Source organism: Pseudomonas sp. 30_B (assembly GCF_017491605.1).
Classification (GTDB): Bacteria; Pseudomonadota; Gammaproteobacteria; order Pseudomonadales; family Pseudomonadaceae; genus Pseudomonas.
Genome location: NZ_JAFGYY010000033.1, coordinates 1 through 40,916 on the forward strand (window position 1 = coordinate 1; position 40,916 = coordinate 40,916).

Consider the following 40,916-nt stretch of genomic DNA (forward strand, 5'->3'; position numbering starts at 1 on the left):
GGCGGCCAGGCCCTTGTTCGGCGCGTCGACGATCCAGCCGGTGGCACCGTCGAAGTTCATCACGCAGGTGGCGGAGCCCTTGATGCCCATCTTGTGCTCGATGGAGCCGCAGGACACGGCGTTGCGCCCGCCCAGGGAGCCGTCGTCATTGACCATCACCTTCGGCACCAGGAACAGCGAGATGCCCTTGGAGCCGGCCGGCGCGTCGGGCAGCTTGGCCAGCACCAGGTGGATGATGTTCTCGGCCAGGTCGTGCTCGCCGCCGGTGATGAAGATCTTGGTGCCGGAAATCTTGAAGCTGCCGTCGGCCTGCGGCTCGGCCTTGGTGCGGATCATGCCGAGGTCGGTGCCGGCGTGCGGCTCGGTCAGGCACATGGAGCCGGTCCAGACGCCGGCATACATGTTCGGCAGGTATTTGGCCTTGAGTTCTTCGCTGGCGTGCGCGTTCAGCGACAGGCAGGCGCCGGCGGTCAGCATCGGGTAGAGGCCGAAGGACAGGTTGGCCGAGTTGACCATTTCCTCGACCTGGGCGCCGATCACTTTCGGCATGCCCATACCGCCGAAGGCCGGGTCGCCGCCCACGCCCACCCAGCCGCCTTCGGCGTAGGTGCGGTAGGCCTCGGGGAAGCCGGCCGGGGTCTTCACGCCCTCGGCGCTCCAGCTGCAGCCTTCCTCGTCGCCGCTGCGGTTCAGCGGGGCGATGACGCCGCCGGTGACCTTGCCGGCCTCTTCGAGGATCGCGCTGGCGGTCTCGGCGTCGACGGTCTCGGCCAGCGCCGGCAGTTCTGCCCAGAGCTTGGCAACCTCGAAGACCTCATTGAGGACGAATTGCATGTCACGCAGGGGAGCTTTGTAGTCAGACATTGTTATCCACTCGTACAGAGGGACGCGAAAAGCGCCCCGCGTTATTCACTGAATCTCGTACCTACAGACCATGTGCACGCGCAGATCGCTGCGAAGCCTTGCGCGCTTGGGTGAAGTCAAGTCTAGGGAGGTGGCAGCTGGAGGCCTATGCCGAAAATGCCCCAATCGAATGTCACTTTTTGCAACTCAGGACCGGAAGCCCAGAGCGCGTGCTGCAACATCGGTGTGGGGCTGCCGGGGCCGCTCAGTCCATTCAGCACCAGCGATTTACAGCCTTGGCTGAGCCAGTCCGTTGAGCTTGTCGCCTCAGTGAGACAGTTCCAGCGGGGGCCACTGGTCGGACCTTAATAGTCTTTTATGAGACACTATTGACTCATATGGTTCGTAAGTGGATCATTCTCTCACTGGGTCCGGTAATCCGAAATGCCGGTGAGATCCTGATCGACACGCCTGCGTCGCAAACGATACGAGTGCCGTCGGATAGCTCTGCCCTGGTTCCGCCAGCATCAGGCTGGCTCTGGGAGTCCGCGTAAAGGATGCGTTTCAACAGTGTCGGAGCTCATTGAGGTCGCACGTTCGAGGCTGAGATCATGTTGCAGAAGAAAGTTGTCGGTACCCTGGAAGTCCAAATTTCATCGATTGAGGCTCTACCTCTGGAAAGCGGCATCCGTCCGCGCCTGAGTCGACTGCGCGCCGCAAGAGGGTGCCTCGAGTATCGCTTTACTCGAAGCCATGAGCGGCCCGACCTCTGGATACTGAAGAGCCAGTGGTCCAGTGAGGAGGACATGGAGAGTCATTTGGGCTGTCGCGATTTGACCGACCTGATTCAGCTGCTCGCCAAGTCCAGCAGAGCCTTGCAGTTTTCCACCCGCAATGGAGATGGGGCTGATGCGCTTTGATGAGCAGGTCTTGCGTGAGGTTGATCTGAATTCGCTGGTGACCTTTATGGTCGTGTACCGGGAGAAGAGCGTTTCTCGCGCCGCACAAATGCTGAGCGTCACTCAGCCCGCAATCAGCAATTCGCTTCGAAAGCTGCGGTGCAAATTTTCTGACCCGCTATTTTTGCCACGCTGTCGGTACCTGGAGGCAACGCCGTTGGCGACGCGGATGGCAGAACTGCTGGAGCCTGCGATGCATAGCCTGCAGGGCGTACTGACGCCTGAGTATCTGCGCTCAAGCAGCCCCGATTCAGGCGGGGCATGAATCAGTTAGCTGTGCTAGCTCTCGCGGGCTCCAATCGGTTGGTTTGAAAGAGCCCTGCGCAGAAGATTCCGCTAACTCTTCCTGCGCTTTTGCAGCAGAAGCGGCTGACGTTTTGTGCAGTGCTGTCGCTGCCATTCAAGCGGTGTCGTCCCGAACCAGCGGTGAAAGGCCCGGGAAAAGGCGCTCGAGTCTGCATACCCGAGTAGCTCTGCGATCTGCGCCACGCTCAGGATAGGGTTCTCCAGGTAGCTGCGTGCCATTGTCTGTCGTGTATCGTCGAGTATCTGCTGGAACGTGATTCCTTCCTGGGCCAGGCGACGTTGTAGCGTTCGTGGAGTGAGGATCATGCAGTCGGCAACCTTCTCAACCGTGGCTTGCCCACCAGGTAGTAAATCTCGCAAGAGCTGCCGGATGTAATTGGGTAGTTCACCGGTAGCCAGACGTTCCATTCGGCGGATGTGTTCTGCGAGCAGGTGATGGAGGTGCTCGTTGGCTGCATTCAGTGCTACGGAAAGCACTGAAGTATCAAACTGAATGCCAGTGACGTTGGTATCGAAGGTCGGTGCGATATCAAGCTGCCGCAGATAGCTGGAAAGGTCGCCGAGAGGGGAGTGCCGGAGCAGCACCGCTCGCGGTAGCCAGTCCTTGCCCACCAACGCGCGCATGAGCTCAAGCGCGACCCCGCAGGCCAACTCTTCAGCCTGATCCAGGCCAGGCATGTGGCGTTCCTTGACGTGATGGTCGAGGGTTACAAGGTCGCCATCCACTCTCAGCACAATTTCCGCTGCTCCGTTGTACAGCGCGAAATAATTGCCCAGTTCGTAAAGCGCATCACCTACCGTCTCGCAGTTGCGGATGAGAAAGAGCAGTTCACCGAATACGTTTATGCCCTGGTGCAGCCCAAATTCCAGGCCGAACAGCGGGTTCCCCGAACGTTGTCGGCATAGTTCGAGAAGGGCGCAGTAGCGGCGGTAGGACAGGATTCCTTCCGGGCGACTCAGGAGGCTTTCCGGGAGCGATACGTCGCGCAGCAATCCCTTCGCGCTGATGCCCTGGGCGTTAGCAAACTCTTCGAAGCCAGTAAGGCCGATAGCGCGAATGAATGGGTTGGGGTTCATGACTGGATGCCCGGCGATTTAGGCTGGCGAGCGGTGGCAGGGGAATCGTCCGCGCCGAGATCCATTGGCTGCCGGCCCTGTCGATACAGTTGTCGCCATTGCTGTGGGCCGACGCCATACCAACGGTCAAATGCTCGGGAAAATGCACTCAGGTCTGCATAGCCAAGCAGCTCTGCAAGCCGAGTCAGGTTGACGGATGAGTCGCAGAGATAGCGCGTCGCCATGGATTTGCGGGTCTTATCGAGTAGCTCCTGGAAACCTGTACCTTCAGCCCGCAGATAGCGTTGTAGCGTACGCGGGCTGATCAGCATGTGCTCGGCGATCCGCTCCAGGGTCAGTTGACCTGTAGGCAGCTGGTTTCGCAGAAGCTTCTGCACATAGGCCGGAACTTCCGCCAAGGTGATCCGCGACAGTTCATCGATGTGCTGCTGCATCAATTGATGGAAGCGCTCGTCCGTGGCATCCAGTTTGACCTCCAGCAGCGAAGCGTCGAAGAGCCAGGCGTTCATCGGGCAATCGAATCGTGGAGTGACCCCGAGCAGGCTCCGATACGTGCCTGAATGTCCTCCAGCCGAATGACGTAACAGCAGCCCGGCCGGTTTCCAGCTGTTGCCCAGCAGGCTCTGCATGATCCGCGCGCCCATGCCAATGGCCAACTCGACGGTTTGCCTTGCCGAGGTGATGTCGTCGTCCGTTACGTCGTAGAGGAAGTGAGTGACGCCCTCGCGATTTTCGAGACGGATTTCGGCGCCATCGCTATGGGTATGCAGGCATCGCACCAAGGCGTTGAGAGCCTCCCCGACCGAGCCGGTGCTGCGTATCACGTAGGCCAGGTCCCCCAGTCCCTGGGCGCCCTGGCTAAGGCCGTATTGCAGCCCGAACAGCGGGTTGCCGGAGCGCTCGGCGCAGACCTCCAGCAAGGCATTGAAGCGGGTGCCCGGTATCAGGCCATCCTGGGCGTCGATGGGGAGGCCGGCCAGTTCCAGCATCAGGCGCGGGTCGAGTCCCTGAGCGGTGAGGAATGGGTCGAGCCCGAGAAGGGCAATACCGCGCACGAAGGAGGTCATCGCCAGTACCTGAATGAGGCGGCAGCCGTGTTTTCTGCCGGTGAAATCCGATGAGTGATGTTGTCATGGATTGTCTTTTTTGTGGCGTCATCTGCAAAGCTTTTCCACTGCCCGCCCAGCAGAATCGACTTTGCCAATAACAAGAAACCTGCATCCGCACCTCGCGAATGCTGGAGGTTGTCAATGCGTCGAGTTCTTTTCGCCTGCCTGGCTGTTGCCTTGGCCGCTGGCGCTATTCACTCCATCCAATCGCCGATCCTGCTCGTCGTTGCCCACCAGCCGACGGGACATCCGATTGTGAGCATTGGCCAGATATTCGGCCGCTTCTGAAAGCGTCAAATCCGATCGTCATCAGCTGCATTCCGGGCCGGCTTCCATTCCTCTGAGCGAGAGCGTCCATGATCTGCATGGGCGCTACGAATGGTTGAGCCTGCCAGCGCAATAAGTAGGACCTCTATCCATGAGCGAATTGATCCAGTACCGCCTCGAAGACGGCGTGGCCTTCGTTGGCCTCTGCCGAGCCCCCGTCAACGCCCTCAGCCAACGTCTGCGCGCGGCCATTCTCTCGGCTTGTGAGCGTGCTGCCGCCGATGCCGAAGTGAAGGCGATCATCCTCCATGGCGCAGATGGCTTGTTCTGCGCAGGGGCGGATATCACGGAGTTCGGCACCGATGCAGCCTTCGCAGAACCGAGCCTGCCCGACACCCTGATGCGCATCAGTGAGATCGACAAGCCGCTGATCGCCGCCATCGGCAAGCTGGCCCTGGGCGGCGGGCTTGAGCTGGCGCTCGCCTGCGGTTATCGGGTCGGTGAGCCGGGTACGCGCGTCGGGCTGCCGGAAATCAATCTTGGATTGCTGCCGGGGGCCGGAGGCACCCAGCGCCTCCCGCGGCTGATTGGCGCCGAATCAGCGTTGAATCTGATTCTGTCGGGCGAACAGATCGACGCGGAACGCGCACGTCTGCTTGGGATCCTGGATCGCCTGGCAAGCGCAGCGGAAGATTTGCTCGACGAGGCGGAAACCTATGCCCGGGAATTGATCGCGATGTCGGCTCCAGCACTACCGCCAGAGCATTGTCCGAGGCCCGCCGAGGATCTGCCTGACGGCTTCTTTGCTTCCTTCCGAGAGCGTCAGGAATCGCTCTGGAAGAATCGCCTGGCTCCGCGCCTTGTGCTGGCGGCAGTGGAGGCAGCTTGCCTGCTTCCGCTCAGGGAAGGGCTTGCTCGCGAGCTGAGCCTGTTCAAGCAGGCCGAAGCATCTTCGCAGTCGCAGGCTCTACGCCATGTGTTCTTTGCCGAACGCGAGGCCGGCCGTATTCCGAACATAGCTCCTGACCTTCCGCTACGCAGCATCCGTAAAGTCGCCGTTATTGGTGCCGGCACCATGGGCGGCGGTATCGCAATGAATTTCGTCAATGCCGGTATCCCGGTGATGCTGTTGGAGCAGCAGGGCGCCGCGCTTGATCGCGGCCTGACGATGATTCGCAAGAACTACGAGATCAGCGTCAAACGCGGGAAGCTGAGCGCCGACCAGGTCGAAGCACGGATGGAGCTGCTGCACGGCACGCTCGATTACGCCGAGCTGGCCGATGCCGATCTGGTGATCGAGGCGGTGTTCGAGAAGATGGAGATCAAGGAGCAGGTGTTCCGCACCCTGGATCAGGTGTGCAAGCCGGGCGCCATCCTGGCTACGAACACCTCTTCGCTGGATGTCGATGCGATTGCCATGTCGGTTTCCCGCCCGCAGGACGTGATCGGTCTGCACTTCTTCAGTCCGGCGAACGTCATGCGTCTGCTGGAGGTGGTGCGTGGCAAGGCGACTGCGCCCGATGTGCTCGCCACGACCATGGCGATCGCCAAGCGTATCGGCAAGCTGGCGGTGGTTTCCGGTGTCTGCTTCGGCTTCATCGGCAACCGCATGCTTGAGCCTTATTCCCGTGAGGCACAACGTCTGCTTCTCGAGGGCGCCACGCCCGCGCAGGTGGACAAGGTGTTGACCGAGGTGGGGCTGAACATGGGGATTTTCAGCATGCAGGACCTCGCCGGCGTCGACGTGCTTTACCTGATCCGCCAGGCCAATCAGGCCGCCACCGCTCATGACGAGAGCTACTGCCGGATCGGCGACGAGCTCACGGTGTTGAAGCGCCATGGCCAGAAAAGCGGTCGCGGGTTCTATCGCTACGAGGGACGGGAGCGGCATGAGGACCCCGAAGTGCTTGCCTTGGCTGAGCGCCTGTCCCAGGAGCTGAATATCTCGCGTCGTGCTGTCAGCGATGAGGAGATTCATGATCGCTGTCTCTTCATGCTGATCAACGAAGGCATCCAGTTGCTGGACGAGGGTATCGCCCTGCGGGCCAGTGACATCGATCTGGTATGGATCAATGGCTACGGCTTCCCCGCGCATCTTGGCGGGCCGATGCATTACGCCGAGCAGCTTGGGTTGGAGCGGGTATTGGCGAGCATCCAGCGCTATCGCAGCGAGCTGGGCGCCTACGGCGAAATGTGGTTCCAACCCGCGCCGCTGCTGGAGCGCCTGGTTGCCGCCGGCAAAACCCGGATCGAGAGATTCTGAGCATTCCCTTGCGCTTCGGGGGGAGCCGGGCGGCGGGACCACGCATCCCTCGTTCCGGTCTTTTCCCGAAGCGAAAGGGAATCCTTCTGCAGAGCCAGGACCAGGCCGCACGGGGACTCTTATTGTTCGTGGCGGCGGTCCATTCAGCCTTCGAGAGACGTCAATGGAAGAGAGCAATATTCAGAGTTTTTCCCTCGCCGGGCGCACTGTACTGATCACAGGCGCCTCTAGCGGAATCGGTGCGCACTTGGCAAAGGTCGCCGCGCGTGCCGGCGCTCGGGTCGTCCTGGCCGCGCGCCGTGTTGAGCGGCTTGAACAGCTGTCCATGGATATCGAGTGGGACGGTGGCCAGGCACTGGCGGTGGCCATGGACGTCACCAGCCGCGACAGCGTTGAAGCGGTCTTCGATGCCGCGGAGGCGCATTTTGGCGTCATCGATGTGGTGCTCAACAACGCGGGGATCGGCAATGGCAAGCGGCCGTTGGAGATCAGCGAGGAAGACTGGCGTGCAATGCTGTCCACCAATCTCGACGGCGTCTGGCGTGTCGCCCAGGTTGCCGCGCAGCGACTGGTGAAGGCAGGGAAGGGCGGCAGTATCGTCAACGTTGCGTCGATTCTTGGATTGCGCGTCGGGACGGGGTACAGCCACTACTGCGCCGCCAAGGCTGGCGTTGTGCAGCTGACCAAGTCGCTGGCACTGGAGCTCGCACGCTTCCAGATTCGCGTGAATGCCATCGCTCCCGGCTATTTCAGAACCGAAATGAACGAGGCGTTCTTCGACAGCGAGAAGGGCGTGGACTACATCCGCCAGTTGGTTCCCATGCGCCGGCTGGGCGAGTTGAGCGAACTGGAAGGGCCGTTCCTGCTGCTGGCCAGCGAAGCCGGCTCCTTCATGACCGGCAGCGTTCTGGCTGTGGATGGCGGCCATTTGCTCAGCAGCCTGTGATTTGGCGAGAACCCATGAACACAAAGGGAAAAGCATGACTCTGACAGATCAAACCGTAGGGACCCGCCAGGGCGAGGAACTGGACATCGCCCGCATCGACCCCTACCTCAAGGCGGGCATTTCGGGGCTTTCCGGTACTCCACGTATCAGCCAGTTTCCCGGCGGCGCCTCGAACCTGACCTATCTGCTGGAGTATCCCAGTCACGAGCTGGTGCTGCGCCGTCCGCCGTTCGGTCGCAAGGTCAAGTCGGCACACGATATGGGGCGCGAATTCCGTATCCTCGACCGGCTCAATGCGGGTTTTCCCTACTGCCCCGAAGCCTACCTGCACTGTACCGATGAGTCGGTGATCGGCGCCGAGTTCTATGTGATGGAGCGGGTCAAGGGCCTCATCCTGCGCGCCGAACTGCCTCCTGAGCTCAGCCTTGACGAGCAGCAGACCAACAGGTTGTGCAGGAACTTCATTGACCGTCTGGTCGAGCTTCACAACGTCGATTACCAGGCCTGCGGTCTGGGCGATCTTGGTAAGCCTGAAGGCTATGTGCAACGTCAGATCAGCGGTTGGATCGATCGCTACGAAAAAGCCCTGACACCTGACGCGCCAGCCTGGGAGCAAGTCAAAGTCTGGCTTCGCGAGAAGATGCCGGCCGATCATCACAAGCCTGCCATCGTCCACAACGACTACCGCTTCGACAATGTCATCCTCGACCCGAGTGACCCGATGCGGATCGTCGGTGTGCTCGACTGGGAGCTGACCACCCTGGGCGATCCGCTGATGGACCTCGGCAACACGTTGGCCTACTGGATCGAGGCAGGTGATCCTGAATCCATGCAGCTGATCCGCCGCCAGCCCAGCCACCTGCCGGGCATGCTGAGCCGCCAGGCCTTCGCCGATTACTATGCCAAACGCGCTGGTCTGCCGCCGATCAGAAACCTGGACTTCTACTACACCTACGGCCTGTTCCGCCTCGCTGGCATCGTTCAGCAGATCTACTACCGCTTCTTCCACGGCCAGACGCAGGACCCGCGCTTCGCTCAATTCATCCAGATGAACCGGCTGCTGGAGCAGGTGAGCTTGGGTGTGATCGAGCGATCGCCGTTGTAGTTTTGCTGGCAGCAAAAACCCAAAGGGGACCGACAGGTCCCCTCGTTATCGTCAGGTTTGCCCTGGCAAGAAAGCTGCGTTAGTTGGCCGCACGGCGGACGGTTTTTTTCCGTGTGAGCTTGCTGCTGACAAAGAGGGTCAGTGCTTCGCACGCTGTCTCGGTTTCCTCGCGCAGACGGTCATCGCTTCGATGGGCAGTCCAGGCAATGACCAGGCCGTCGAGCAGTTGGACAAGCAATTTGCAGACAGCGCCCAGGTCCGCCTTATCGACCGCTCCGCCATCAGAACGTGTTATGGCTTTCTCCGTGGCTTCGAGGGCCTCTGAATATATCTTTGCTGCCATCTCGGGGGCATTGCGATTCGCCCAGTTGAAGAGATCGTATTGCGCCGCTGCGGAATCCGGATGGGCGATGAACCAGTGGACCAGATTGCGCAGCAACCCTGCCGCTGCTTCTACCTCCGTGGTGCCGATAGGGGCGTGTTCCAGGGCTTGCTGAGGAAGGCTGAAGAGCACTTCGAAGACTGCATAGAACAGGTCTTCCTTGGTGTGAAACAAGTAGTGCAGCGAGGCGAGGGGGCAGCCTGCGGCAGCAGCGATTCGACGGGTTGTAGCGTTCGCGACCCCGTGCTCCGCAATCACCTTCACAGTCGCTTCGACGAAATCCTGTCTGCGCAGATCCGCGCCCATTCTGGCCATAACTAAGCAATCTCCTTGATGTCGACCATGCCGTCCATTACGGCTCACGGTTCCGACGCGGCGGATGCTACATCATGCCTGTCGCAATCGTCATGGGCCAAAAGACAGCGCCCTGACACGCGTCTCCCATCGCAAACGCGGGGATAGAAGAGGGGGCCAATCTGTTAGCAGTTATTTCGGTAACAAGTGTTCCGTTAATTCACATGTTGGTGCGCAGAGCTGTTGCATCGTGGTGCGAGCCTGGGTGTAACGGTAGCGGAAGTAAGATTTTGTTTTTATCTAAGACTTTGAAATAAAAGGAGATATATAGAATTCAAGGGGTTGGCACATGGCTTGCTTTGGTCATATGACTTGGTCAAGTGATCAAGTCGTTTGATTAGGTGCGTGCCGCTGTCCGATGTGTCCCCTCGGGAAGTGCTCGCCACCGGTTGAGGCTCATGAGGACTTTCCAATGAAAAGCGTGTTTCAGCGTGCAACTGCGGGTAAATCGAGCGGTATTGAAGTCAGAAGTCTGATCGCGGCAGTGGTGGCCTCGGCTGCCATCTGTTCGGTTCATGCTGCGGACAAGGACGCCGCGTTGCTGGGCACCAAGCTGACCCCGTTGGGTGGCGAAGTTGCGGCCAACGCCGATGGCAGCATTCCCGCCTGGACGCCGCCGGGGCCGCAGGGTGGTGACTGGAGCTATGGCCAGGTGCGTGGCCAGCATTGGAAGTTCAAGAGCGACAAGCCGCTGTACAGCATCACGGCGAGCAATGTTTCCCAGTACGAGAGCAAGCTTTCCCCTGGGCAGTTGGAGTTGTTCAAGAAGATTCCCGGCTATCGCATGGATGTGTACCCGACTCGTCGAAGCTGCGGTGCCCCGGACTTCGTCGAGCAGAACACGCGCAAGAACGTCGGGTCCGCCACGCTGGATGGTTCCGGTCTGGTGCTCCAGGAAGCCAGCCTGCCGGGCGTGCCGTTCCCCATGCCGACAACTGGTGCCGAAGTCATGTGGAACATGAAGATGCGCTACCGGGGCGTGGGGTTGTCCATGCCCAAGGACACGGCCGGCATCTCGCCGCGCCGCGGCAGCGAGGACTGGCTGCACACCTCGATCGACATGTTCATGTTCATGCCTTGGGGTGGCAAGGGGAGTGCGTCCTTCGCATCGACCGGCCAAGTCGAAGTGGGCACCTTCTTCGCCTACAACGAACCCGCCTCCTTCGCCGGCCAAGCGGCGGTGTCCATCAGCAAGGCAGGCGAGGAAGCGACCACTTACTACTACTTCCCTGGTCAGCGCCGCGTGCGTCGCATGCCGGCGTACTCCTACGACGCCCCGCAGATCGGCCTGGACAACCAATACACCGTGGACGAAACGAACATCTTCTACGGTCCGCTCGATCGCTTCGACTGGAAGCTGCTGGGCAAGAAGGAAATGCTGGTTCCCTACAACGCCTTCGGTGCCTATGACACCTCGGCCAAGCTCGAGGATGTCGCCAAGCGCGATTCCATCGCCCCCGAATACCGCCGCTACGAGCTGCATCGCGTGTGGGTGGTTGAGGCAACTGTCCGCGACGGCATGCGCCATCAGGAACCCAAGCGCCTGTTCTACGTCGATGAGGACAGCTGGAACGGTCTGATGGCGGTTGACTACGACAAGCAGGGCCAGATCTGGAAAGTCCGCGAAGGCTTCACGATTCCGGTCTACGAGACCGGCAGCTGCGACATGGCGGCCTCTGTGCAGTTCAACATGATCGATGGCCGTTATGCCTACGACATGACCTCCATCGGGGCGGGTAAGGATGACCATCGCTGGCTGACCGAGAGCGCCGGCAATCCGCGCCTGAAGCCTGACTTCTACACCTCCGACAACCTGCGCTCGATCAGCGAGCGTTAACCCGTAGTCGATGTCGATCGAGAGCCAACATGAAAAGAATAATTACGAAATCCGCAGGGCTTGCCCTCGCGTGCAGCGCTCCGCTGGCCATGGCGTTCACCTTCGAGACGGAGAATGTTCGTGGGTCCTTCGACTCCACCATCGCAGCCGGCATGGCTGTCCGTACTGAATCACAGGACTGCGATCTGATCACCGCTGGCGCTACCGGGCACCATCCGCCCAGCGGCTGCCAGTCCCCGGCTGCCGGTTTCGGCGACCAGGGCGACCTCAACTACGACAAGGGCGATCTGTTCACCAACTACATCAAGGGCACCCACGAGCTCCTGCTGAAGTTTCCCGACGACTACACCTTCATGGCGCGTGGCAGCTGGATCCGCGACTTTGCCGCGACCGACACGACGGGCGCTCTGAGCTACGGCTCGCCGCCGGACGTGCACAAGAACGGCCTCACCGATAATGCCCATGACGACCTCAGCTTCAAGGCGCGTCTGCTCGATCTGTGGGTGAGCAAGAGCTTCGATGTCGGCGAGCAGCGTGTGCGTGCCCGCCTGGGCAATCAGGTCATCAACTGGGGCGAAAGCATCTTCACCCTGGGTGGGATCAACAACACCAACGCCTATGACATCGCGGCACTGATGCGCCCCGGTACTCAGCTCAAGGAAGCGGTGTTGCCCGCGCCCATGCTCAGCCTCGCCTCCGGCGTGGGGGGCGGTGTCAACGTCGAGACCTATTACCAGTTCGACTGGAACAAGAGCGAAGTCCCACCGGTGGGAAGCTACTGGTCGACCACCAACGGACTGGGCGACGGCATGCAGGCCTACGGGCTGCACAGCAAGAACGCACGCAACAGCGGCCAGTGGGGGATCGCCGTGCACTGGCAACCGCGTGACAGCGACCTGAACCTGGGCGCCTACGTGATGCGTTATCACGACAAGTTGCCAGCCCTCGACCTCCAGTTCGACCCGAACACCGGTGCTGCGCTACAGGAGTGGCAATACCCCGAGGACCGCATGCTCTATGGCATCAGTGCCAACATGCCGGTCGGTGATTGGGCCGTGGGCACCGAGCTTTCCTATCGTCCGAAAGATGCCGTCACCCTCAACCCCTACATCGATTATTGCCAGGGCAGCAGCGGCAAGTGCTGGAAGGACGAGAAGAAGTTCCAGTGGCACCTGACCGGACTGTACAGCCAGACCCCGCAGAACTCGTCGCGCTGGCTTGAGCTTACCGGCGCCAGTACCGGCACCCTGGTGAGCGAGCTGGTGGTGGTTCACTACCCGGGCCTGAACGACGAGTACGACGGCGAGCCAACTGCGCCGGGTACCTACAGCTGGATCAAGGACCCGAATGTGGCACCGACCTCCAAGGGTGACAAGACGTCCTCCGGCATCAGCCTGGATTACAGCCTGACCTACGAGAACACCTTGCTGCCGGGCTGGCAGGTCACCCCGGGTGTCTTCTATTCGCGCGGATTGGGCGGGCGCACGCCGAACCTCTCGCAGACCTGGACCGACGGTGCTAGCTCGATGAACCTGTACCTGAACTTCGTGCGCAATCCTGCGAGCTGGCAGGTGTCGTTCAACTACGCGAAGTTCATGGGCGGCGCGACGCCTTACGACCAACTGCTGGGCGATCGTGACTACGTCGGCTTTGTCGTATCGCGCACCCTGTGAGGTCTGATGTGAACGCATCCGTAAATCTGTCCGGTCAGCGGGAGCGCCGTATGCTCCCGCGCATCGAGAACGGGCTGTTCGGGCATCGCCGGCTGGTGCTGGCGTGCCTGGCAGTGTTCACCTTGATCATGGGCTGGTTCGCCGTGCAGTTGCGCATGGACGCCGGCTTCGAGAAGCAGCTGCCCATCGGCCACGAATACATCGAGACCTTCAAGACCTATCGCGGCGACCTGTTGGGCGCCAACCGCCTGACTGTGGTGGTCAAGGCCCGCAAGGGCGAGATATGGAACAAGGCTGGGCTGCAGCGGCTGTATGACGTGACCCAGGCGGTGAACTTCCTGCCGAACGTTTCGCGAAGCAGCGTACGTTCGCTGTGGACGCCCAATGCCTTTGTCAACGAGATCACCGAGGAAGGCTTCCGCGCCGATCCGTTGATTCCAGGGACGGTGACGCCCGAGCGACTCGACGATAAGACCATCGGCAAGATCGCCAACTCGACGACCCAGGGTGGCTTCATCGGCACCCTGGTCTCGCGTGACCAGAGCAGCGCGATGATCACCGCCGATCTCGAGGAGTACGACGCCAAGGGCCAGCGCCTGGATTACGTGGCCTACAACGACGTGCTGGAGAAGCAGCTGAGGGAGAAGTTCGAGGACGGTAACTTCGAAATCCAGATCATCGGCTTCGCCAAGCAGATCGGCGACATCGCCAAGGGTGCCTCCTCGGTGCTGGAGTTCTGCCTGCTGGCGCTGTTGCTGACGGCCGCTGCCGTTTACTGGTACTGCCATTCCGTGCGCTTCACCCTGCTGGCCCTGGGCTGCTCGCTCACCTCGCTGATCTGGCAGTTCGGCAGTCTCCGTCTGCTGGGCTATGGCCTGGACCCACTGGCCGTGCTGGTGCCATTCCTGGTGTTCGCCATCGGGGTTTCCCACGGTGTGCAGCAGATCAACTTCATCGTGCGTGAGATCGCTTGCGGCAAGTCTGTCGACCAGGCCGCGCGCTCCAGCTTCAGCGGCCTGCTGATTCCGGGGACCCTGGCACTGGTGACGGCGTTCGTCTCCTTCGTCACCTTGTTGCTGATCCCCATCCCGATGGTGCGGGAGCTGGCGATCACCGCCTCGCTCGGCGTGGGATTCAAGATCGTCACCAACCTGGTGATGCTGCCGCTGGTGGCGTCGATGCTGCGTGTCGAGGGTACCTACGCCGCTGCCGAGGAACTCTCGCGTGAGCGTCGTGCGCGCTGGCTGCATGGCCTGGCCCGGCTAGCCGAATGGCGCAATGCGAAGCTGGTGCTCTGCCTTGCCGTCGCGGTCTTCGCTGCCGCCGTCTGGCAGAGTCGCGACCGCGTGGTGGGAACCTTGCAGGCCGGTGCCCCTGAGCTTCGCGCGGATGCCCGCTTCAATCGCGATGCGGTCGCCATCGCGTCCAACTACGACATTGGCCTCGACTGGTTCTCGGTGGTGTTCGAGGACAAACCGAAGGAGGGCGCCGGAGGCACTGCCTGCGAAGATGTGGCGCTGGGTCAGTACCAGGATCGATTCGTCTGGGCGATGCAGGGCGTCCCCGGGGTCCTGTCGGTGGCTTCCTTCTCCAACAGCATGCGCCAGTTCAACGAGGGCTATAACGAGGGCAATCCGAAGATGAATGCGGTGCCCATCGATCCGGCCAACTACTCGTCGATGGCGACCGAGATCGCCAGGGTCGCTGGCCTGATGCGCTCCGACTGCAGCATGACAGCCGTACACCTGTTCCTGGCCGACCACAAGGCCACCACCATCAACCGTGTCGTCGAGGCGGCCAAGGCGTTCCGCACGCAAAATCCGATGCCGGGCATCACCATTCGCCTGGCATCCGGCAACGCCGGCCTGCTCGCAGCCATCAACGAAGAGGTGGAGAAGAGTGAAACGCCGATGCTGCTGTACGTCTACGCCGCCATCGCGCTGCTGGTCTTCGCCGTTTACCGCGACCTGAGGGCTGTCCTGGTCTGCTGCCTGCCTCTGACCATTGGCACCTTCATCGGTTATTGGTTCATGGAGGAGTTGCAGATCGGGCTCACCATCGCGACCTTGCCGGTGATGGTGCTCGCAGTAGGCATCGGGGTGGATTACGCCTTCTACATCTACAACCGTTTGCAGATGCACCAGGCCAATGGTCAGCCGATCGTCAAGGCGGTGGAGCATGCACTGCTGGAAGTCGGGGTAGCGACCATCTTCACCGCGATCACCCTGGCCGTCGGCGTCGCCACCTGGTCGTTCTCGCAACTCAAGTTCCAGGCCGACATGGGCAAGCTCCTGGCCTTCATGTTCATCGTCAACATGGTCATGGCCATGACCGTCCTGCCGGCATTCGCCGTCTGGCTGGAGCGGGTGTTCCCGCGCAAGCGCCCCGTGCGCATGGTTGGCGCGTTGGCGCACTGAGGAGAGGTCAATGCGTTACGAAATTGCATTCATCGGCGTGCTGTTTGGGGCACTCCTACCGATATCTGCCACGCAGGCTGAAGACCTGCAGCCGGTGCCTGCGGTAGCCGCGAGCTATGCCACCGCTGCTGCCATGCTGGACGCGACCTGGGCGAAAAATCGCCTGGTGGCTGTGGGGGATCACGGCGAAGTGCTGTTGTCCGATGACCAGGGCAAGAACTTTCGCCAGGCGCGTTCGGTCCCCATCTCCACGCCCCTGACCGGGGTGTCCTTTGTCGATGCCGATCATGGCTGGGCGGTTGGCCATTGGGGGGCGATTCTCGTCACTTCTGATGGCGGAGAGTCATGGCAGATCCAGCGCATGGCCAGCGACGTTGATCGGCCGCTGTTTGCCGTGCATTTCTTCAACGCCCAGCAGGGGGTGGCCGTGGGGCTGTGGTCGCTGGTGCTGACCACGGATGATGGCGGCAAGACCTGGAGCGAGCAGAAGCTCGCTCCGCCGCCCGGCTCCAAGCGTGCGGACCTGAACCTGATGGGGCTCTTCAGCGACGGCAAGGGCACCCTCTATGCGACCGCCGAGCACGGACAGCTGCTGGCTTCGGAGGATCGCGGCAGGACCTGGCGATACATCGATACCGGCTATAGCGGCACGCTCTGGTCGGGAGCGGTGCTGGCCGATGGCAGACTGCTGGTTGGCGGACAGCGCGGAACCCTGATGCAGGGCTCCGCCCTTGGACAGGACTGGCAGCGCATTCCGGTGCAGAGCAAGGGCTCGGTCACCAGGGTTGTAGTGTCTGGCCAACAGGTGCTGGCCGTGGGGCTGGATGGTCTTCTGGTGCGTAGCAGCGATGGCGGACATAGCTTCCAGGAGCAGAAGGCCGCCGACGGCGCGCCGCTGACCACGGCGGTGCTGGAGCCTGACGGCAGCGTTGCGCTGTTTTCCCAGCGTGGCGTAGTGCCTGTGCCCTGACGACATCGCGAGGTCCTCAGTGGCCTCCAAGGATTGCTCCCTTTTAGGGGCTTCGGCCCCTTTTTTTATTTTCGATGAAGTCGAGACATTACCCGGCGGGCCCGGCAAGCACGCGTGCCAGCGGGCAAGACTCGTGGAGTGGAGGCGTAGATTGTTCGGACGAAAGCTGGATGCACTGGCCGATGACGTTGGCACCCTGATTCAGTCGCTGCTCGCCGGCCAGCCGGCAGAGAAAGATCGGACGCGCCTGGCTGACCGCCATCCCGCCCTTGGCGGAATATTGGGCGCCCTGGAAAACCGGCTCGCTCTGCCGTTGAAGGCAACCTTCGAGCAGGGCGAACTGGATGCTGAACGAGCGTCTCGCCGAGAGCTGGAGCAACGGTTGCAGCAGAGCCAATCCGAACTGCTGGCGCTACGCAGAGAGGCTGACAAGAGCGCCTCGCAGCTGGCTGACCTGCAAGGTGAGCTCGCCGATCACCATGCCAGGGAAAAGGTCTGGGACCTCACCCAGCAGGTTCTCACCGAGGGCTGCTGGAAACTCAGCGTGATTGACGGAGATCCGGAGAACCCTGCCAACCAGCTAAGTTGGTCAAGGCAATTTCGCGACCTTATCGGCTATTCGCAGCAGGACCTTCCCGATTCCTGGGACAGCTACTTTTCCATCGTCAATCCGGAGGACCTGCAGCAGATCGTCAAGGTGGTCACGGATTACGTCCTGCGGGACGACTTCAGCACGCCCTATGTCGTCGAGTACCGGATGAAACACAAGTCCAGGGGCGAGGTGTGGTTCCGCGAGCGCGGGCAGGGCATGAAGGATGCGAGCGGAAAGCTCTGCTGCCTGCTGGGCGCCGTCCGCGACATTTCGGACGAGAAACTCGCCGCGGCCCTGCATGCAAGGGAACTCGCCAGCATTCAGTCAACGTACGAACAGATCGCCCAGGTGGTGGGCGTGATCAAGGCCATTGCCGATCAGACGAATATGCTGGCATTGAACGCGGCAATCGAAGCCGCGCGGGCAGGCGAGGTCGGCAGAGGATTTTCCGTGGTGGCGGATGAGGTCAAGAAGCTGGCAGGCAGAACACGCGACGCCACCCAGCGGATCCAGGAAATGCTGTCCTCCAGGACCGGCTGAGGGATGGTGGTTGAAGAAGCGGGGATCAGCGGCTGATCCCCGCCTTGCGCGCGAGGGGGGCGGTCAGTACTTGCATGAGTCGCGCGGCCTGTTGCTCACGATCCAGCGGATAACGGGACAGCCAGATGGGCAGGTGCTCGAAGAGCTCCAGCATCGGGATGCCGTTGGACGAAGTATTCAGGTATCCCGCTGCGACCAGAGCGGCCGCCAGTTTTTGTTCCAACTGATGACGAAGCAGTTCGATGTACTGCCGTTGCTCGGACTCCAGGTAGCCGATATCGCGTGTTGCCAGTTGGAAGTACTGGGGGTAGGCGGCGTGCCGCGAGACCAGTCCCAGAACGACGACTTCCAGGGTGGCCTTGGGACACTCCCGGCGGTGGCGCCGGTCGAACAGAGACAGGAGGGCCAGGTAGTGCTCCTCGATGAACTCCAACAGCAGCTCTTCCTTGCTGGCGCAATGGGTGTAAAGCGAGCCGGCGGTCAGCTCAAGGTGTCGTGCCAGTTCACGCAGGCTGACCTGGGCGAAGCCGCGCTCAGCGAAGAGATCGAGCGCCTTGGGACGATTGCGTTCGAAGCGGGAGCTGGAGGAGGGCAGCAAGCACTTGGCTGTATTCATGGTTCGTACCTGTGCGTTTGGGACACCCTGCAGCGGCATTCGCCGCTGCAGGGGAGAACGGCTTCAAGAGCGCCAGACCGGTCAGACGCGCTCGAAGATGACAGCAATACCTTGCCCGCCACCGATGCACATGGTCGCCAACGCGTAGCGCCCCTTGATGCGGTGGAGTTCGTGGATCGCCTTGGTGGCGATGATGGCGCCGGAAGCACCGATCGGATGCCCCAGGGAAATGCCCGACCCGTTCGGATTGACCTTCTCCGGATCGAAGCCCAGCTCGCGCGACACGGCACACGCCTGTGCCGCGAAGGCCTCGTTGGATTCGATGACGTCGAGGTCACTCACGTTCAGGCCCGCGCGTTGCAACGCCAGGCGGGTGGCGGGGATCGGGCCGAGGCCCATGACGGTCGGATCAACGCCCGCGTGAGCGTAAGCGACAATACGTGCCATGGGTTGCAGGTTGTCGCTCTTCACTGCATCGCCGCTGGCGAGGAGCAGGGCCGCTGCGCCGTCGTTCAGGCCGGAGGCGTTGCCCGCGGTGACGGAGCCACCTTCAGTGAAGGCGGGCTTCATCTTGGCCAGTTGCTCAAGGCTCGCATCGGCACGGACATGCTCATCCACTTCGAATGCCGAGACACCCTTGCGGGTCTTGATCTGCACGGGAACGATCTGGCCGGCGAAGCGCCCTTCGGCGATGGCGCGGGCTGCGCGCTGCTGGCTCAGCAGGGCGAGGGCGTCCTGGTCTTCGCGGCTGATGCTGTGCAGCTTGGCGATGTTCTCTGCTGTAATGCCCATGTGGATGCCATGCAGCGGGTCTTGCAGCGCACCGAGCATGTAGTCGAGCATCTTCACATCACCCATGCGTGCGCCCCAGCGAGCGCTGGGTACCAGATAGCCGGCCTGGCTCATGCATTCGGCACCGCCGGCGATGGCAACACGGGAGTCGTCCAGAAGCAGGCCTTGGGCTGCGCTGACAATGGCTTGCAGGCCGGAGCCGCACAGACGGTTGACGGTGAAGGCCGGGGCCTCCTTGGGAATGCCTGCCTGAAGCGCCGCCACCCGGCTGATGTAGGCATCCTTGGGAGTGGTGGGAATGACATGGCCGAATACCACATGGTTCACGCTTTGCGGATCGCAGTTGGCGCGCGACAGGGCCTCCTGTGTGACCAGCGTGGCCAGTTGGGCGGGGGGCGTGTCCTTCAGCGTGCCGCCGAAGGTTCCGATGGCGGTGCGGACCGCGCTGACGACGAAGACTTCAGGTTTGTTCATGGTTGTGGCTCCTGGCTGTATGGCCGGGAGTCTAGGGCGCGGGTAAGCAACCACCTATGCCTGAATCGCGCAGCCGCCGTTGACGAAAATGGATACTGCAGATGATCGACAAGAGTGACACCGAGTCCGGAGCACTTCGCCAGAGCGACTCGGTCGCCGCGTATTTCGTGACGACTGCCCTGCACCGTCTGGCCTCTCGCCCACAGCGGGTAAAGGAACTGCTGGATGCAGCGGGGATCGATCCGTCCTGGCTGCTCGACCCTCTGCATGGTGTGCCCGCCGATGCGGTAACACGCTTGTGGCTGTCGCTCACCGAGGAGCTCGGCGACGAGTTTTTCGCCTTCGATTCACGCGGCATGCCGCGCGGCAGTTTCGCCATGATCTGCCGAAGCGCGCTGCATGAGCCCGACCTTGGGCGTGCGCTGAATCAGTGCCTGTCGGGCCTCGGCCTGTTCCTCGCGGATATCCGGGCGCGGCTGGAGATACGCGGCGATCGCGCGGTGATCGTGCTCGACAACCGGATCGATGAGAGCTCCATCCGGGGCGTCGCCGAGGAGGTATACCTCAGCATGGTCATGGGCGTTGCCTGCTGGCTGGTGGGAAGGCGGATCAACCTGGAGCGAACCCAGTTCGGCCATTCCCGCCCGCCCCACAGAACGGACCCGCTGCTATGGGGGCACTGGATTCAATTTGACGCCACGCACACCGAAGTGGAGTTCGACGCCTCGCAACTCGCCCTGCCGGTGGTGCGCAACTTTGCCGGGCTCAAGCAGTTCCTGCGTCATGCACCGGAAGGCGTGGTTGTTCGATTCCGCAATCGCAGTGGTCTGTCCGCCAAGGTCTATCGACGCCTGAAGGCCGGAAGTGAGCAGGATTGGCTGTCGCTGACAGACATGGCGCGTAGCCTGTCGATGACGGATTCTGCTTTCCGTCGTCAGCTCGAGCGTGAAGGTTTTTCTTACCAGTTGCTCAAGCACGAGGTGCGCAAGGCCCTTGCCTTCGAACTTCTTGATGATACCGAGCTGAGTATCACGGAAATCGCCATTCGTTGCGGCTTTCAGGAGCCCAGTGCCTTCCATCGTGTCTTCCGGCAGTGGACTGGCATGAGTCCCGGGCGTTACCGGGCCGCCCGCACTGGTCACGGAGACTGAGTTTCCAATTTTCTTCCGCTCCGTGAATCAGGGCCGGTCGGTGATGGTGTCGTGAGCGGCGGTCCCCCCTTGTCCTGAATATATTAAAATAACTGTCGTTGTTAAAAATATTCCGCATTGCTAGATTTCCTACCGGGGCGCTGAAGCAGCGGCGTGCACGGGTATTGCGTATTCGTGCCAGGCGTTGCTTTTCCTCGTGTCGATACCAGGCGGCCCCCGCATTCAGTGCACCCGCGAGCGAGGAGCAAGCAATGGATTACCCTGAGGGAAACACCGTCGTGCGGGGGCTGCAGACGGTGCCTGGCAACACGTCGGTCGACGATGTGATCGACATCGTCCAGAAGGACGGGGCGGTGATTCTCGAAGGAGTGCTCAGTGAGAAGCAGGTCGCCGCCATCAATGTGGAAATCGATGCAGCCGTTGCGGCTGATCTTGCGCGAGGCTTGGGTGGTCACGAGCCTGGCCGATGCTCGGTTCACGTGGCGAACCTGGTGACGCTGAGCAAGACCTTCCGAGATGCCTTCCTGGATCAGGACAACATCAATGCACTGGTCCTGGCTCTTCTAGGCGGGAGCAGCGATGCCATGTGGCTGAGCTGCTCCGAGGCATTGGAGAACCGTCCCGGTGATGAGGCTTTGCCGCTGGGACGCAGCCTGTATCACTACCCGATTCTTCTTCCATACGGTCCGGGCGTGGAGGAGGTGACGTGCAGTATGTACGTCGCGCTGGGCGACTCGACTCAAGACTCCGGCGCTGTTCGGCTGATTCCGGGTAGTCATGAGTGGGATTTCTGCGAGCCCTATCTGCCGGAGTCGACGATACCCGTGCCTCTGAAGGCCGGGGCTGTTCTTTTCTGCAGCGGCAAGCTTGTGCATGGCATGGGTGCAAATGTCTCCCAGGCTGATAGGCAGAGGCTTGCCGTAGCGTTGTTCAACATTGCGTCGCTGGTGCCCCTGGATGCCCACCCACTCCAGATACCCGCCGAAATTGTCCGTGACATGTCCCCTCGCCTGAGGCAGATGACAGGGTTCCAACCCTTCCGCCATCGGGGCCCGCGGAGCGGCTCGCTGTGGCGCCGCAGCAATGCGCCAGCTGACACTCCGAACGGCTGAGAAGGGGACTTTCAGTCGAGAGCTGGGAAGGCTCCGAGTGCGCCGCTGACAAGCCTCAAGGGGGCTTGATCCTCTCTGACCTATCAACATGCCGAGTGCTTCCGGTTGGCATTTGGCGCGCCTGACTGACGCCTTCGACTCTCGTTGCGACTGGCGGTCAAATATTTACATAACACTTGTTGCGTAAAAATAGACGGCTTGTTAGATTGACCTCAAACAACAACAGGCTGACCAGGAGGACGAGCGCCGAGAGCTCGCAGCTGGATCGATGTGCAGTGGGAATCTCACTGCCGCCCCAATGCCCTGCAGCAGCTCACCGACGTTCGCGTTCGCCGGTCGCCTCTACTGCCTGTCCGGTCTCCAACCGATGACCTGGCAGGTGCCTTCCCAGGAGGTGTCGCCATGATTTCTCTGAAGCCCAACCTGACCTTGCCTGCCGTCGGTCTGAGCGGATTCGAAACCCCACTGTCTGAAGAAGAGGCCGCGATCCAGGCCTCGGTGCATCGCTTCGCAAAAGACGTACTGCGGCCGATCGGGCGCGAGCTGGATCGCATGAGCGCGGAAGAAGTCATCGCTCCCGGCTCGCCCTTCTATTCGGTATTTGGCGAGTTCGCGAAGCTTGGGCTCGATCCTGCGCTGCTGGCCGAGCTGCCGCCGGAAATGGCGGTACGCATCGAGTCCATGATTGGCGAGGAGCTGGGTTGGGGCGATGCAGGCCTGGGCGTATCGCTCGGTTGCGCCGGCTTCCCGCTGCAGATGGCTGCCGCCGCCGGCAGCGCCGAGCTGGTCGAGCTGTGCCAAGGGCGTATCGGGTGCTGGATGGCCACCCAGCCGGATCGCGGCAGCGACAACCAACTGCTGGATATCAAGCGCGACTGGCCCGCAGGCACGCCTGCCAACATTGGCAACCTGACCGCCAAGGTCGTCGGCGACGAGATCATCATCAATGGCCAGAGCTCGGCCTGGGTGTCCAACGGCGCGGTGGCTCAGGTCGCCTTCGGCCTGATGTGCGCCGACTACGGTGACGGTTTCTACGCTGACGATGGCCTGCCCAATGGCATCGCCGTGATCGTGCCGCTTGATATCAAGGGCGTTTCCAAGGGCAAGCCGCTGGCGAAGATCGGTCAGCGCTCGCTGCCCCAGGGCGAAATCTACTTCGATGACGTGCGTATCCCGCGACGCTTCGCCATTGCCGAGAAAGATGGCTACTACGGCGCTGTGAGTTCTTCCTGGTCCTACGCCGGCACCCACATGAGCCAGGTCTTCACCGGCGTTGCCCGGGCTGCATTCGAGCTGGCGCTGCAGTACTGCCATGAGCGTCGCCAGGGCGGCCGCATGCTGATCGACCACCAGATGACGCGACTGCGCCTGGGCGAAATGCTCCGTCGAGTGGAAACCGCCCGTGCGGTTGCTCGTCGCTCACTGAGCTTTGCTCGTCTCTCGCCGCTGACCCATCCCTATGCCACTGCCTCTGCCAAGGTCACCGTGACCGAAGAGACGCTGGCGGTAGTGGAGGAAGCGTTCCGCCTCTTCGGCGGCAACGGCACCACCCTCGAGTACCCGATCGAGAAGCTGCTGCGCGACACCCAGTCGGCGCTCATCGAAGACGGTGAGAACCGCATCCTGACCATGCGCCTGGGGCTGCTTGCCCAGCAGCTCTATGCCGAAGGCTGGTCCCAGGCCTGATCTGATCCGGCGGATCCACCCCCAACAAAAACCATTCAATAAGAAAGCGAGGAACTCGCAATGGCTAAATATCCTGTCGTTGTCTATGGTGCCAGCGGCTACACCGGCATGCTGATCATGGATTGGCTGATCGACCAAGGCATTCCCTTCACCGCGGTTGCCCGCAATGCCGCCCGCGCCAAGGAGATGATGGCCGAGCGTGTGGTTGGGCTCGAGTCCGCTACCTATGAGCTGGTCGAGTGCCCTCACGAAGTAGAGGCGCTGGTCAAGGTGTTCAAGGGCGCCCGCGTGGTATGCAGCACCGTCGGTCCGTTCGCAAACTTCGGTCAGGTTACCGTCGAGGCTGCCCTCAAGGCAGGCTGCCATTACCTGGACCCGGCTGGCGAGCAGCAGCACATCCGCGCCCTGCGCGACAACTACGGTGAGCTGTTCCGCCAGGCTGGCCTGCTGCTGTCGCCCTCGGTCGCCTACATGTATACCTTCGCCGAGATCGCGGCCGAGCTGGCACTGGAAACCCAGGGCATCGATGCACTGGAAACCGCGACCTTGACCCGTGGCCCGCGCGGCGCCGCCGGTGTGTCCGTGGGGTCGGCCGCCACCATCTTCGAAACCTATCGCCAGGAAGCCCACTACCTGTGGGAAAACAAACTGGTCCCGCACGCGCCGCGTGCCAGCTTCAATGTGGTCTCCCCTGACCTGATGGAGTCGGTGTTCTGCCTGCCGTGGGGCGGCACTTCGCTGCCGGTGTACTTCGAGCACGATCCGCGTGTACGCAGCTGCATCTCTTGTGTCGGCTTCTACGACAACCCGGTCATGCAGAGCGTGCATGCGCTGGGCGAGAAGTGGGAGGCCGAATACAAGCACCTGTCCAAGGAACAGCAGGACGCGGTGATCAAGAGTCTTGTCGACTCCACCACTCCGGTCATGCCGCCGCGTGAGCGCGGCCCGCTGCAGCGCACTGTCGACTTCGCCATCGGTCGTGGCCACCTGTCGGCCGTACGCGCCACCGTTCATGGTGTGAAGCCCTACATCTCCACCGGCGCGCTTCACGCAGCAGCCGTGGTTCGCCTGCTGGACAACGACACCGCCAAGGTGGGCTTCGCGTCGACCTCGAAAGCCTTCGGCCATCGCTACATGCTCGGCTTCCTCGAGCAGCGTGGCCTGGCTCGTGCATCCATTACCCAGCTGTGAAGTGACGACGATGGCGATTATCGATTTCTTCGACCGCGGCTGGCGGAGTAATCCGCACGGCGCGGCCTATATCCAGGACGGCGAGGTCACGACCTTCACCGAAGCGGGTGAAATGTCCTGCCGCATTGCCAATGCGCTTCTGGCCAGGGGCTTCAAGTCCGGAACCAAGGGCGCCGTCTGGGCGGCCAACGATGTGACGGCCTGGCTCTGCGCGCTGGGGCTGTGGCGTGCCAATCAATGCTGGATTCCGGTGGGCGCGCGCAACGCGCCCGAGGAAAACCGCTATGTGCTGGACGCGTTCGACTGCGAGATCCTGTTCTTCCAGCGTGAGTTCGCCGAAACCATTACCTCCCTGCGCCCGCAGCTGCCGAAGGTTCGCCTGTGGATTTGCGTCGATGGCGACGTGGACGGTGCGGAGTCGCTCCAGAGCTTCGTCCAGGACCAACCGAGCACCGATCCGCGGGTCGCCGTTGACCCCGACGATGTGATTTGGGTCGGTCCCACCGGCGGCACCACGGGCTTGCCCAAGGGGGTCATGAACACGCATCGGAGCGTACAGACCAGCTTCGCGCATTTCATGATCAATACCCCTTATCCGGCGGACATCCGTCCGGTGAACCTGGCGGCGGCGCCGATGACTCATACCGCCGGCATGCTGTCCTTCCCTTGCACGGCAAGGGGCGGCACCGTGGTGGTGATCACCAAGCCCGATCCGCAGCTGCTGCTGGCTGCGATCCCGCAATACAAGGTCACGGAGTTCTTCCTGCCGCCGACCGTGATCTATCGACTGCTGGACATTCCTGACCTGAACAAGAAGGTCGACTTCTCGTCGCTGCGCTATTTCCTCTACGGCGCGGCGCCGATGTCGGTGGAGAAGCTGCGCCAGGCCATCGAGGTCTTCGGGCCGGTCATGATGGAAGGCTATGGCCAGACCGAAGCACCAGGCGCCATCGCGCACCTGACGCCAGGCGAGCACTTCGCCGACGGCGCGATCGCAGGCAACGAGCGGCTGTCCTCGGTCGGCAGGCCCAACCCGCTGATCCGGGTCGAGATCATGAACGACGACAACCAGATCCTGGCGCAGGGCGAGACGGGTGAGATCTGCGTGCGTGGCGACCTGATCATGAAGGGCTACTACAAGGACCCGCAGAAGACCGCGGAAACCATCATCGACGGCTGGCTGCATACCGGCGATATCGGCCACCTCGATGCCGATGGCTACCTGCACATCACCGACCGCAAGAAGGACATGATCATTTCCGGTGGCTTCAACGTGTACCCGAGCGAGGTCGAGCAAGTGCTCTGGGGGCACCCGGCGGTGCAGGACTGCGCGGTGATCGGCGTGCCGGACGAGAAGTGGGGCGAGAGCGTCAAGGCGGTGGTGGAACTGGCCACCGGGCAGAGCGTCAGCGCCGAAGAGCTGATTGCGCTGTGCAAGGAGCGCCTGGGGTCGGTGAAGGCGCCCAAGACCGTCGACTTCATTGATGCCCTGCCACGAAGCCCTGTGGGCAAGGTCCTGAAGAAGGACCTGCGCGCGCGCTACTGGCAAGCCGCCAACCGGCAGATCTGAGGTCGAGGAGAGCTCTGATGGAACCAATCTATATCGCCGGCATTGCCATGACCGAATTCGGTCGCCATCCGGACCGCAAGCTTGAAGAGCTGGCCCTGGAAGCGCTCAACGGTGCGTTGGCTGATTCCGGCGCACAACGCTCCGATATCGGGGCCGTCTTCTACGCCGGCATCACCAACGGGGCCTTGCAGGGCCAACTGTCCATTCCCGGGCAGGTGGTCATGAGCAAGATCGGCATCGAAGGTGTGCCGGCCTACAACGTGGAGAACGCCTGCGCATCGGGCAGCACTGCGGTCCACCTGGCGGTGCAGAGCCTGCGTGCCGGCGCGACCGACGTTGCGCTGGCCCTGGGCTGCGAGAAGATGGTCGTGGCCGACAAGGCGAAGTCCTTCGCCCTGTTCGAAGCAGGGTGGGACGTCGCCCGCGCGGAGGAAAACTTCGCCATCCTGTCGAAGATGGGGGAGGGGATCGAGCCTCCGCCCGGCTCGGAGTCCGACCGTCCGTACAGCCGCTTCATGTCCATCTACGCCGGCTTCTGCCGTTGGCACATGAAGACCTACGGCACCACCCAGCGGCAGATCGCAGCGGTGTGCGCGAAGAACCATAACCATTCGGTGCACAACCCGTACTCCCAGTTCCGCAAGCCCTTCACCATCGAGGAAGTGCTGGCGGCACCGCCGATCACCTATCCGATTACCCTGCCGATGTGCGCACCCATGACCGACGGCGCCGCCGCCGCGATCATCTGCACCGAGGCCGGCCTGAAACGGATCGGTGCCGACCCGCGGCGCTGCGTGAAGATCGCCGCCAGCGTGATCCGCAGCTTCACGCTGCGGGGCATCGACGAGCCGGAGAAGCATGTCAGCCACCTGGCCGCGCTGCAGGCCTACGAGATCGCCGGTCTGGGCCCCCAGGACATGCATGTGGCCGAAGTCCACGACGCATCCGCCATGGGCGAGATCATCCAGGCGGAAAACCTTGGCTTGGCTCCCATGGGGCAGGGCGGGCCCTGTGCCGAACGCGGTGATTTCACCGTAGGCGGCCGGATTCCGATCAACCCGTCTGGCGGCCTGGAATCCAAGGGGCATCCGCTCGGCGCGACTGGCATCGGCCAGCTCTACGAGCTCACCACCCAACTGCGTGGGGAGGCGGGAGCACGTCAGGTCGAGGGCGCGCGCCATGCGATTCAGGAGAACGGCGGCGGACTCGTGGGTGTGGAAGAGGGCGCTGTCGCAATTCATATCCTGAGCCGATAGGAGGCCTGGCCATGCGTGGGAGTTATCCAGATGAAAGTGCCGGCCGTGGCGCCGGAGCCCAAACGTTTCGCAGTCTTGGCGGCTGGGTCGAGAAACCGGACGACTTGCAGCCGGAGCTAGAAGGCGATGTAAGCGCGGATGTGATCGTGGTTGGTGCGGGCTTCGCCGGTCTCTCCACTGCCCTGGAGCTCACCGCACTGGGCGCGAAGGTGATAGTGCTGGAGAAGGATTTCGCCGGCTTTGGTGCCAGTGGCCGCAACGCGGGGTACCTTGCCGGCGGCCAGGGGCTTGAATACGAGTTGTTCCTCAAGCGTGTTGGCCACAAGCAGGCGAAGGAAATCGTTCGCTTCTACGATCAGGGCGTTTCCTATGTCGAAAAGAGGCTCGGCGAACTCGGGATCGACTGCGACTACAACGCCTCGGGCATCATCCGCGCCGGGGTCCATCCCTCCCAGGAGAAGAAGCTTCGCGAGAGCATGCGGACAGGCCTGGAACTGGGCTCTCCCGGTGAGTTTCTCGATTACGCCGCCATGCGCGCTCGTGGAATACCGCCCGCGTTCCTGTTCGGTTGCTATGTCCCCGGCGGTGGCACGCTCAATCCGGGCAAGTATGTGATGGGGTTGCGGCGTGCGGCCATTCAGGCAGGGGTGAAGCTGTATGAAAACACGGCTCTGCTGTCGTACCAGGAAGGCCCGACCATTCAGTGCCGGACAGCCCGAGGCACTGCGAGTGCTCCTTTCCTGGTGTTGGCAACCAACGCCTATACACCTCAGCTGGGCTTGCTGCAGAACAAAGTGATGCCGCTGAAGGTTTCTGCGATCGAGACCGAACCGCTCTCCTCCGCACAGTTGGACTCGCTGGGCTGGCCCAATCGCGAAGGGATCGTGACCTCGCACTTCACCATGGAGAGCCATCGTCTTACCGCCCGCAATACGCTTGTACTGACGACCAAGCGGCTGCGTTACGTGTATGGCGCCCAAACGCCGAACGAACCGGATCATGCCGCCTATCGCGAACTGGCGTTGGCGCTGAACGATCGTTTTCCAACCTTGCGTGGCCTTGGTATCCAGGCCTGCTGGAGTGGCTACATCAGCTTTGCCTACGACGCGTTGCCGGTGGTCGGTGAAACCGGTGCGCAGCAGAACATCCTTTACACGGCCGGATGTTCCGGACACGGGGTTGGGACTCAATCGCTCATGGGGCATCTGCTCGCCGAGCGAATCGGTGGTATCGAACATCCGCTTCTGGCGGCGTTGCGGCACAAGACCCCGGCGATGCTCCCTGACCCGTTGCAATGGTGTGTGATGAATCTGGCGCTGGGTGCGGCGAACCGGCTCGATGACTACACCAACCGCAAGGCTCGCAGCAGAGGTGATCACCACGCCTAAGCCGCTACAGGCGTGAGGCTTGTGCGCTGTGCTGGATGAGTAACGTTTCAGAGACGGGTTTGCATATCGGCATCGCTTGTCGGGTGCGCATTCAAGCGTCACTTCGACATCCGAAGTCAAAAACAAGAACCGATTATTTGACTTGGGCTTTCCGGGCTGAACCCGGAGCGCCTAGGTTCGGCAACGCATTGGTTTTAAAAGAGTTATTTAGATGCAGTGCCGATTTTTCATTGCCGTAAAGACGCTGTTTTGTGGGTAATAAAAATCAAGAATTCGTGAGGTAAAAAGCATGACTAAGAAGTCCTCCTCGAATAGTTCTTTCGACTTACGGCGAAGGCAATTACTCAAGTTTGCAGGGGCTACCGCTGCCGTCGGAGGGCTGGGGCTGAAGATGGGCCTGGCAGCTGCTGCGGAGCCTTCTGCCGGAGCCTCCGTGACATCCGCAGGCGAGAAGGATGTTCTGGATGTCGCCATTATCGGTGCCGGCTTGGCCGGGTTGACGGCTGCAAGGGACCTGCATCTGTCAGGGTGTCGCTCCTTCGTTGTCCTGGAGGCTCGCGATCGCGTTGGTGGGCGCACCCTTAACCATGATCTGGGGTCGGGCTTCATTTCCGAGGCCGGCGGCCAATGGATCGGGCCGGGACAGACCGCGGTCGCCGATCTCGCGCGCGAGCTGGAGATTGGAACCTTTCCGACCTACTACGATGGCCGGACCGTCATTCTCGGCGGAGAAGGGCACCTTGAGATCGATCTCAAGGGCACTTTCGGCACCGATCCTGCGCTCGCTGCCAAGCTCAGCGAAATGTCACGGGACGTGCCTTCGGGAGCACCGTGGAAATCTCCGAAGGTCGCCGAGCTGGACAAGATGTCGGCTGGCGACTGGCTGGCCGGACAGAACATCAAGCCCGAGGATAGAGGCGGGTGGAATGCCAGCTTCCTGCTCAGTGGTGGCGTGGCGCCGGCCAAGATGGGGCTGTTGCATTTCCTCTCGATGATCAACTCCGCCAGTTGTGAATACGACAAGCTCGACTCGATCAAGGACAGTGCCCAGGGCACACGTCTGGTCGGTGGCTCGCAGATACTTTGTCTGAAGATGGCCGAGCAGTTGGGCGACCTTGTGCGCCTGTCGTGTCCGGTCCGCGAGATATCCGGTTGGGATAGCCCTGTCGTCACGCTGCACACCGGCCAGGGGGAAATCCGCGCGCGCCGGGTCATCGTGGCCATCCATCCCGCGCTGTGCCATCAGGTCACGTTTGACCCGCCCTTGCCCGAAGGTCGCGCCGCGTTGCAGCAGGCCTGGCCGTCGCATTCCCCCGCACGCAAGAGTGCCATGGTCTATTCCCGGCCGTTCTGGCGGGAGAAGGGCTTGAACGGTCATGTGTTGACCGTCGATGGCCCGGTCATCTGGGCCTGGGATAACTCACCACCCGGCGGTGAGATCGGTGTCATCAACGCCTTCATCTCCAATGCGCGGGTTCCTTCCGATCGGCAGGCGGCGCAGCGCATGCAGGCGGAAATCTACGCTCAGGCGCTGGGCGAGCAGGCGCTGCATCCGGTGTCGTATCACGAGCATGACTGGGGGCAGGCCGATCCCTGGACTATCACCTGTGTCTCGGCTATCCCACCGGGTTTCTGGAGCACCCATGGCGAGGCACTGCGGCCCTCCTGCGGCAACCTGATCTGGTCGGGCACGGAAACCGCGGACATCTGGGCCGGGTATATGGACGGCGCGGTCCGTTCCGGCCATCAGAGCGCTCTGCATGCCCTCAATGCGTTGCGTCAGGCGTAGGAGCGGACGATGAAGAAACTCATTTTGCTTGGCGTTGCTGCAGTGCTGGCCATTCTGGTGGCCCTCTATGGTCGCAATGTTCTCGGTCTCTACCGTCTGCAGAGCTACATCAGCGATTCGACCAATGCCTACGAGGCCGACGGTGGTCCATGGCCGCATCTGACGGATACCTGCCTCAACTGCCATGGTGCCAAAGGTAGTTCGCTTAACCAGCGTTACCCCAGTCTTGCGGGGCAGCCAGTGACCTATCTGGCGACTCAGCTTCAGCATTTTGCGAACGGGCAGAGGACCTATCCGAACATGGGGCCACTGGCGATGACGCTGACTGCGCAGGAGATTGACCTGCTGGCGAATTACTACGCCAGACAGCAAGCCCGGGAGAACAGCAGCTTCCAGGCGGATCCGGCATTGCGCAATAAGGGGAAGCAGCTGGTAGCGGCCGGAGGATGCATTGCTTGCCACGGCGAGCACCTGATGGGGCATGAGCAGTTCCCACGGCTTGCCGGTCAGGGCGTGGACTATCTGATCGCCCAGTTCGATGCGTTCGCCAGCGGCAAACGAAGCGAACCCAGCGGAGTGATGAAAGCAATCACCTCCACACTTTCCCCAGACGATCGGCGGGCAGTTGCCCACTACCTTGCGGCACTAGCACCGCAAGCCAATTGATCAGCCATTCAATTTCGAGGTTGCCGTTATGGACGCCAGAACTTTGGTGTTGTGTCTTGCTTGTTTCCTGTTGGTTCTCTCCGGATTCGTATTCGGATATAAATTTCTGAAGAAGCGAAACTATCTTCTGGGCGTCGAATGCCTGGTGATCGCCTTTTCAGCCTCCAATGCCTTGATCTTCTTCCTGACCAACTCTGGCATCGCTTACGAGATTTCGCACTTTCTCGATGCCTTCTCCAGAGGGTTCGGCGTTCCCATCATCAGCATCATTGGCCTGATGGCCGTCACACATGGATATAAGCCATCGAAGTCCAAGGACTTCCTGATGTTCGTGGTTACCTTCGCCGCCACCTTTGTGCTCATCCTGGCGGACTTCATGGTCAAGCCTCTTCCTTACTTCTATATCGCCATGTGGTCGCTCTTCTCGATCTACCTAGTCTATTTCGCGTCTCGTCTGGTTGTCGTCGGAGCCTATCTCCAGGCACTTGGCGTAATCATCGCGATGCTTGCTGGACAGGCGATTGCAAGCATCTATGACTTCTACAAGATTCCAGGCGACGAGACGAACGTGGTTCTCAATTTCTATGTTCTCGCCTTAAGCACCTGGGCCTTCATGCTGAGTCAGTTCTACTACGGCTATGGGGCGCTGGAGCGATTGAAAGGCTCGTCGGTAATGCTGCCGGCCCGCTGACGGCAACCTGTGGTGCAGGCAAACACTACCTGCACCCCAACTGCCTCCTGAGCAAAAGCCGCCTGACCAGGCGGCTTTTGCTTTTCGGATGACTGATTGTTCGCTTGTGCAGGGTGATGCGCAGCATCGTTCTGACGGGGGAAGAATGGGTTGTTCAGGCCGCTGGTTTGGCAGCGATAGCAGAAGGGATGAGGCCTGATCACAGCGCAGGAAAAAGTGGTGGGCATCCATGCCCACCGAGAAGGGCAATGGTTACTGTTTGGTGGGCGTAAGCGTGGACAGATAATGCGCTGCCGCGAGGATTTCTCCCTCGGAAAGAGAGCTGGCCAATGCGTTCATGGCCTGCGTCGGATCCTTGCGATCACCACGTTTGAAGGCTGAGAGCTGATCGATCAGGTAGAGCTTTCCCTGGCCTGCGATACGCGGAGCAATAGGCCCGCCGGCAAGCCCTTCGCCATGGCAGGCAGTGCAGCCCTTGGCGGTGACCGTGGCCTGGCCGCGCTGCTCGAGCTCTTTGTCGCTTGCGGGACTTTCCGTCCGACCAGCCTTCTGCCGCGAGAAGTAATGGGCCAACTGCTTGATCTGCTCGTCGCTCAGGTTCGCCGCCAATGGGCTCATTTGAGGGCTGTGGCGGCGTCCTTCGGCGAAGGCCCGTAGCTGCTCCTCGATGTAGGCTTCGCTCTGGCCGGCCAACGATGCGAACTGGGCATTCTGCGGTTGGCCATGGGCTCCATGGCAAAGCGCGCAGCTGTCCTGCAATTGCGGCCAGGCGCCGCCATTTGCCTGATACTCGGCATCATGCTCGTCGAGGGCATTCATGAAGCGGTAGCCCGCATAAATTTCAGGGCCGTAGACGGTGCCGGCGCCGACCAGCGCAACGGCTGCCGTGAGGGCGCCAATGACGAATACTCGTTTCATCATGCGATCCTCCGGCTCTGAGTCAGCGCTTGCAGCGCCTCCAGCGCAGCGCGGTGTCCGGAGCGGACGGCGCCATCCATTGAGCCGGCCCAGATGTCGGCGGTTTCGGTACCTGACCAGATCAACCGGCCTACTGACGGGGTCAGGTATTCCCCCAGTTTGGTCCAGAAGCCGGGTGGCATCGGCGAGATGCAGGTCAGGGACCAGGGGTCGATCTTGCCCCAGTCGTGATCGTGGTACTGGATGGGGTGAAGCGCCTCGTCACCCATCGCCTGCGCGAAAATAGCGGACAAGGTTTCCTGTGCGGCCTTGGGATCGACAGGCAATTGCCCCGGTTTAACGAAGGCGCTCAGGACCCCGAGGCTGCCGTCAGGCGGCGAGTTGTCGTAGGAAAGGATCAGCGGACCCTCGACCTGAACAATCTGGCCGTTGAGGCCTTTGTCCCGCCAGAACGGGCGCTTGTAGACATGCACCGTCTTACGCATGGGTGCATGCGCTGGCCAGCGTCGTTGCAACTCGGCGCGGCCGCCCGGCAGCGGCGGATCGAAAGTGATCTGCTCGCACAGGGCCGGGTTAAGGGCCAGGATAACCGTCCGCGCGCGGACGATGCCCTTGTCGGTATGTAGCTCGACGATGTCGCGATCCCAGCCCACTATCTTGCGCACTGGGCTGGAAAGGCTGACCTTGTTGCCGAGCGTCTGGGCCATTCGGATGCTGAGGATCTGCGAGCCGCCCACGAAGCGAGTTTCCTGGGCGCCGCCCTTGAAGCCCTCGAGCTTCTCCAGGCTGCAGTCGGAGGAGTTGATCATCGACAGGTAGTGCAGAAGTCCCATGCCGGCGGGCGGGCTACCGAAGGTCAGGCTCACGGACATGTTGAAGCCGAACTTGTCGACATTGCTGACGCCCTGCTGCTTCAGCCATTCACCGACCGAAAGCTTGTCCAGCGCCGCCGCATCGGCGGCTTTCCAGGGCGCCTTACTGGGCACCTTGCGGGCCAGCGCGTTGAGCTTCTCGACGATTACTGGATTGGTCTTGGCGCCATCGGTCGTGTCTTCCTCGTACTTGGCGTCACCCATGAGGTAGGCCGACTTGCCCTGGTAATAAGTGGGGAAGGTGTCGATCTCGAGCTCACGCGCCAGATCCGCAATGGCGGTCTGACCGGGGCCGATCCATTGGCCGCCTGCTTCGGATATCACTCCATTACCCAGGTCGTGGTTATAGGTGCGTCCACCAACCCGATCACGCGCTTCAAGCACGACGAAGGACTGGTTACCGGCCCGGAGCAGATCGCGCCCTGCCGTTAGCCCCGCGAGGCCGCCGCCGATGATGGCGACGTCGAGCACATCACCATGGGTATCCTGCGCCGCTTGTGCATTGGCTCGCGTACTGAGCGCGAGCCCGCCGAGCAGTGCCGCGCTTCCCAGTGCTTGCATCAATTGGCGCCGCTGGCGAGCTTGTAGCGACAGCTCATTGTTATCGTTTTCTGTGACCATCTTTCACACCTGTGGGTACATTTTATTTGTTATCACAACTGTTATGTAAAAGTACCGCACAACGCTGTCGTAGCAAAGGGGGAGAAAGGACGAACTATTCGATGATGGTCGGCGGGGCTGAAGCGGGGAGGCGATCGAGCGGCAAGCGGCGTGCAGCCACCTACTGGAGAGAGGCTACAAGGCCGGTGTATCCGGCCTTGCAGGGAAACTCAGGAAATTTTGATGAGGTCAGCGCGAGCTGGCGCGCTTACCCTTGGACGCAGGCTTGGCGCTTTTAGGTTGGGGAGGGGAGATCAGGGTAATGACCGCGTCCAGGAGTGCCTGCTTGCGCTTGGGATTGAAGCGCTCGGGCTCGATGGGCTGCGACATCATCCAGCCGTCGCCCATGGCGCTGATCTGGTCGGCGAGCAGGTCGGCGTCGATGTCGTCGCGGATGGTGCCTTCGGCCTGGCCCTTGGCCAGGATCGATGCGAAGACTTCGCGGAAACGGAAATAGCGCTGCTCCAGGACGTCAGCAAAGGCCCGTTCGTGTCTGGCATGAGCCAGTAGCTGGAACAGGGCGAGCCACGAGTCCGGCTCGTCAGCCTTGGTCCAGTTGAGCCACTGGTCGATGATGGTCCTGACGTCGATCCCTACCTTGCTGAAGTCCAGCAGTGTGTCGAACTCATCGAACAGAGACTGGGCCGCGGCCGTGACCATCTCCTCTTTGTTTGCGAAGTAGTAGGTCACTGCTCCTGTCGTGCAGCCGGCATGCTGAGCAACCCTACGCATCGAGGTGCCTGCGTAACCTTCCTTGGCGATCACCTCGATCACCGCTTTCACGAGTTCGGTACGCTTTTCTTCGTGATTACCCACGGGGCGCCCGCGACGTGCAGGTCGCTCGGACTTGCCGTGGGCTTCGCTGGTGGTGGGGGAGCGTTGGGAGTCGGGCATGGGAATGGCGCTTTTATGGCTGGCTGGACGAAGTTCGTTCACTGGGAAGAGCCGGAGCCTTCCGAGTTGCTCAGCATAGGGAATTTGCTGGATGAAAGCATCAAAGGCCGCCAAGGGCGGCCGCGCATCGATGGAAACCTTACCCGCTGCTCAGTCGCCCGCACGAAAGATCTGAGGCGTGAGGTTGGTGAAGTTCGGGACGTCACCCACCACCTCAGCGGTTTTCGGGGAGGCGAGTGCGGCATCGATGTCCGACTGATTCGCGAAGCGCATGATCACCATGCCGGCGAGAGGCTGCGGTCCTGCCGCCGGGAAAAGGATCTCCGCAGATTGCAGGCCGAACTCGCCCCAGGCCGATTGGGCCAGAGGGATATGCCGGGATACATAGTAGTCACGATCGAAGGTTGCGCCTTCGATGACCGGGTAGCTCACGATGAGAGTTGCCATCTGTCTAATTCATTCCTGCAGGTGATTGGCGCCTCGATGAGGCGCCGGTTGATTTCAGTGCGGGTGAATCAGGCCTTGCCGCTGCCGATGACCGCCACCGCGCGGACTTCCACGCGTAGCTGGGGCAGGGACAGCTGGGTGACGCCGACAGCACTCCAGGCCGGATAGCGGTCGGGGAAGTACTCGTCCTTGACCTGGCCGAAGGCATGGACTTCGCCTTGCAGATCGGTGTGGAAGGTAATCAGTTCGACCACGTCGGCCAGGCTGCCGCCCGCTTCCTCGAGAATGCCGCGCAGGGCCTGGAAGGCCAGGTGCGATTGCTCGGTGATATCGGCGCCGGGAACGAAGTTGGCGTCGATTCCCACCTGGCCGGAGACCCAGACGATGTTGCCGACGCGGTTGGCCTGGGAGAAATGATAGGTGTCGTACAGCACTTGGGTTTGCGGAGGGTTGATCAGTTGTCGCTTCAGATCCTGGTTGCTCATGACGGGCGTCCTCTTTTTTATACGAGTTGGCGGAAGGTCGGATGGCGGAAGGCATCGCCCGGTTTCAGGGACTTCAGTTCCTCTGTGAAGAGGATTCCCTGCTCGGGATAGCCCGAAGCACTCTGGCTCGGCAGCGGACGGAAGGTCGCGTCGTCGCCGAAGAAGCGGAATACGAAGGTATGGCGATTCGGGAATGCTTCGTCGACCGGCGCTCCGCCATGTAGCGATCCAGGATGCAGTACGACTATGTCGCCGGGCTCGGTGGCAAAGGACAGAACGTCATAGGCGTCCGGATCCTGTCGGCGCTGCGCCTCGATATCGGGGAGTCGTGGCAGGGTATCGCCACCATGCAGGGGCTGGGTCGGATCACTGGGATCGAGGAATGTGGTGCCGTCGTAGCGTGGGCCGCGGTGTGAGCCGCGAATGATCTCCAGGGCATTCGTCTTGGGTACCGACTCGAAGCTGATCCAGGCGTTACCCCAGTGATTCCCCGCCCATGGCAGGTAAGAGGTGTCCTGGTGCCAGAGCGTACGTGAACCATGCCCGCCCGCCTTGAGGAATACCTCCTCGGCGAAGTACCAGACGTTTTTGGAGCCCCAGAGCTCGGCAAACAATTGGCCGAAGGGCAGGGAGGAAACCAATTCCTCCAGCTTTGTCTTGGCTACCGGATTGGCGTTGTCGACGTGCGATTGTTGCTCGGTGCCGTCGAACATGCGGAACGCGTTGGGACCATGATTCTCCACGGACCAATCGTACGCCTCGCGGCATCTGGCCAGCTGTTCCTTGTTCAGGAAGCCTTTGATCAGAACGGCCCCGTCTTCGAAAAACGCCTTACTCAGGGAAGCGTGCATGGTGCTTGTCTCCTGCAGAACGCTAGTTGTTGTGTCTTGGAGACTAACAAGCACTTCGTATTTGCGCAACGATCGTTATGTTAATGTTACAAAGATCATTTTGTTCGGAAGAAGCAGGGTGAACTGTCTGTTTCGAAGCAGCTCGTGAGGTTTGGAAATGCCCAATAGGAGCTGCGCATCGGCTGGCCGGCTCAAGGTTGCCCACGGGCTCTTCTCGGAGGTGAAGGAAGCTTGTGGTTACCGGGTAACGGCAATCGGAGGAGGCGTAGAGTCTTGGGTCGGAGCTATGGCAGAGCTTTCGTTTTCCGACCGGTTAATGACAGCTGATGCGGCATCTGCCGCTGTCATTCCGTCTCGGAAGGCCTGGAACGCAAAGTGCGCTCCAGGCGTGTAGCGCCAGGTCCCTCGGTCTATTCGTGAGCGGCGCTGCTGAGCGGGGGCCAGACCTTGCCGATGGCTTGTCTTTGCTCGGTGGAAAAGCGCTCCGGGAGGAACAAGCGTCTCTTCTCGTCGGAGCTCAGCGGTGTCCGTTCAGAGAGCAGCTTCTGGTTGGATGGCTGCTCAAGGTCAAGGCTGGGTGTGAAGTGCGTGGCCTTGGCATTTCGCGCCGCATTGGCTGGCCTGAGCATGTAGTCGATGAAGCGGTAGGCGGCGGCCTGGTTCGGGGCGTTTCGAGGAATGGCGAAGCTGTCGATGAAAACCAGCCCTCCTTCCTGTGGGATGCTGTAACGCAGATTGCCCTTGGTGTTTGCTATGGCAGCGATACCGTTCCAGGTGATCGCCGCGCAGATTCTCCCTTCAGCGAGATCTGCAATGAACGACGAAAATGAGCCCGTCCAGAGTGGTAGATCCAGGGCATCGAGCTCATGAGCGGCTTTCTGGACGACCCGGGCATTCTGGTTCTGCAGGCTTCTTCCCTTGTAATTCAGGAAGAGGGAGAGCGCTTGTTCGGGCACGCTGCCAAGCGTTGCACCACATGACTTCAGCTTGTTCGCACTGGCCGGGTCGAAGAGAACGCTCCAGCTATTGGCGACTGGTTTTTGCAGAAGCCGTGATGCCAGTTCTTCATTGACGACCAGGCCAACCGTTCCCCACATGTAGGGCGCCACGAATCGATCTGCACGACTGCGGGCCGTGATCCTCGCAAGCAGTTCACTGCTCACCTGTGACCGGTTTGGAAGCCTGTTCAGATCGAGCTCGACGAGCCGTTGCTGGTCTATCAATTGGTCGAGCTGAAAATCCGATGGGACGATAACGTCGAATCGCTGGCCAGCCGCCAACGCCGTATCCAGTTCCGCTGCGGAATGAAACTCGCTGTAGTCGACCTTGATCCCGGTGTCTCGTTCGAAATCCTGCAGAACGCCTGGGTCAACGTAGTTTGCCCAGTTGAGCACCCGCACGACCTCTCCCGCCGTCGCGTGGGCCATCGCCAATATCAGGTATATCCCAGCTAGCAACGATCCTTTGCCGTACTGCCCAAACCGTTTGGGAGACACGCGCCGATGCTCGTGCAGAAGCCCGGATCTTCTGGTTCCTGGAAGCATATTGGTCCTCGCTTTGCCGTGGTTTTTATTTTTGTATCGGTTGTTTTGTAAAATACACGGGCAACGCGAGACGTGCAAAAAGTGCGTGGGGACTACCTCCTCTTGGGAGAGGTCAGAAGAGCTGCTGCTATCGCTCGGGCCAAGTCGTTGGTCCGACGTCAGGTCTGGTTCTGGGAGGCAATGTCTGCTTCTGGCCCAGGCTGTGTGAAAACGTCGTCCTCGCCTAGAGTTGCTGGAGCAACGTCAGCGGGGGCGGCGTATGAAGCGATTCATCGAAGAGGTGAGCCGGGCACAGGTCAGCTTGCTTCCCGAATGCTTGGATGACTTCGTCGCCGAAGACAACCCGATCCGCGTGGTCGAAGCGTTCGTCGAGCAACTCGATTTGGTGGCCCTGGAGTTCGACGGGATCACTCCTGCCGTAACTGGTCGACCGTCCTATCACCCCGCCGTACTGCTGAAGGTCTACATCTACGGTTACCTCAACCGCATTCAGTCCAGCCGTCGCTTGGAACGCGAATGCCAACGCAACCTCGAGCTGATGTGGCTGACCGGGCGACTGGCTCCGGACTTCAAAACCATTGCCGACTTCCGGCGTGACAACGGCAAAGCCATTCGCAATGTCTGCCGGCAGTTCGTCGTGCTGTGTCGCCAACTCGACTTGTTCTCCCAGTCGCTCGTGGCCATCGACGGCAGCAAGTTCAAAGCAGTCAACAACCGTGATCGCAACTTCACCCACGGCAAGCTGCGCGCCCGGATGGAGCAGATTGAAAAAAGCATCGACCGTTATCTGGCGGCGATGGACACTGCCGACCGAACTCAATCCGATGTCGCCGAAGCCAAGGCCAGTCGCCTCCAGGACAAAATCGAGAAACTCCGCCAGCAGATGCAAGCGCTCAAGGAGATGGAGCAGCAGTTACGCGAAGCACCGGATGGGCAAGTCTCGCTCACCGATCCGGACTCACGCTCCATGGCTACCAGCGGCAAAGGCACCGGCGTAGTCGGCTACAACGTGCAGACGGCAGTCGATACTCGGCACCACCTGATCGTTGCGCACGAAGTCACCAACGTCGGCCATGACCGTGCGGCGCTCGCCTCGATGGCCGAGCAGGCTCGAGAGGCCACCGCGTCTGAACACCTTAACGTCGTTGCCGACCGAGGCTACTTCAGCGGGGTGGAAGTCCTCGCGTGCGAGCAGGCGGGCATTACTCCCTTCGTGCCCAAGCCGATGACCTCCAGCAGCAAGGCTGAAAGGTCCTTGCATGGCAATACTCCAGTGTCCATATAAGAGCTGCCATCTACGTCGCTAAGCGTAGGGTGGCAGACCGCGCGGGGTTAGCGAACCGGAGACACTGGACCCGGCAGACCCGAAGGTCTCCCCGCGCGATCTGCCATAGAGCCAGTAGTGAATACTACAGGCATGAAAGGGCCTACAGAAAACCTTCGCTGTTTCCCGCATGCGCTTTCAGCGCAGTCGCGCCAGTGTCTTTCGAGTCGCTAAACCCGGCCACGGGATTGACCGTGGCGGGCGGAGGATGGCTCGCGGCTTTCCGAGGCGGCAACCTGCAAAGCTCGTAGGAATCCAGGAAGCGTGCGTATAGGTGTGAGGTCCTGGTGAGTCTTCTCTATATAGAGGAGTGGTCGAGTAGTAGATGAGGGGGCGACTTGGCCCCGTCCGCCGCCAGTGCTCCTGGCGGTGTGCGGTTGCCGGAAGGGCTTGCGTCGATATAGGAGAGGGAAGGAGAGACACCCTTTGTCATCTTTCTGCAAAAAGCCGTTGACGGGGACTTTTCAGTCCCTATAATGCGCACCACTCCCAGTGACGAAGCGCTGAAAGGGCTTGAAAATCAAGTACTTACAGTTAGTCGAAGTTGAGAGTGGTGATCAGGCGGGTGATTCACTTGTCGCTCTTCATGGGCTGCTCCGGCAGCGAACTGAAGAGAAGAGCTTGACAGTGCGTTTGATCGCTGTAGAATGCGCCTCCCGCTGATGAGAAGGCTTCCTTCACTGATGCGCAAGCGGTTGAGTAGAAAAGAGATTTTCGAAAATAACGCTTGACGGAAGAAGAGGTTAGCGTAGAATGCGCGCCTCGGTTGAGGCGAAAGCCTCATCCAAACGCTCTTTAACAAGTCGAATCAAGCAATTCGTGTGGGTGCTTGTGATGTAAGACTGATGATCGACTGATTATCAGCAACGCAAGTAACACTCGTGAATTCGAGAGTTTTA

General features: G+C 61.1%; 34 protein-coding genes and 1 pseudogene. 22 read left to right on the plus strand and 13 right to left on the minus strand.

Annotation, left to right across the window (positions count from 1 at the left end; genetic code table 11):
- Window positions 1-864, minus strand: an 864-nt coding sequence (locus tag J5M67_RS24855) for an acyl-CoA dehydrogenase family protein (protein WP_207888090.1), incomplete at its 3' end; no start/stop codon positions are given.
- Between the two features lie 590 nt (window positions 865-1,454).
- Between J5M67_RS24855 and J5M67_RS24860 the strand changes: the two genes are divergently transcribed.
- Together J5M67_RS24860 and J5M67_RS24865 are read left to right on the plus strand one after the other, a co-directional pair.
- A complete protein-coding gene (locus J5M67_RS24860) occupies window positions 1,455-1,763 on the plus strand; it encodes a putative quinol monooxygenase (protein ID WP_207888091.1) in 309 nt (102 codons plus the stop codon).
- On the plus strand, window positions 1,753-2,067 hold the full coding sequence (locus J5M67_RS24865) for a LysR family transcriptional regulator (protein WP_207888092.1): 315 nt from the start codon (window positions 1,753-1,755) through the stop codon (window positions 2,065-2,067). Before J5M67_RS24860 ends, J5M67_RS24865 begins: the two co-directional genes overlap by 11 nt.
- A gap of 71 nt (window positions 2,068-2,138) precedes the next feature.
- Here the strand turns inward: J5M67_RS24865 and J5M67_RS24870 are convergent, their stop codons facing one another.
- Together J5M67_RS24870 and J5M67_RS24875 are read right to left on the minus strand one after the other, a co-directional pair.
- Window positions 2,139-3,185, minus strand: a complete 1,047-nt coding sequence (locus tag J5M67_RS24870; protein ID WP_207888093.1) for an AraC family transcriptional regulator — start codon at window positions 3,183-3,185, stop codon at window positions 2,139-2,141.
- Complete coding sequence (locus tag J5M67_RS24875; RefSeq protein WP_207888094.1) at window positions 3,182-4,252, minus strand: AraC family transcriptional regulator; 1,071 nt, start codon at window positions 4,250-4,252, stop codon at window positions 3,182-3,184. The genes J5M67_RS24870 and J5M67_RS24875 overlap by 4 nt, the downstream gene beginning before the upstream one ends.
- A 183-nt stretch (window positions 4,253-4,435) precedes the next feature.
- Here J5M67_RS24875 and J5M67_RS24880 point away from each other — a divergent pair, with 183 nt between their 5' ends.
- From J5M67_RS24880 to J5M67_RS24895, 4 genes are all read left to right on the plus strand, one after another.
- The gene (locus J5M67_RS24880; RefSeq protein WP_207888095.1) at window positions 4,436-4,582 is read left to right on the plus strand and encodes a hypothetical protein; all 147 of its coding nucleotides are present in this window, start codon (window positions 4,436-4,438) and stop codon (window positions 4,580-4,582) included.
- A gap of 130 nt (window positions 4,583-4,712) precedes the next feature.
- Window positions 4,713-6,824, plus strand: a complete 2,112-nt coding sequence (locus J5M67_RS24885; RefSeq protein WP_207888096.1) for a 3-hydroxyacyl-CoA dehydrogenase NAD-binding domain-containing protein — start codon at window positions 4,713-4,715, stop codon at window positions 6,822-6,824.
- 163 nt (window positions 6,825-6,987) lie between these two features.
- Window positions 6,988-7,770: an SDR family NAD(P)-dependent oxidoreductase gene (locus J5M67_RS24890; RefSeq protein WP_207888097.1), complete on the plus strand. Its 783-nt coding sequence runs from the start codon at window positions 6,988-6,990 to the stop codon at window positions 7,768-7,770.
- 34 nt (window positions 7,771-7,804) lie between these two features.
- Window positions 7,805-8,875, plus strand: coding sequence for a phosphotransferase family protein (locus J5M67_RS24895; protein ID WP_207888098.1), 1,071 nt, complete (start codon window positions 7,805-7,807; stop codon window positions 8,873-8,875).
- 79 nt (window positions 8,876-8,954) lie between these two features.
- Here J5M67_RS24895 and J5M67_RS24900 read toward each other — a convergent pair whose 3' ends face one another.
- Window positions 8,955-9,572 (minus strand): TetR/AcrR family transcriptional regulator, encoded by a 618-nt coding sequence (locus J5M67_RS24900; RefSeq protein ID WP_207888099.1) that lies wholly within the window; start codon window positions 9,570-9,572, stop codon window positions 8,955-8,957.
- Window positions 9,573-10,023: 451 nt separating this feature from the next.
- On the opposite strand from J5M67_RS24900, the gene J5M67_RS24905 reads away from it, so the two are divergent.
- The 5 genes from J5M67_RS24905 to J5M67_RS29795 all read left to right on the plus strand — a co-directional run bounded on the left by J5M67_RS24905 (window position 10,024) and on the right by J5M67_RS29795 (window position 17,640).
- Entirely contained in the window at window positions 10,024-11,448 is a 1,425-nt protein-coding gene (locus tag J5M67_RS24905; RefSeq protein WP_207888100.1) for a DUF1329 domain-containing protein, read from the plus strand.
- Window positions 11,449-11,477: 29 nt separating this feature from the next.
- Complete coding sequence (locus J5M67_RS24910) at window positions 11,478-13,121, plus strand: DUF1302 domain-containing protein (RefSeq protein WP_306432302.1); 1,644 nt, start codon at window positions 11,478-11,480, stop codon at window positions 13,119-13,121.
- A gap of 50 nt (window positions 13,122-13,171) precedes the next feature.
- Entirely contained in the window at window positions 13,172-15,538 is a 2,367-nt protein-coding gene (locus J5M67_RS24915; RefSeq protein WP_207888101.1) for an RND family transporter, read from the plus strand.
- A 10-nt stretch (window positions 15,539-15,548) separates the two neighbouring features.
- Window positions 15,549-16,508: a YCF48-related protein gene (locus J5M67_RS24920; protein WP_207888102.1), complete on the plus strand. Its 960-nt coding sequence runs from the start codon at window positions 15,549-15,551 to the stop codon at window positions 16,506-16,508.
- Between the two features lie 151 nt (window positions 16,509-16,659).
- On the plus strand, window positions 16,660-17,640 hold the full coding sequence (locus J5M67_RS29795) for a methyl-accepting chemotaxis protein (RefSeq protein ID WP_207888103.1): 981 nt from the start codon (window positions 16,660-16,662) through the stop codon (window positions 17,638-17,640).
- Between the two features lie 25 nt (window positions 17,641-17,665).
- On the opposite strand, the gene J5M67_RS24930 is transcribed toward J5M67_RS29795, so the two are convergent.
- Both J5M67_RS24930 and J5M67_RS24935 read right to left on the minus strand, forming a co-directional pair.
- On the minus strand, window positions 17,666-18,256 hold the full coding sequence (locus tag J5M67_RS24930) for a TetR/AcrR family transcriptional regulator (RefSeq protein ID WP_207888104.1): 591 nt from the start codon (window positions 18,254-18,256) through the stop codon (window positions 17,666-17,668).
- 81 nt (window positions 18,257-18,337) lie between these two features.
- Window positions 18,338-19,522 carry an acetyl-CoA C-acyltransferase family protein gene (locus J5M67_RS24935; RefSeq protein WP_207888105.1) on the minus strand — a complete coding sequence of 395 codons (1,185 nt, stop codon included), beginning with the start codon at window positions 19,520-19,522 and terminating at the stop codon, window positions 18,338-18,340.
- A gap of 101 nt (window positions 19,523-19,623) precedes the next feature.
- Between J5M67_RS24935 and J5M67_RS24940 the strand changes: the two genes are divergently transcribed.
- The 10 genes from J5M67_RS24940 to J5M67_RS24985 all read left to right on the plus strand — a co-directional run bounded on the left by J5M67_RS24940 (window position 19,624) and on the right by J5M67_RS24985 (window position 32,022).
- Window positions 19,624-20,673 carry an AraC family transcriptional regulator gene (locus J5M67_RS24940; protein ID WP_207888106.1) on the plus strand — a complete coding sequence of 350 codons (1,050 nt, stop codon included), beginning with the start codon at window positions 19,624-19,626 and terminating at the stop codon, window positions 20,671-20,673.
- A 251-nt stretch (window positions 20,674-20,924) separates the two neighbouring features.
- Window positions 20,925-21,785 (plus strand): phytanoyl-CoA dioxygenase family protein, encoded by an 861-nt coding sequence (locus J5M67_RS24945; protein WP_207888107.1) that lies wholly within the window; start codon window positions 20,925-20,927, stop codon window positions 21,783-21,785.
- Window positions 21,786-22,187: 402 nt separating this feature from the next.
- Window positions 22,188-23,471: an acyl-CoA dehydrogenase family protein gene (locus tag J5M67_RS24950; protein WP_015478666.1), complete on the plus strand. Its 1,284-nt coding sequence runs from the start codon at window positions 22,188-22,190 to the stop codon at window positions 23,469-23,471.
- 60 nt (window positions 23,472-23,531) lie between these two features.
- Entirely contained in the window at window positions 23,532-24,662 is a 1,131-nt protein-coding gene (locus J5M67_RS24955) for a trans-acting enoyl reductase family protein (RefSeq protein WP_207888108.1), read from the plus strand.
- A 10-nt stretch (window positions 24,663-24,672) separates the two neighbouring features.
- Window positions 24,673-26,232: a class I adenylate-forming enzyme family protein gene (locus J5M67_RS24960; RefSeq protein WP_207888109.1), complete on the plus strand. Its 1,560-nt coding sequence runs from the start codon at window positions 24,673-24,675 to the stop codon at window positions 26,230-26,232.
- Between the two features lie 17 nt (window positions 26,233-26,249).
- A complete protein-coding gene (locus J5M67_RS24965; RefSeq protein WP_207888110.1) occupies window positions 26,250-27,488 on the plus strand; it encodes a thiolase family protein in 1,239 nt (412 codons plus the stop codon).
- Between the two features lie 11 nt (window positions 27,489-27,499).
- Window positions 27,500-28,876, plus strand: a complete 1,377-nt coding sequence (locus tag J5M67_RS24970) for an FAD-binding oxidoreductase (RefSeq protein ID WP_207888111.1) — start codon at window positions 27,500-27,502, stop codon at window positions 28,874-28,876.
- 289 nt (window positions 28,877-29,165) lie between these two features.
- Window positions 29,166-30,665, plus strand: a complete 1,500-nt coding sequence (locus J5M67_RS24975; RefSeq protein ID WP_207888112.1) for an FAD-dependent oxidoreductase — start codon at window positions 29,166-29,168, stop codon at window positions 30,663-30,665.
- A gap of 9 nt (window positions 30,666-30,674) precedes the next feature.
- Complete coding sequence (locus J5M67_RS24980) at window positions 30,675-31,331, plus strand: c-type cytochrome (RefSeq protein ID WP_207888113.1); 657 nt, start codon at window positions 30,675-30,677, stop codon at window positions 31,329-31,331.
- A gap of 28 nt (window positions 31,332-31,359) precedes the next feature.
- Window positions 31,360-32,022 carry a hypothetical protein gene (locus tag J5M67_RS24985; protein WP_207888114.1) on the plus strand — a complete coding sequence of 221 codons (663 nt, stop codon included), beginning with the start codon at window positions 31,360-31,362 and terminating at the stop codon, window positions 32,020-32,022.
- Between the two features lie 252 nt (window positions 32,023-32,274).
- On the opposite strand, the gene J5M67_RS24990 is transcribed toward J5M67_RS24985, so the two are convergent.
- From J5M67_RS24990 to J5M67_RS25020, 7 genes are all read right to left on the minus strand, one after another.
- Entirely contained in the window at window positions 32,275-32,940 is a 666-nt protein-coding gene (locus J5M67_RS24990) for a cytochrome c (RefSeq protein WP_207888115.1), read from the minus strand.
- The gene (locus J5M67_RS24995) at window positions 32,940-34,433 is read right to left on the minus strand and encodes an FAD-dependent oxidoreductase (protein WP_243434872.1); all 1,494 of its coding nucleotides are present in this window, start codon (window positions 34,431-34,433) and stop codon (window positions 32,940-32,942) included. Before J5M67_RS24995 ends, J5M67_RS24990 begins: the two co-directional genes overlap by 1 nt.
- 228 nt (window positions 34,434-34,661) lie before the next feature.
- Entirely contained in the window at window positions 34,662-35,366 is a 705-nt protein-coding gene (locus J5M67_RS25000; protein WP_207888116.1) for a TetR/AcrR family transcriptional regulator, read from the minus strand.
- A gap of 150 nt (window positions 35,367-35,516) precedes the next feature.
- Window positions 35,517-35,813 (minus strand): EthD family reductase, encoded by a 297-nt coding sequence (locus J5M67_RS25005; RefSeq protein WP_207888117.1) that lies wholly within the window; start codon window positions 35,811-35,813, stop codon window positions 35,517-35,519.
- 68 nt (window positions 35,814-35,881) lie between these two features.
- Window positions 35,882-36,298 (minus strand): RidA family protein, encoded by a 417-nt coding sequence (locus J5M67_RS25010; RefSeq protein WP_207888118.1) that lies wholly within the window; start codon window positions 36,296-36,298, stop codon window positions 35,882-35,884.
- Between the two features lie 17 nt (window positions 36,299-36,315).
- The gene (locus tag J5M67_RS25015) at window positions 36,316-37,149 is read right to left on the minus strand and encodes a phytanoyl-CoA dioxygenase family protein (protein ID WP_207888119.1); all 834 of its coding nucleotides are present in this window, start codon (window positions 37,147-37,149) and stop codon (window positions 36,316-36,318) included.
- A gap of 410 nt (window positions 37,150-37,559) precedes the next feature.
- Window positions 37,560-38,576 (minus strand): extracellular solute-binding protein, encoded by a 1,017-nt coding sequence (locus J5M67_RS25020; RefSeq protein ID WP_207888120.1) that lies wholly within the window; start codon window positions 38,574-38,576, stop codon window positions 37,560-37,562.
- A gap of 376 nt (window positions 38,577-38,952) precedes the next feature.
- On the opposite strand from J5M67_RS25020, the pseudogene J5M67_RS25025 reads away from it, so the two are divergent.
- Window positions 38,953-39,939, plus strand: a pseudogene (locus tag J5M67_RS25025) (IS1182 family transposase); the annotation flags it as partial.
- Window positions 39,940-40,916: the final 977 nt, after the last annotated feature.

Excerpts from the sequence above, each read along its gene's own strand:
- J5M67_RS24970 (WP_207888111.1), top strand. The coding sequence starts at position 27,500 with ATGCGTGGGAGTTATCCAGATGAAAGTGCCGGCCGTGGCGCCGGAGCC.
- J5M67_RS25010 (WP_207888118.1), bottom strand. The coding sequence starts at position 36,298 with ATGAGCAACCAGGATCTGAAGCGACAACTGATCAACCCTCCGCAAACC.
- J5M67_RS24885 (WP_207888096.1), top strand. The coding sequence starts at position 4,713 with ATGAGCGAATTGATCCAGTACCGCCTCGAAGACGGCGTGGCCTTCGTT.
- J5M67_RS24880 (WP_207888095.1), top strand. The coding sequence starts at position 4,436 with ATGCGTCGAGTTCTTTTCGCCTGCCTGGCTGTTGCCTTGGCCGCTGGC.
- J5M67_RS24935 (WP_207888105.1), bottom strand. The coding sequence starts at position 19,522 with ATGAACAAACCTGAAGTCTTCGTCGTCAGCGCGGTCCGCACCGCCATC.
- J5M67_RS25020 (WP_207888120.1), bottom strand. The coding sequence starts at position 38,576 with ATGGCCCACGCGACGGCGGGAGAGGTCGTGCGGGTGCTCAACTGGGCA.
- J5M67_RS24940 (WP_207888106.1), top strand. The coding sequence starts at position 19,624 with ATGATCGACAAGAGTGACACCGAGTCCGGAGCACTTCGCCAGAGCGAC.
- J5M67_RS24975 (WP_207888112.1), top strand. The coding sequence starts at position 29,166 with ATGACTAAGAAGTCCTCCTCGAATAGTTCTTTCGACTTACGGCGAAGG.
- J5M67_RS24955 (WP_207888108.1), top strand. The coding sequence starts at position 23,532 with ATGGCTAAATATCCTGTCGTTGTCTATGGTGCCAGCGGCTACACCGGC.
- J5M67_RS24980 (WP_207888113.1), top strand. The coding sequence starts at position 30,675 with ATGAAGAAACTCATTTTGCTTGGCGTTGCTGCAGTGCTGGCCATTCTG.
- J5M67_RS25000 (WP_207888116.1), bottom strand. The coding sequence starts at position 35,366 with ATGCCCGACTCCCAACGCTCCCCCACCACCAGCGAAGCCCACGGCAAG.
- J5M67_RS24875 (WP_207888094.1), bottom strand. The coding sequence starts at position 4,252 with ATGACCTCCTTCGTGCGCGGTATTGCCCTTCTCGGGCTCGACCCATTC.
- J5M67_RS25005 (WP_207888117.1), bottom strand. The coding sequence starts at position 35,813 with ATGGCAACTCTCATCGTGAGCTACCCGGTCATCGAAGGCGCAACCTTC.
- J5M67_RS24910 (WP_306432302.1), top strand. The coding sequence starts at position 11,478 with ATGAAAAGAATAATTACGAAATCCGCAGGGCTTGCCCTCGCGTGCAGC.
- J5M67_RS24985 (WP_207888114.1), top strand. The coding sequence starts at position 31,360 with ATGGACGCCAGAACTTTGGTGTTGTGTCTTGCTTGTTTCCTGTTGGTT.
- J5M67_RS24895 (WP_207888098.1), top strand. The coding sequence starts at position 7,805 with ATGACTCTGACAGATCAAACCGTAGGGACCCGCCAGGGCGAGGAACTG.
- J5M67_RS24960 (WP_207888109.1), top strand. The coding sequence starts at position 24,673 with ATGGCGATTATCGATTTCTTCGACCGCGGCTGGCGGAGTAATCCGCAC.
- J5M67_RS24990 (WP_207888115.1), bottom strand. The coding sequence starts at position 32,940 with ATGAAACGAGTATTCGTCATTGGCGCCCTCACGGCAGCCGTTGCGCTG.
- J5M67_RS25015 (WP_207888119.1), bottom strand. The coding sequence starts at position 37,149 with ATGCACGCTTCCCTGAGTAAGGCGTTTTTCGAAGACGGGGCCGTTCTG.
- J5M67_RS24890 (WP_207888097.1), top strand. The coding sequence starts at position 6,988 with ATGGAAGAGAGCAATATTCAGAGTTTTTCCCTCGCCGGGCGCACTGTA.
- J5M67_RS24860 (WP_207888091.1), top strand. The coding sequence starts at position 1,455 with ATGTTGCAGAAGAAAGTTGTCGGTACCCTGGAAGTCCAAATTTCATCG.
- J5M67_RS24930 (WP_207888104.1), bottom strand. The coding sequence starts at position 18,256 with ATGAATACAGCCAAGTGCTTGCTGCCCTCCTCCAGCTCCCGCTTCGAA.
- J5M67_RS24905 (WP_207888100.1), top strand. The coding sequence starts at position 10,024 with ATGAAAAGCGTGTTTCAGCGTGCAACTGCGGGTAAATCGAGCGGTATT.
- J5M67_RS24965 (WP_207888110.1), top strand. The coding sequence starts at position 26,250 with ATGGAACCAATCTATATCGCCGGCATTGCCATGACCGAATTCGGTCGC.
- J5M67_RS24920 (WP_207888102.1), top strand. The coding sequence starts at position 15,549 with ATGCGTTACGAAATTGCATTCATCGGCGTGCTGTTTGGGGCACTCCTA.
- J5M67_RS24915 (WP_207888101.1), top strand. The coding sequence starts at position 13,172 with ATGCTCCCGCGCATCGAGAACGGGCTGTTCGGGCATCGCCGGCTGGTG.
- J5M67_RS24870 (WP_207888093.1), bottom strand. The coding sequence starts at position 3,185 with ATGAACCCCAACCCATTCATTCGCGCTATCGGCCTTACTGGCTTCGAA.
- J5M67_RS24865 (WP_207888092.1), top strand. The coding sequence starts at position 1,753 with ATGCGCTTTGATGAGCAGGTCTTGCGTGAGGTTGATCTGAATTCGCTG.
- J5M67_RS24900 (WP_207888099.1), bottom strand. The coding sequence starts at position 9,572 with ATGGCCAGAATGGGCGCGGATCTGCGCAGACAGGATTTCGTCGAAGCG.
- J5M67_RS24950 (WP_015478666.1), top strand. The coding sequence starts at position 22,188 with ATGATTTCTCTGAAGCCCAACCTGACCTTGCCTGCCGTCGGTCTGAGC.
- J5M67_RS24945 (WP_207888107.1), top strand. The coding sequence starts at position 20,925 with ATGGATTACCCTGAGGGAAACACCGTCGTGCGGGGGCTGCAGACGGTG.
- J5M67_RS24995 (WP_243434872.1), bottom strand. The coding sequence starts at position 34,433 with ATGGTCACAGAAAACGATAACAATGAGCTGTCGCTACAAGCTCGCCAG.